We start from the raw sequence: 56,248 nt of genomic DNA on the forward strand, positions 1-56,248 counted from the left end.
GTCAGACACGTAAAGCCAGAAACGTCGGCCGCTTCGAATTTCACTCGATTGTAAGGCCGTCGAAGACTTCCAGCATGGCGTCGCTGATGGCTTTGCCGAGTGCTGCCGCGGTCTCCACCAATGCTTCGTCATTCATGTCGCGCGCGGCCATCGCAAATGCGGCGCCTTCCGCCGTCACGATCTCCTGTGCACGCTGTATCGCCCAGAGCGCGAAGTCGCTACGACTGCTGATCTCTCCAATGAAAGAACTCAAGGGGCAGAACAGCACTTTTGGCGCGGCTTTCCCTGGGTTCGGTTACGTTTTGACCGGCGATTTAGCCGGTCGCCAAAATCATTCTCGTGCGCAGAACAGGGGCTTGTTCCACGGTTCTTGAACCATTCTCCAATCCGTGACCCTGAAGCCGTTCTTGGTTTCGGTCACATAGTGGCGTTCGGCTCCCGGCTTCCCATTCTCCTGAAGGAGCGCAGCCCGGCGCTGCCGGGCTCGCTAGTAAATCATCAGGACAGCCGGGATATCGTCGACGCGTCGGCCTCGCTGTTGGCGCCGCGCCGCTCGTAGGCGCGCTGGTCGCGTAGGATTTGGAAGGCGATCGTCAAAAGCTTGCGCGCGATGGCAACACGCGCCTTGTTCACTCCAATGATCTTCAGGTGCTCGTACTGGGCGCGTAGCTGCGGATCGCTGACGGTCGCCGGTGCGACCGCCTCGACAAAGGCCCAGCGCAGCCACTTGTTGCCCTGTCTGGTGATCTTGCCGTGCCAGGTCTTGCCGCCGCTCGAATAGGTCGAGGGGACAAGCCCGGCATAGGCCGCAAGCTTCTTCGGTGTACGGAAGCGACCGATATCATCAATCTCCGCATCGATCAGGCGGGCGAAGAATTCACCGATGCCGGGGATCGTCTTCAATAGCTTGACGTTGGCATTGGCCTTCGTCATTGCCCGGATCGTCGCTTCCGACTGCCTGATCCGTTCATTGATGTCGCCAGCGAAGGCGAGGCCGCGATCGATCTGGATGCGGTCGATCTCTGAGACCTTCACCTGCGCAAGCTGGACGCGGCCGGCCTTGCCGAACAGATCCCCGAGTTTCTTCAGTTGCGCCGTTTGCTCCGGATACCGATCGAAGACCGTGACGATCCGGTTCTTCACCATGGTGCGCAGCCGCACGTAAAACATTCGCTCACGAAGGGCGACACGCAACTCGCGGGCCGTCTCACTCGGAGCCCACGCCTCCGGCACCAGGTCGGCTCTGAGCAGATGCGCCAGCACCGTGGCGTCGATCTTGTCCGTCTTTATCTTCGCGTCGGCGATCGCCTTCACCTTCAAAGGGTGAGCGAGAACGACATCATCACAGATGTCGTCGAGCCAGTCGTAGATCACCATCCAGTTGCGTGTCGCCTCGACGACCGCATGCGAGTTTTGGCGGTAGCGTTGCAGAAATGCGCTCAGCGACTGGCGATCGTTCTTCACTCGACCGGATCTGAGCGTTCGGCCGTTACTGTCTTGAACCACTAGGTGGCTGTAGGATTTGTGGTAGTCGACGCCGATGTGGTATTCATAAGCTGCAGTCATGCTTCCAACTCCGCTATTGAGATCGCGAAAACCCCAATAAGGTAAGCCGAAAGGCTGGAAGCGTGACTGTCCCTCGATCATCGACTGCATCTCAGTGATCCGTTCTCTCAGCGGGCGCGGCCTCTTTCATGCCACCTCCTGATTTGCGCGAGCGGATGGTTTATAGCGAATCTGCCGGACGATGAAGTCCGAAGTGACGTCCGTGAGTGAGCCTGAGATGTAATGCAGCAGTTCGATTTGTTTCCTTAAAGTGAGACGGCTCCTGTGAAGGCGGCTGCTTCATCGACGATGAAGCGCCAGCCCACGGCAGCTCTGAGCGAGGATGACAGGGTGCGGCAGCTCCACGCGACGGGGCGGTACCGTATCCTGAAAAAGCTCGAGCCTCGCTCTGTCACGACAACGCCGCGGCCCCCCGCTGAAGGGCGTCATCCTCGACACCCGTGGCGGGCTTAAGGCAATCCTGTGATACGCGAGTACGCGTGACCCATGAAATGGGCTTTGCCCGGCGCGTCGCCACCCAGACGATCTTCATGCACAAGGGAAAGATCTGGGGCCGTCGGCCGCGCTCTTCGCCGATCCGCAGACGCTGGAACTCCGTCAGTTCGTGAAATCCGACGTCAAATGACGGCTTGCGGAGCGCACTCCGTGTACGGCAAATCGCGAAGGATGAACTCCGTCCGGCAGTGCGTCTCGCAGTACGATCTATAACGCTGGTGGCGACGCGAGGCAGGGACTTTCCGCTATCGTCGCCAGTCGTCGTCGGGCGTGTTTATTCCGACTTCGACCGACGAAGAGGGGTGGCGTAATTTTCCCGGCGTTAGCTCCTCCATTGCTGTCCCACCCGCTGCCCGATTTTGGGGAACCCATCTGCCACGATTTCGTTGAATACAGATTAGCTTTCACTGAAATAGTGGAGGAGAAACCATGAAAAGGTCCTTTGGTAAGCTGCTCGCAATTGGCTTGATTGGGGCCGGTACGTGGAACGCCATGCCATCTATCCCGTCAGCGCAGTCCCTGGACCTGTATATCGGACCCGGTGGACCGGAACTTCGCGAGCGAAGGTATGATGACGACGACGACTACCGACCCTATCGCGGCTGTAGCGAACGCCAGGCGATTCGTCGTGCCTACAGGCTCGGAGTTCGTGACCCCGAGGTCCAATCTGTCACGCGCCGCGAGATTGCTGTCGAGGGCGTGCGCCGGGGACGCTTTATGACCGTGTACTTCGCTAATCGTCCCGGCTGCCCTCGGATAGGTTGAGATTTGCGACGGCGGCTAGGTACGGCAGATGGTTTGGAATTTCCGCCCGTTAGGCTGGTCTAACGGCTGGTCTGGCGCAGGATCAGGTCGGGGCGGATCGTCAGCCGCGCCGGCCGGTCGAGCTTGCCGTGGAGCACGTCGAGGATCAGCTCCGCCGTTTTTGCGCCGATCTCGCTGGCGAAGGCGTTGATCGTCGTCAGGCTAGGCACGGAGATTGCTCCGATCTCGTAGTCGCCGAAGCCGCCGATGGCGATCCTGTCGGGCACGGCGATGCCGCGCCGCTGGCATTCGGTGAGCGCCCCGAAGGCGGAAAGGTCGGAAACGCAGATCACCGCCTCCGTGTCGGGAAAGCGCTCGAGCAACTGCCCCATGGCGTTCGCCCCCTCGCGCATCGAAATCGGCGGCGGACCGGCGGCGATCAGGCGCGGCGCATCAAGCCCGTGGTCCTTCAAGGCCGCAATAAAACCCTGGCGCCGGTCGGCGCCGCGCGTGTCGCGGTCCGCGTCGCCGCCGATGAAGGCGATCTTCCGGTAGCCGACGGCGACGAAGTGATCGACCATTTCCCTGACCGCCTGGGCGTTCGAGAATCCGACAACATGGCCGATCGGCTCCTCGGGCAAGTCCCAGGTCTCGATGACCGGGATGACGGCATTCGAAAGGAGCTTTCGCGCCCGCGGCGTATGCTTGCCGCCCGTCACCACGATCGCTTCAGGTTTGCGCCGCAGGAGCTGCTCGATCAGCCGCTCCTCCTCCCGGACGTCATAATTGGTGTAGCCGAGGAGGATCTGCAGGCCTCTTTCCGAAACGCGGTCCGAAAGCGCCCGCACTGTATCGGCGAAGTTGGCATTGTTGATCGACGGGATCGTCACCGCGATGAAGTCGGTGCGCTGCGAGCGGAGATTGGAAGCGGTGCTGTCGAAGACATAGCCGAGCTCCTCGGCGGCGCGCAGCACCGCCTCGCGGGTCTCCTGGCTGACTGAACTGTCACGCTTGAAGGCGCGCGAAACCGTCATCGGCGAAACGCCGGTTCGCCGTGCCACATCGGCCATCGTCGGGGGCTTGCGGATATTGTGCATCTGCATCCGTGTTATCGTTACCATCCAAGTACACCCGGATTGCCGGCGGAATGCAAGCCTCTCTTGGTTGGTAGGCAATTCTCCCTGAAGCGGCACTCTGACGAGTGCCGCTCGGAGGTACTCAAAGGCGGAATTCGTTCGCCTGAGTGACGTGGTGGTGGATGCGTCCTTCGAAGAAGCGTGCCAGCACCTCTTCCGTCGCGGCCTTCGCCGCCGCCCGCGCCGGGCTCGCCAGCGCCGTCTCGACCGTGTCGAGATCCGGGTAGTTAATCGCCAGGATCATCGGGATCTCCGGCGCTCCTTCATCGCGGGCGTCCGCGAAGGTGATGCGCACGTCGAGCGCACCGGGAAAGGCTTTCCATTTCGGCAGGATGTTTTCGAGGACCGCAGCCCGAAAGGCCTCGGTCTCGCCCTCCTTCACCTTTCCCTCGAACAGCGCGTAGCGGGTGATCATTCGACAATCTCCTTGTTGGGTCCCTTGAAATATTCCATCAGCGCCGCCTGGTCCTCGCCGCCGAGGCCGGCCGCCGTCAGCATCCGGTGCACCTCGGCGCAGGTTGCTGTCAGCGGCATGGCGGTGTTGGTGCGGCGGGCGAGATCCTGCGCGCCGTTCAGGTCCTTCACCATGTTGTCGATCCGGCCCGTCCGCCGGTAATCCTTGGCGACGAAGCGCGGCATGTATTCCTGCAGGATGGCGCTATCGGCCCGACCGCCCTTCAGCGCTTGCGGGATTTTCGCGGCGTCGACGCCGGCGTCGAGCGCCAGCTGCGTCGCCTCGGCGACGGCGAGGAAATTCAGGCCGCAGAGAACCTGGTTGATCAGCTTGGTCGTCTGCCCGGCGCCGGACGGTCCCATATGCGTGTAGTTCGAGGCGACGTGCTTCAGCACCTGATAGGCATCCGCCACGTCCTCCTCCCTGCCGCCGGCCATCAGCGTCAACTGTCCGACGAGCGCCTTGGGCGCGCCGCCCGAAAGCGGGCTGTCGACCCAGCGCAGGCCGTTCTCCGCCGCTTCGAGCGCCAGCGCCTTCGTAGTGTCCGGATCGATCGACGACATGTCGATGATGAGGGTTCCGGCCTTGGCGCCCCTCGCGACGCCGGCCTCGCCGAAGACGGCGATATGCACAATCTTCGCCGAGTTGAGGCTGAGGATGACGGAGTCGGAGACCGCCGCGGCTTCCGCCGCGCTCGCCGCCGCCTTCGCCCCCATGTCGACCAGCTCCTGCACCTTCGCCCGGTCGAGGTCGAAGACCGTGAGCTGATTGCCGGTTTCGATGAGCCTCGTCCCAATGGCGCCGCCCATGGCTCCTGCACCGATCAATGCGACCCTGTTCGTCATTCTCGCAGTCCTCCCAGTTGGGCAGCGATGGCTTCGACGACCGCATCGAGAGGCTGGTCGATATCCACGCTGATTGCATTCTCGTCCGGTCCCGGCGGCTCAAGCGCCGCGAACTGACTGGCGAGCAGCGCCGGCGGCATAAAATGGCCTTGCCGCTCCTTCATTCGCTTCTCGATGACCTCGACGGTCCCGGCGAGATGGATGAAGGTAACGGGCGCGCCGGCTTTACTTTCGATGTGTTGGCGGTAGGCGCGCTTCAGCGCCGAGCAGCCGATGATCGTTGGCCTGGTGCCGGCTGCAAGCGCCTCGCCGACGCGGGTCAGCCATGGCCAGCGGTCCTCGTCCGACAGGGGGATGCCCTGGCTCATCTTGGCGATGTTGTCCGCCGGATGCAGGTCGTCGCCGTCGCGATAGACGGCGCCGAGGCGCGTGGCGAGGGCGGCGCCGACAGAGGACTTGCCGCAGCCGGCAACGCCCATCAGCACCATGCGCCGGGGAACCTCAGAGAGATGCGGTGATGCCGCCGTCGACATAGAGCACATGTCCGTTCACGAAAGAGGAAGCGTTCGAGGCGAGGAAGATGCAGGCGCCGACCAGCTCCTCCACCTTGCCCCAGCGGCCGGCCGGCGTGCGCTTTTCAAGCCATGCCGAGAAAGTCGGATCGGCGACCAGGGCGGCGTTGAGCGGCGTATCGAAATAGCCCGGCGCAATGGCGTTGCACTGCAGTCCGTATTTCGCCCAGTCGGTCGCCATGCCCTTGGTGAGATTGCCGACTGCGCCCTTTGTGGCCGTGTAGGGGGCGATCCCGGGGCGGGCAAGCGCTGTCTGGACACTGGCGATGTTGATAATCTTGCCGGCGCCGCGCTTGATCATGTGCCGCGCCACCGCCTGGCCGACGTTGAAGACCGTCGAAATATTGGTCCTGAGCAGCCTCTCGAAGGCGTCGGCGGGAAAATCCTCGAGCGGCGTGCGATGCTGCATGCCGGCATTGTTGACGAGAATGTCGATCGGCCCGAGGTCCGCCTCGAAGCCGTCCACGGCGCTGCGCACCGCTTCATGATCGGTGGCGTCGAAGGCGAGCTTTCGCGCCCCGGCAATGCGCTCTGCGGCTTCGGCGAGCTTTGCCGCATCCCGCCCGTTCAGGACGACTTCTGCACCGGCATCGGCGAGGCCGCGTGCCAGCGCAAAGCCGATGCCCTGCGATGAGCCGGTGACAAGTGCCCGCCGGCCTCTGAGATCGAACAGTTCAAGGGCCATTTTTCCTCCCGCATTTCATCTCGACATTCAGGGCTGATCTGTTTATGTTATCGATAACATTCAATGTCAAGGGACGGAGTTTTGATTTGAGCAAGCCGAATATTCTGCAGGTCGGGCCCTATCCGGAGTGGGACGAGGGCCCGTTGAACGAGGCTTTCGCGGTGCATCGCTATTTCGATGCGGCGGACAAGGCGCGGTTCCTCGCCGAAGTCGGTCCCGGCGTGCGGGGGATTGCCACGCGTGGCGAGCTCGGCGCAACCCGCGCGATGATCGAGGCCTGCCCGGGGCTCGAAGTCATATCCGTCTATGGCGTTGGCTTCGATGCGGTGGACCTTGCCGCCTGCCGTGAACGCGGCGTGCGCGTCACCAACACGCCGGACGTCTTGACCAACGACGTCGCCGATCTCGGTGTGGCGATGATGCTGTGCCTGTCGCGCGGCATGATCCGCGCGGAAAGCTGGGTGAAGGACGGCAGTTGGGCCGCCAAGGGCCTCTATCCGCTGAAGCGGCGTGTCTGGGGCCGGCGCGCCGGCGTGCTCGGGCTGGGCCGGATCGGCTATGAGGTGGCCAAACGCCTCAAGGGCTTCGACATGGACATCGCATATTCCGACGTCGAACCGAAGTCCTACGCCTCCGAATGGGAGTTTATCGCCGATCCGGTGGCGCTTGCGGCGTGCTCGGACTTCCTCTTCGTTACGCTTGCCGCCTCGGCCGCGACGCGCCATATCGTCGGCCGCGAGGTGATCGCGGCGCTCGGCGCCGAGGGCATGCTGGTCAACATTTCCCGCGCCTCCAACCTCGACGAGGAGGCGCTGCTCGAAGCGCTGGAGAACAAGACCCTCGGCTCGGCGGCGCTCGACGTCTTCGAAGGCGAGCCGGCACTCAACCCGCGCTTCCTCGCGCTCGACAATGTGCTGCTCCAGCCGCACCATGCCTCGGGCACCATCGAGACGCGCAAGGCGATGGGCCAGCTGGTGCGCGACAATCTCGCCGCGCATTTTGCCGGCAAGCCGCTGCTGACGCCCGTTCTCTAAAATCCCCTTTCATCGTTTCGCTGAAACAATGAAAACGATCTAACTTCTTGAAACTATGCAATTCCGGACGGAAAACCGTGACACGTTTCTCCTGGAATTGCTCTAGGAGACTCCGATGAAAGCTATCGTCGTTCATGGCGCAAAGGACCTGCGCATCGAGGAGCGGGCAGTCGAAGCGCCGGGCCCAGGCGAGGTGCGGCTTCGCCTCGCCGTCGGCGGCGTCTGCGGCAGCGACCTCCACTATTATAACCACGGCGGCTTCGGCGCTGTGCGTCTGCGCGAACCGATGATCCTCGGGCACGAAGTCTCGGCCTATGTGGAAGCGCTCGGTCCGGGCGTTGACGGGCTCAAAACGGGCCAGCTCGTCGCCGTGTCGCCATCGCGGCCATGCCGCACCTGCCGCTATTGCCAGGAAGGGCTGCACAATCAGTGCCTCAACATGCGCTTTTACGGCAGTGCCATGCCGTTTCCGCATATCCAGGGCGCGTTTCGCGAGGTGTTGGTCGCCGACGCCGTTCAATGCGTGCCGGCCGATGGCCTGACACCCGGCGAGGCGGCGCTTGCCGAACCGTTGGCGGTGGCGCTGCATGCGACGCGCCGGGTCGGGGAAATGCTCGGCAAGCGGGTTCTCGTCACCGGCTGCGGGCCGATCGGGGTGCTTGCAATTCTGACCGCGCGGCGTGCCGGTGCGGCCGAGATCGTCGCCACCGATCTTTCCGACTTCACCCTGGCGCTGGCGAAAAAGGCCGGTGCGGATCGGGTCATCAACATGAAGAGCGAGCCGGATGCGCTCGCCCCCTATGGCGCCGAAAAGGGCAGCTTCGACGTTCTCTACGAGTGCTCCGGAGCGGCGCCAGCACTGACCGCCGGCATTGCCGCGCTTCGGCCGCGCGGCATCATCATCCAGCTGGGGCTCGGCGGCGACATGAGCCTGCCGATGATGGCGATCACCGCCAAGGAGCTCGAACTGCGCGGCTCCTTCCGCTTTCACGAGGAATTCGCCATCGGCGTCCGGCTGATGCAGCAGGGACTGATCGACGTCAAGCCGCTGATTACCCACACGGTGCCGCTGGCCGAAGCGGTTACCGCCTTCGAACTGGCGAGCGACCGCAGCCAGGCGATGAAGGCGCAGATCGCCTTTTCCTGACGGACGGTTGCCGTCGTCGCGCCGGCGAGGCAATCTGCGGCCACTGAAAAATAAGCCGACGTGGTGGCGAGCTTCGTCTCGCGCCGGCAGACGGGCGGCGCCATGCCGCCGCTCGTCGATATTGGAACGGGGAGGGAAATCGGAATGTCGTTCTTCGAGGTGGTGGATGCCCGCTTCAAGTCCTTCGTCATGGGCAATGCGCCCCTCAAGCAGATCGCCACCGGCTTCGATTGGGTCGAGGGGCCGGTCTGGTTCGGCGACGCAGGCTGCCTGCTCTTCTCCGACATTCCCAACAACCGCATCCTCCGCTGGCTGCCGGGCGTCGGCATCTCGACATTCCGAAGCCCTTCGAACTATGCCAATGGCCACACGCGCGACCGGGAAGGCCGGCTGGTCAGCTGTGAGCATGGCACGCGACGCGTGACGCGCACGGAGCTCGACGGATCGATAACGGTCATCGCCGACAGCTACCAGGGCAAGCGGTTGAATTCGCCCAATGACGTGGTGGTGACAACCGACGGGTCGATCTGGTTCACCGATCCGCATTACGGCATCATGACCGACTACGAGGGTTTCCGCGCTGAGCAGGAGTTGCCCTGCAATGTCTACCGGGTCCGCCCGTCCGGTACGATCGAGACGGTTCTGACGGATTTTGCCTGCCCGAACGGTCTCGCCTTCAGCCCGGATGAAAGCCGGCTCTATGTCGCCGATACCGGGCGCATGTTCTCCTCCGACCCGCAGCATATCCGCGCCTTTGACGTCGGCGCCGATGGCGCGCTTTCCGACGGCGAAGTGTTCCACACGATCACGCCCGGCTGCGCCGACGGCATTCGCGTCGACAGCGACGGGAACCTCTGGTCCTCGGCCGCCGACGGCGTCCATTGCATCGCCCCGGACGGACATCTGATGGGCAAAATTCTTGTGCCGGAACTCGTCTCGAATATCTGCTTCGGGGGCCGCGCAAAGCATCAGCTGTTCATAACCGCGACGACCAGCGTCTATACGATCACGCTCAACCGCAAGGGCGTGCAGTATCCTTGAGATGCAGTCGTATCTACGCGGCGGCCCGCGCTGCCGCGGTGAGAAATGTGGGGTCGCGGTTAGCTAATGCGCCGGCGTGGCCAGCGACGCGTCGCCACTTTTATCATGCACAGCGAAGCGGTCGAGCATATGGGCGCTTGCCTCATTGAGACCGATCACCTCGACGGCAACGCCATGGCGGCGGTATTTGAGGACGACCTTATCCACCGCGCCGACGGCGGTGATGTCCCAGAGATGCGCGTCAGCCACGTCAATGACGACCTTCGCCAAAGGCTCGGCGAAGTCGAAGGCCGCGATGAAAGCCTCGGTAGACGCGAAAAAGATTTCGCCGTCGACATAGTAGGTGCGCAGCTTACCGCCCTCGGCGAGCGTCGAGCGGACATGAAAGAGACGCGCGACCTTGCCGGCAAAAAACACGCCGGAAAGCAGCACGCCGACGAGGACGCCCTTGGCCAGATCGTGCGTCCCGACGGTGGTGATGACTGTCGCCAGCATGACAATCGATGAGGGGAGCGGATTGCGGCTGAGGTCCAAGATCGAACGCCAGGAGAAGGTTCCGGCCGAGACCATGATCATCACCGCAACCAATGCCGCCATCGGGATGATCCGCACCAGGTCGTCAAGCACCAAAATCAGGAACAGGAGGAAGGCACCGGCGACGAAAGTCGAAAGCCGCCCGAGCCCGCCGGAAGTGACGTTGATCACCGATTGGCCGATCATCGCACAGCCGCCCATGCCGCCGATCAGGCCGGAAGCGATATTGCTGGCTCCCTGGCCGATGCATTCCTGGCTCTTGTTGCTCGTCGTGTCGGTCATGTCGTCGACGATCTGAGCGGTCAGCAGGGATTCGAGCAGCCCGACCGCGGCGAGCGCCACCGAATAGGGGAAGATGATCTGTAGCGTCTCGAGGGTGAGGGGCACCTGCGGCAGGGCAAAGATTGGCAGGTTCGACGGCAGTTCGCCAAGATCGCCGACGGTGCGGATGTCCATACCGCTCCAATAGGCGATGGCGGTCAGGGCGGCGATGGCCACCAGCGGCGAAGGAATTGCCTTCGTGACATAGGGGAAGAGATAGATGATCGCGAGCCCGGCGGCGATCATCAGATACGTCACGTGTGGCACGCCGATGAGTTCCGGAAGCTGTGCCATGAAGATCAGGATAGCAAGCGCATTGACGAAACCGGTGATCACCGATCGCGAGACGAAGCGCATCACCCGGCCAAGTTTCACGAAACCGGCTGCGATCTGGATCATGCCCATCAGCAAGGTTGCGGCGAAAAGGTATTCGAGGCCGTGTTCTTTGACCAGGGTGACCATCAGCACAGCGGTGGCGGCGGTTGCCGCCGAGATCATGCCGGGCCGGCCGCCGGCGAAGGCGGAGACACAGGCAATGGCGAAGGAGGCGAACAGCCCGACCTTCGGATCCACGCCGGCGATGACCGAAAAGCCGATCGCCTCGGGTATCAAAGCAAGCGCCACGACGATGCCGGAGAGGACATCGCCGCGGATGTTGGAGAACCATTCGCGTTTGTAGCTGGCGAGTGTCAGTTTCATGATTTTTCTTCGCAAGAGTAGTGCACCAGGCCGGTGGGAGGTCCGGCTTGTTTGGTTTGATGCTGTTGCGTTGTCTGGCGGATCGGCGGCCAGAAGAGCCACCCGGAGTTTCACCGGGTCCGGGGTGAGTGGCTCCGTTTATACAAAACAGGCCGCTTTAGGCAACGATCTATTGTATGCGGCGCAAAGAATAGCATCTCCATTGCATCGCGAGCGGCAAGCCGTGAGAAAGCTGCCCTCCGAATAGCGCCGGCACTTGTCCCTTGCGCGGCCATGTGTCAGGTCGATCGCCCCGCCACCCAGTTGTGCCATTCGGACTCGCTGCCGTGGAAGACGTTGAGGTCTATGCGGCCGTCGACGCCGTGCGACAGGCCGGAGCCGGAATATTGCCAGAAGACCCACTTGCGGCCCGGATAGACCTTTGACGGGTGGGCGGCGACCGCGCGCAGCCAGAAAGGATGGTTGGGGAATGCGTTCCTCAGATTGTCGCGATAGAAATCCGGCGCCGTATAGATGATCGGCCGCTGGCCATAATGCCGCTCCAGCTTGTCCATGAAGACCTGCATCTTCTCCCGCACTCGCGCCGGCGAGAGGCGTCGCTTGCAGCTCGATTCGCCGTTGTATTCAACGTCGATGACCGGCGGCAGGGCGTCGGCCTCGCGCGGAACGTTGCGGATGAACCAGTCGGCCTGTTCGCCGGCCGTCCGGCACCAGTAGAAGAAGTGGTAGGCACCGCGCTTCAGGCCGGCCTGTTGCGCCCGGCGCCAGTTCTTCTTGAACATCGGGTCGAGATGGTCGCCGCCGTCGGTCGCTTTGATATAGGCGAAATTCGCCCCCTGCGTCCGGAGCCTCTCCCAGTCGATATTGCCCTGCCAGCGTGAAACATCGACGCCGTGCACAGCGAGCTTTCTGGGTGATCGTTTGCCGAAATTGATCGGCTTGGCGTCCCGGAAGCGGTGGCCGTAGACGCGTGAACGCGTCCGCGGGGCGTCGTCGATGGCGGGGTTGTCCGGAATGACCATCGCGACCGGCCGTTCCATCGGAACGGGCATGCCGGCTTCCCTCTCCATGGACGTGAAGGCCTGCGGCTGCGGAACCTGCCCAGCCCAGGCGAGCTCCTGCGGCGGTTCGCCTGGCGCTTCGGCCATCCCGACCTCGCCGGAGGGGACCGCGGCCGGAACCGAAACAACCGGGGCGGCCGGCGGCGCGACCGAACTCGTCACTTCGCGCGATGGCCGCGGCGCGAGAACTGTTTCCGGACCGGAACTGGAGGCACAGCCCGCGAGAACAAGGCAAGTGAGAAAGATTGCTGGCGCAGCCGACAAACGCATTGGGGACCCGTACGCAGAACATTGTCGACGGCGGGGCATGATGCCGTCGCGACTGATCGGAAGTGCTAACGGGAAATTACCAAGAAAGACTGAATCCGAACTTAACGGGCGCGCCCCTCAGTCGAGAATCCCGGCCGTCGCGAAGCGGCCGCCCTGATAGTCGCCGCCCGCGGCGGGCTCCTTTTCGCGCCGTTCGATCGCTTCGCGATAGGGTTCGCTCGTATCCTGCGGTTTCCAGCCGAGGAATTCGGCGTGCGCGTTCGACCACCAGGCATCGCGGTTCGCCGAGGCGCCGTAAAGCACCAGATGGCCGATCGCCGGCGCCTCGATGAGCTTACCGACCAGCGAGAGGAAGTCGCGAGGGCTGAGCCAGGTGGAGAGCATGCGCCGGTCCTTGGGCGCGTCGAAGCAACTGCCGATCCTCAGGCATGCCGTCTCCAGGCCGAACTTGTCGAAATAGAGCCGCGCCAGATCCTCGCCGAAGCATTTGCTGACCCCGTAGAGGCTGTCGGGCCGGCGCTCTGCCTTGTCGTCGAGCCGTTCCCCGACCGGATGGAAACCGATCACATGGTTGGAACTCGCGAAGAGGATGCGTCGGACGCCCGCCTTGCGCGCCGCTTCGTAGAGATTGTAGGTGCCGAGGAAATTCGCCTGAAGCAGCGCGTCGAAACTGGCTTCAACCGAGATCGCGCCGAGATGCAGGATCGTGTCGCAACCGCGCACCAGTTCGTCGACCGCCTGCCGGTCGGCGAGGTCGCATCGCACCACCTCCTCGCCATCGCCGGCCGGCGAGATGTCGACGATGTCCGAGAGGCGGAGGATCTCCGCTGATCCTTTCAGGCCTTCACGCGCATAGCGGCCGAGGCCGCCGCCGGCGCCCGTTACCAGAAGTCGCTTGATCATCGGTCTCACCTCAATTCAATGGGTCACGGGAATTCAATGGATCTCGGGCTCGGGCAGCTTGTGGGGCGACTGCAGGAAAGTGAAGTCGCAGCCCTCAGGAGCCTGCTGGATATGTTCGGCATGCATCTTCAGATAGCCGCGTGAATAGTCGCGCGCCGGCGGACGCCATTCGGCGAGCCTGCGTTCGATCTCCGCCGCGTCGACCTCCAGGGTGATCGTCCGGCTGGCGACATCGAGGGCGATCATGTCGCCGTTGCGGACGGCTGCCAGCGGGCCGCCCACGTAAGACTCCGGCGCGACGTGCAGGATGCAGGCGCCATAGCTGGTGCCGCTCATGCGCGCATCCGAAATCCTGACCATATCGCGCACGCCCTGTTTCAGGAGTTTCTTCGGGATCGGCAGCATGCCCCATTCGGGCATGCCCGGTCCGCCGACCGGACCGGCGTTGCGCAGGATCATCACGGTCTCGGCGGTCACGTCGAGATTCTCGTCGTTCACCGCCCGCATCATCGCATCGTAATCGTCGAAGACGAGTGCGGGGCCGCGGTGCTTGAGGAGCGCCGGATCGGCGGCGGCCGGCTTCATAACGCAGCCGTCGGGCGCCAGGTTGCCCTTGAGGATCGCCGTGCCGCCGCGGCCAGCCACGGGGTTGTCCAGCGGGCGAATCACGTCAGGCAGGTGAATCTCGGCGTGCTCGATCGCCCCGCCGATGGTGCCGATGACGTTGCGTTCCTGAAGATGCAGCAGCGGCTCCAGCTGTTTCCAAAGGGCAAGAAGGCCACCCGCATAGAAAAAATCCTCCATCAGGAAGGCGCCGGTCGGGCGAATGTTGCACAGCACCGGCACCTTCTCCGACATACGGTCGAAATCCTCCAGGGTCAGGGGAACGCCGCACCGCCGTGCCATGGCGATCAGGTGGATCATCGCATTGGTCGAGCCGGCCATCGCCATGTGCACCGCCAGCGCATTCTCGAAGGCCTTGGCCGTCAGGATGTCGGAGGGTTTCAGGTCCTCGAAGACCATTTCGACGATGCGGGCGCCGGAAAGTGCGGCCATGCGCGAATGGCCGGCGTCGGAGGCGGGAATGGCGGAAGCTCCGGGAAGGCACAGGCCAAGCGTATCGGCGAGCGCCGTCATGGTCGAGGCGGTTCCCATCGTCATGCAGGTGCCGTAGGAGCGGGCGATGCCGCGCTCCATATCGTTCCATTGGAGTTCGGTGATCCGGCCGGCTTCTTTCTCGGCCCAGTATTTCCAGACGTCCGAGCCCGAGCCGAGCGGCTGGCCGCGATAATTGCCGCGCAGCATCGGCCCGGCCGGCACGAAGATCGTCGGCAGGTCGACCTGGATGGCGCCCATGATCGTCGCCGGCGTGGTCTTGTCGCAGCCGGCGAGCAGCACGACGCCGTCGACCGGATGCGAGCGGATGAGTTCCTCCACCTCCATGGCGAGGAAGTTGCGGTAGAGCATCGTCGTCGGTTTTACATAGGTCTCGGCAAGCGACATGGCCGGCAGCTCGACCGGGAAGCCGCCCGCCTGCCAGACGCCGCGTTTCACCTCGTCGGCGCGGGCGCGCAGATGCGCGTGGCACGGATTGATGTCGCTCCAGGTGTTGATAATCGCGATGACAGGCTTGGCGGCGATTTCCTGCTGGTCGTAGCCCATCTGATAGAGGCGGGAGCGATGGCCGAAGGAGCGCAGATCCTTGGCGCCGAACCAGCGGAAACTCCTAAGATCTTCTGGACTCTTGCGTTTGGTCATCCGCGACCTCCTTTGCATTCCCGATCGGCTCGGCTAAATTAGACCTGTCCAGAAAAATGACAGGCGAGACCAAGCTATTGAACGACGTGATGTTGAAACTGAAGCCGGCGCGGCGCGAACGCCTTGCCGACGTACTTTACGGCCAGATCCTCGAGCAGATCACCAGCGGGCAATTCGCCGAAGGCGCGAAATTGCCGTCCGAGGCGCGCATCTGCAGCGACTTCCAGGTCTCCCGTCCGGTGGTGCGCGAAGCGCTGATGCGGCTGCAGGCGGATGGGCTGGTGGTCTCGCGCCAGGGGATCGGCACCTTCGTCAAGTCGCGGCCCTCCAACAAGCTCACCGATTTTGCCGCCTCGGCAGAGATCGCCAGCTATCTGAGAGCCTTCGAACCGCGTCTTGCACTCGAGACCGAGTGCGCCGGATTGGCCGCGATGCGGCGCACCAAAGCCCAGTTGAACCAGATCGGCGAGGCGCTTGCGGCGCTCGAGAGTGCCTTCCAGCGCGGCGAGAACGGCTGGGAGGAGGATTTCGCCTTCCACCTCGCCGTCGCGGCCGCCGCGGGAAACGAGCTGTTTCCACGCCTCCTGCAAGACTTGCGCGACATCATGAGCGGCTCGATGCGCATGGCCCTGAGCCTTACGCAGCAGGGCTCGGAAGACCGGCGGCGCCGGGTCCTCGAAGAGCATCGCAAGATCTTCATGGCGATCTCCAGCCAGAATGCCGACCTGGCACGTCTCCACATGCGCTACCACCTGACGGAATCCCGCGCCCGCGTCACCGGATCCTACGGCGATCTCTAGGCAGGCATCGTCCGGCGTCGAGACCCGAAGGATAGCGGCAGGTCCTACCGCCCTCTTGCCTGCCGGCCATCTCCCCCACGAGGGGCGAGATCGACTCGCCGCAGGCCGAGTGCACCAATCAAACGGCTTGCCGGAAGACAGCGCCTCTTGATGGGCACAGCGCGCAATACATGCGTTCTCCCCACTTATAGGGGAGCTGGCCGGCAGGCCAGAGGGGGATGGGGCAAGGGCCATCACAGTTACTCGCTAGGCGCTCGCCGAGCGCAGTGGTGTGGCTGCAGCCGCCGCCCCTTGACACTTTGACTTAAGCTCGCGCGCCGCTTTGGTGATGGCCTCGAGCCGTTCGGCGCCGTCGAGATTGGTGAGAAAGTCGCCGATCGGTCCCGTATCGCAAATCCCGGCGAGGCGCACCGCCTCGTGCAGGACACGGATCGGCGAATGGGCATCGCGCAGGTCCTCGAGCGGCAGGAAGCTTTCGCGGATGGCCCTGGCGTCAGCGAAACGACCTTCGCGGCCGGCCTTCAGGATCGCCGTCGAGAGATGCGGGGCGACGCAGACCGAGCCGGAGGTGAATGCGGTCAGGCCCATTTCCATGTGGTCGATCGCCGGGCGCTCGCCGATGCCGCTTACGATCCGCTCGCCGGAGCCGACGGCTTCGAGGATTGCGGCGAGATAGGGATCATCCTTCGGCTCGGGACGAATCACCGCATATTTCAGCGCCGAGATCGCGCCATCGCGGAAGAGACGGGCGATGTCGGCCGCCTCCATGAACCCGTTGTTCTTGATATAGGCGATCAGCGGTCGCCCCATGATGTCGGCAAGCTTGGCAAAGCCGGAGGCCAGGCCCGCCGGCGTTGCCGGAAAGGAGAGCGGCAGGACCATGGCGGTCGGAAAGGCCCGCTCGCGCAGGATGGCGGCCTGATCGGCGGCCTTGCCGAAATCGGCGCCGATCGACGGGATCATCCAGCCGTCGGCAGGCGCGATCTCCTCGAGCATGTCGAGCAGCCGGCCGAAATCCATGACGCCGAAATTATAGAGATTGGCGTTGCCGCCGTACAGATAGGTCGTCACACCACCCGAGCGCAGCCAATCCACCTGTCGGCGATTTTCCGTCTTGTTCGGCACTCCCTGCGCGTCGCGCGCCAAAGGCGGGACCGAGAGGACGGAGGCGCCGAGGTCGGCCGTGGTGACGGATGTCGTTTTCATGGAAATCTCCTGGGCAAGTTTCTTGTATTTTTATTTTACAAGTTGAGCGGAGGCAAGAGAGATGTTAAGGAAAAACGAGATCGCTAAACCTAAAGAATTCCGCGCATTGTCGCGGAGTCGTGAAAAGCTGGCGTTCAGACGATGTGCAAAACATGTCTTTCGACTTGACATTTGAATGCGTGCTGGACCTGCGCTGCGAGGTGGCCGAGAGCCCCGTTTACGATGAATCGCAACTGCCTGTTCTTCGTCGATATCGGTCGCGGGGCTCTGCATAGCGCGGACCTTTCGGGCGCCGACCATATCCAATGGACCGGGGGTTCGCTCGACGAGCCCGCTCTTGACCCGGCGCGATCGCTATGCCGGCGTCCCGGGAGGAAATGAATCGTCGTCTTTGACTGCCGCTGGGGCCTCGAAGCGAGCGATCTCGGCGCCGGCTTGCAGATAGGCCCCGGCCTCGGCCTTTATCCGGATCTTGCCGGTCCGCGGCGCCGTGACCTGGGTTTCCATCTTCATCGCTTCCATGACGGCAATGAGTTCGCCGGCGGCGACGTCTGCGCCATCCTCGACCTTGAAGGCTTGCAGGGTGCCGGATATCGGCGCGGTCACGTCCAGCGCGTCGTTCGTCTCGGTCGCCGTTGCCGCACCGACGCCTTGGCCTGCAAGTCCGCCGAGACCGGCAAGCAGGGCGGCGGGAATGCCGAGTTGATGGCGCATGCCGTCGATTTCGACATGCGTGCGGATCAGCGAAAGATTGGCAACCGGTTCGGGGCGAGCCTCCGCCTCGAGACGGGCGGCGAAATCGGTCTCGATCCAGCGCGTGTGCACCTTAAAGGCATTCTCGCCGCTAAAATCCTCCGTCTCAATCGCGGCGCGATGGAAGGGCAGAACAGTGGCAACGCCCTCGATTCTGAATTCCTTCAGGGCGCGACGGGCGCGTCTCAAGGCTTCCTCGCGGGTGGCGCCGGTGACGATCAGCTTCGCCACCAGCGAATCGAAGGTGCCGGGTACGGTCGAACCCGACACCACGCCGCTGTCGAGTCGAATACCGGGCCCGGACGGGGCGTCGAAAACGGTGATCGCTCCCGGCGTCGGCAGGAAACCGCGCCCTGGGTCTTCGGCATTGATGCGGAACTCGATCGAATGGCCACGCGGGGCAGGCGTTTCGGTGACGCGCAGGGGCAGGCCGTCGGCGATGCGGAACTGTTCGATGACGAGGTCAATGCCGGTTGTCTCCTCGGTCACCGGATGTTCGACCTGCAGGCGGGTGTTCACTTCAAGGAAAGATATCGTGCCGTCGACGCCGAGCAGGAACTCGACGGTGCCGGCGCCTGCATAGCCGGCTGCGGCGCAGATCTTCTTCGCAGCGTCATGGATCGACTGGCGCTGAGTGTCGGAGAGGAATGGGGCAGGCGCCTCCTCGACGAGCTTCTGATTGCGCCGCTGCAGCGAGCAGTCGCGGGTCCCCAGCACCACGACATTGCCGTACTTGTCGGCCATAACCTGCGCCTCGATGTGGCGCGGACGGTCGAGGAAGCGTTCGAGAAAACATTCGCCGCGGCCGAAGGCGGCCTTGGCCTCACGCACGGCGGATTCGTAGAGTTCCGCCACTTCCTCCATCTTCCAGGCGACCTTCAAGCCACGGCCGCCGCCGCCATGGGCCGCCTTGATGGCTACGGGCAATCCGTGCTTTTCCGCAAAGGCGATCACTTCGGCAGCCGTGTCGACCGGGCCATCACTGCCGGCCACCAACGGTGCACCGACGCTCAAAGCAATCCGCCGTGCTTCGACCTTATCGCCCAGTGCCTCGATGACCTGCGGGTCGGGGCCGATCCAGGTGAGGCCGGCATCGATAACAGCCCGGGCGAATTCAGCCCGCTCGGAAAGGAACCCATAGCCCGGATGCACGGCGTCGGCGCCAGAGCGCTTGGCGATGTCGACTAGCTTGTCGACGTCGAGATAGGTCTCGTCGGGGCGGCTTCCGGAGAGCCCATAGGCTTCGTCGGCCAGCTCAACGAAGAGTGCATCCATGTCCGGATCGGCATAGACGGCGACCGATTGCAGGCCGTGGTCGCGACAGGCTCGAATGATTCGCACTGCGATCTCGCCACGATTGGCGATCAGAACCTTCTTCATGGATGTCTCCTCCCAATTTTTGATCGGCCGGATCGCGGTCTCAAGCCCCCGCGATGTGAATTTCCGCGAAAGTCGTCACGAGCCGGAAGCGAATCTGGGCATTGACCGGGATCTGCCCGGCGAGATCGAGATGGTACTCGGCAACCGTGCCGATGACCGGATAGCCGCCGGTGAGCGGATGGTCGGCGAGGAAAAGCACCGGCTGACCGCTATGCGGCACCTGGATGGCGCCGGTCGCCGTACCCTCGCTCGGCAATTCCGCCTTGTCCCTGCGCTCGAGCGCGGTTTCACCTGAAAGGCGGATACCGACACGGTTCGACTGCGGCGTCACCTGCCAGAGCTGATCGGAGAGGCTGGCAATGCCCGCCTCGGTGAACCAGTCGCTGCGCGGGCCCATGATCACGTCGAGCGTCACGACCTCGCCGGGAGCGGGATGCTCGAAGGCCGGCATTTCGGTGAGGGATACGCTGGCCAAGGTCGCGGTTTCCTTTTCCACCGTCAGAATGGCGCCTGCCGTGACGGGATCCGGACCGACGATGGCGAGCGTATCGGTAGAGGCGCTGCCGAGTACCGGCTTTACATGGAAGCCGCCGCGCATGGCCAGATAGCAGCGCATTCCTCTCGGCGCATGGCCGAGCGTCACGACATCGCCAGGCTCCAGTGAGATCGGTTGATAGCTTTCGGCTGTAATTGTTCGCCCGGAGGCGTCACGGATGGAAATTGGACAGGGCGCGCCGGTGAGCGCAACGACCGTGCGGCCCGATACTGCGAACGAGAAGCCACCGGGGATGATTTCAACGCACGGCGTGCCGACGGCATTTCCGACGACCCGATTGGCGGCTTTCAGCGCACCCCGATCGAGCGCGCCAGAGGAGGATACACCCTGACCGGTCTGGTCGAAGCGGCCGAGATCCTGGAACAGCGCCGGCATGGGCGCGGCCAGAATCTTTAGCGTCAGCGCCTCGGCAGTGAGCTCGGTCGAGCTGGCGTCTGGAGCTTTCACCCCCGCCGCGGAACCCGGGACCGACCTCTTTTCCAGATCGAAGAAGCGCACGCGGTAGCCGGGCTGGAACAGTGCTGGCGGATCGCGTGACAGGTCCCACATCCGCTCCGGCGTCGTGCCGATGATCTGCCAGCCGCCCGGACTTGCCTGTGGATAGACGCCGCTGAAGGCGCCGGCCAAGGCGACCGAACCGGCTGGGATCTTCGTGCGCGGGCTCTGGCGGCGCGGCACCTGAAGGGCGGGATCGCCGCCAACGAGATAGCCGAAGCCGGGCGCGAAGCCGCAGAAGGCGACGGTGAAGGTGCTTTCGGTGTGGCGGCGGATGACGTCTTCCACGGAAAGCCCGGTCAACTCCGCCACGTCTTCCAGGTCTTCACCATCATAGCGGACCGGGATCTCGACGAGCTTGTCGGAGGGCGCGATGCGGGCCGACAGATCGCGGGTGGTGATCTCGCCGGCCAGCCTCTCCGCCGTGAGCGTTTCCGGCCGGAAGCGAATCATCAGCGTCCGTGCGGCCGGCACCATGTCCTCAATGCCTTCCACCGGATCGGCGCTGAGCGAGGCAAAAAGCGCCAGCGTCTTGTCGAGATCGGCAAGTTCGACAAGCAGTACTGTCAGGCTGACGGGCAGGAAACGCATCAAAACCTCACGCGTGATATGCGGAATCGGGAATATCGGTGATGAACATGTGCCCGGGCGCATGTGTGATCGCAAAAGGCACACGGGACGCCATCACGGCCGCTTGCGGGGTGACGCCGCAGGCCCAGAAGACAGGGACTTCGCCCCGCTCGATGCGCACCGGATCGCCAAATTCCGGCCTGGATAAGTCCTTGATGCCGATCTCCTGCGGCGCGCCGACGTGCACGGGTGCGCCATGCACGGCCGGAAAGCGGCCGGAGATCGTCGCGGCATCCGCCACGCGGGACGCCGGGATGGGGCGCATCGAAACGACCATGTTGCCATGCAGACGGCCGGCGGGCCGGCAGGGCATGCTGGTCAGATACATCGGGACATTGCACTTGTCGGTAATGTGGCGGATCTCGATGCCGGCCTCGATCATCGGCGTTTCGAAAGTAAAGCTGCAGCCGATCAGGAAGCTGACGAGGTCCGCGTGCCCTGCCCAGGCGGCAGTCGCATCGGCTGTTTCCTCGACGAGCTTGCCGTCGCGCCAGATGCGATAAAGCGGGAGGTCTGTGCGCAGGTCGGCACCCGGCGCCAGAAGCGTCGTGTGCGAGCCGGGATCGGAGACGTCGAGCACGGGGCAAGCCTTCGGATTGCGCTGCGCATAGATCAGGAAGTCCAAGGCCCAGTCGCGCGGCAAGACGATCATGTTCGCCTGGGTGAAGCCCGGTGCGACACCGGATGTCGGTTCGACACTGCCGCCGCGATAGCGTTCACGCGCTCCGCGAGCCGCTTCGGCATCGACGTGGCCAAGGTTTTCAATCGCAATCACGGTGTCCTCCCGACAATTGTCCTGGGCGAGCTGAGGAAAAGTGTGAGCGGTTTTCCGCCCGCATCCCGCTCTGAGTTATTAGGATCCATCACGTTTATGATTTTGGTCGAATTCGACACAGAATCGTCGTGATCTAGGCCCCCAAGAACGAACGAACGGTGATCCCGTCGGACTCGAAGGCTTGGCGGATTACCCGAGCGATCGCCACGGCGCCGGGGCTGTCACCATGCACGCAGATCGACTGCGCATCGATGTTGATGGTCGAGCCGTCGATCGCTTCGAGTGAACCCTCATGGGCGAGCTGCAGCATCCGCCGTGCGATCACATCAGTATCGTGCAGCACCGCCCCCGGCTCGCGACGCGAGACGAGCTGGCCGTCCGGCGCATAAGCACGGTCGGCGAAGGCTTCGGCTACGGTCTTGAGGCCCGATTTGCGGGCAACCTCGTGGACAGGTGCGCCGGCCAGTCCCATCAGCACGAGATCCGGATCGATGGCCTTGATGCCGTCGATCACCGCCTGGCCCTGCTTCGGGTCGCGGGCAATGCGGTTGTAGAGCGCGCCATGTGGTTTGACATAACCGACGGTGACACCGGCTGCGGCGGCGACGCCTTTCAGGGCGCCGATCTGGTAGATGACGTCGGCGGTCAGTTCCGCGCTCGTGACATCCATGTCACGCCGGCCGAAGCCGACGCGATCGGGATAGGAGACATGCGCCCCGATCGAAACACCTTTTTCAGCGGCCGCCCTGACGGTTTTCAGGATACCGAGCGGGTCGCCGGCATGGAAGCCGCAGGCGATATTGGCGCTCGAGACGATGGCCAACATCGCCGCGTCATCGCCCATGCTCCAGGCGCCATAGCTTTCACCGAGGTCACTGTTAAGATCAATGGCAGTCATCTGGATCTCCTTAGGCTGAGAGAAGCGCAAAAATCGGGCCGATCGACTTGTAGCCCATGTACCAGGTCAGCGCGCAGACCAGTACGCCCATCGCCAGCAGCCAACGCGGATAACGATAGCCGACCATGAGGTCGGAACGGGACCAAGCCGCATAGATGAAGATCGACAGACCGATCGGCAGGATGAGACCGTTCAAACCACCGACGAAGACAAGCATCTGGGCCGGCGGCGTGGTGATGACGACGTAAAACATCAGCGAGATGGCGATGAAGATCACCGTCGCGATGTTGCGGGCGCGTTCGGTGATGTCCTGTTTGAAAATGGTGATGAAGGAAACCGATGTATAGGCAGCACCGATGACCGAGGTGATCGCGGCTGCCCAGAAGATGACGCCGAAGATGCGCAGGCCGATGCCGCCAGCCGCGGTCTGGAAGGCCTGGGCGGCCGGGTTCGCACCCTTGCCGGAGACATCGATGACGACGCCGCTCGCGACCACGCCGAGAACCGCGAGGAAGAGCACGTAACGCATGAGGCCGGTCACGGCGATGCCAGTGAGGGCCGCGCGGTTGACCGCACCGAGATTTTCGATGCCGACCGTTCCCTTGTCGAGCAGGCGATGGGCGCCGGAATAGGTGATGTAACCGCCGACCGTGCCACCGACGATGGTTGTAATGGTGGCGAAATCGATGGTGGACGGCAGGAAAGTCTGGAACAGCGCATCGCCGACGGGGGGCCCCGATACGATGGCAACGTAAACAGTCAATGCGATCATGAGTACGCCGGCAAGGATGATGAACCGGTCGACCGCCATGCCGGCGCGCTTCGACAGGAAGATGCCTATCGCCAAGACGGCGCTGATGGCACCGCCGACCTTCGGATCGAGCCCGATCATCGCATTGATGCCGAGGCCGGTGCCGCCGATATTGCCGATGTTGAAGAACAGTCCGCCGACAATGACGAGAATGGCGAGCAGATAACCGGAGCCCGGGATGGCCGCATTGGCAAGGTCGGAGGCACGCATCTTCGTCAGCGTCACGATCCGCCAGATGTTAAGTTGCACGACGAAGTCGATTAGGATCGAGGCAAGGATGGCGAAGGCGAAAGCCGCCCCGAGCTTGGTCGTGAATGTTGCGGTCTGGGTAATGAAGCCCGGGCCGATGGCCGAGGTAGCCATCAGGAAAATTGCGGCTGTCAATGCCGAGCGACGCGACTTGGCCGACATGCTGGGCGATTTGTCAGACGGGCCGGACAACGTGGCGGGCCCGGCGCCGCTGGATGAAATAGATGGCTGCTCCATTAACTCTCTCCCTATGTGCGGCCGCCCCCTCAACTCCCTCAGGTTGGCCCACGTGAATTTTCGGATGGAAGCTAGCGTCTTCTCGTTTCACAATTCTGTCAAGATTGTTCAACAATTTTTATTTTGTCTTTCTACTATGTTGTTAAAATGTTGAGCGATTTGTACATTACTTGGGTACCATTTCACATGGTTTGGGCAGATTTTGGCCTGGTGGGGAGCCGCACTTGCCTCCGTCGTGCCATCAACGATAGGGAGGCGGCGCGGGATCACTCGCTTCCGTGTACGCCTGCTTGACCGTGAATCATGTCTGACGTCGCCTTGATCCGCCTGATCGCGCCGTTCCTCTCATGGTTCCAATGGGGCGCGAACCGCTATATCGATGCGAAAGGGGAGGATGGTTTATCCTTGTCCATGCGTGAGGGGCTCTGATGGCTGAGCAGAATAACACATCGGCGCTTGCGCCGCGGCTGGCGGAGGAAATTCGCGACAAGCTGATTGCGGGCGAGTTGAGGCCCGGCCAGCGCCTGTCCGAGGCTGCGCTCAGCACCGGTCTCGACGTATCGCGCAATTCGCTACGCGAAGCCTTCCGGCTTTTGACCAAGGAAGGGCTGCTGCGGCACGAGCCCAATCGTGGCGTCTTCGTCGCGACGCCCAGCATGGGTTCTATCATCGACATCTACCGGGTTCGACGGATGATCGAATGCCAGGCGATTGCCAAAGCCTATCCCAAGCACCCGGCGGTGGCGCGAATGCGCTCGGCGGTTGAGCATGCCAAGGTCGCGCGCAGTCGCAAGGACTGGCGAACGGTCGGCAGCGAGAACATGGTCTTTCATGCGGCGATTGTCGATCTCGCTGACAGTCAGCGGCTGAACACCTTCTATGCCCAGATCGCCGCGGAGCTGCGCCTCAGCTTCGGTCTGCTCGACGATCCCGAGCTGTTGCACGCGCCCTATGTCGACCTGAATGCGGCAATCCTCGAGAAGCTCGAGGCGGGGATGACTGCTGAGGCTGCCGCAGACCTTGAGGCCTATCTCATGCAGTCGGAGCGCACTGTTCTCGCCGCATTCTCGCGAATTGTTACGGACAACGCCTCTGGGAGGTGACCTTGCGCAACGCGTGTACACGGGCCGTTTAGCGATGCACACCTACCTTCCGGGCCGGAGCATCAGTCGCTCGAGCGCCCTCCACTTGAACAGTTACGAATGACAACAATGAAGATGCGAGGGCTATCCCTGCGTAGCATGGCGACGACACCACCGTGCCGATCTTGGCGAAGGGCAAGACCGATACGGTCGCATCTTGGACCTATGTCAGGGATTATGCGCATCCGATTATGCGCAGCTCACCGGGACAGTTAGCCAGTTTTCCTATTCGGTTGGTGCCGACAGATATCATGGCGGAGCATCGGGCGACTGCTGCTTGCCGAAAAGCCCATTAGTCGCGGTGGCGCAATTTTTATAGTGGCGCTTTGGGCCCTGGCTGCCGCCTCCGTCAATTGGTGGTTCATGCCCGGCGCTGCTAGGTAATCCCGCACCTGGGCAATCTGCTAGTCTACGTCGTCTGATGGGGCGTTCCTGGCTTCACGGGGCGGATTGGGGAAACCAGTTCAAGGGCTGAGGGGCTGATCCTTATCGGAATCTCGCCACCCTTAAACCGCACCCGCGAGTGCCATCGTTGTCGATCCAGATGACCTCGCCCCTGGCCAGCACGTAATCGCCCTTCTGAAGCTTCCTGTCCATCAGAGGCTCTCCGACTGCTACTATGCCCGCAGCCGGCAAACAGTTCCACTCAGTGGCCCCCATTACCGCAATTGGGGCGGCGCCTCCTTGACGGCAAACTGCGCTTTGCCACCCTTCGCCCCCCCGTTAAATCCGGAACATTATCTCAGCCGCGTTTATTAGGAGCGGCGACATGAAGAAGCCCTACAGGGACCTGGCGACGCGAATCCGGCAGGAAATGGCAACCGCCCAAAACGTCGATTTCCTCCGGTCCCTTCCCACGTTCAAAATCCTGCCAAAACTACCCAAAAGATACGGGATCTCCTGCGGCGGTTACATGATGTGGAGAACTCACGGGGTTGTGTCCCGTCGAGTGGTGTAACTCGGCGGTAGCGAAGCCGCTCGGGAGCGCGCCCTCAACAGCGCTGTAGCGAGCGAGCGGCTAGCAGCGGTCATCGATGTTCCCCGGTAGGGTCGGGTTGCTCACACCAACCTGATTCGAAGGAAGCACCGATGACCGATGCCATGATGAACCTGCGCATGCTCGTGGAGAAGACCCCCGACGCCGATATTCTGCGCGAGATGATCGGCTTTGCCGCTGAACGGCTGATGGAGATGGAGGTGGGTGCCTCCACCGGCGCCGGCTATGGCGAGAAGAACCCGTTGCGCACGGCCCAGCGCAACGGATATCGCGACCGGGACTGGGAGACGCGAGCCGGCACCGTCGAGCTGCGCATCCCCAAGCTCAGGAAAGGCACCTACTTCCCTTCGTTCCTGGAGCCGCGGCGCATGGCTGAGAAGGCGCTGACGGCGGTGATCCAGGAGGCTTACATTCAGGGCATCTCGACCCGCTCGGTCGACGACCTGGTCAAGGCCATGGGCATGAGCGGCGTCTCCAAGAGCCAGGTCAGCCGGCTCTGCGAGGAGATCGACGGCAAGGTGAAGGCCTTTCTCGACCGGCCGATCGAGGGCGACTGGCCATATCTGTGGGTCGATGCCACCTACCTGAAGGTGCGCCGCGGCGGCCGCATCGTCTCCGTCGCTGTGATCATCGCCGTCGGCGTCAACACGGACGGCCGGCGCGAGGTGCTGGGCATGGAGGTCGGCACATCGGAAGCCGAGCCGATCTGGACAGAGTTCCTGCGCAAGCTAACTCGGCGTGGCCTGCGCGGCGTCAGGCTCGTCGTTTCCGATGCCCACGAAGGCATCAAGGCGGCGGTTTCCAAAGTTCTGTGCGCCACCTGGCAGCGCTGCAGGGTTCATTTCGCTCGCAACGTGCTGGCGCATGCCGGAAAGAGTGGCCGTCGTGTCGTGTCGGCCTTCATTGCCACCGCCTTCGCCCAGGAGACGGCAGAGGCGGCAAGCCTGCAATGGCGCGCCGTCGCCGACCAGATCCGCCCGAAAGTGCCGAAGCTCGCCGCCATCATGGACGAGGCCGAGCACGACGTCCTCGCCTACATGAGCTTCCCCAAGGAGCACCGCGGTCAAGCTACACTCGATCAATCCGATCGAGCGACTCAATGGCGAGATCAAGCGGCGCACCGACGTCGTTGGCATCTTTCCCAACGACGATGCCATCGTCCGCCTCGTCGGCGCATTGCTGCTTGAACAAAATGACGAGTGGGCCGTGCAGCGGGCTCGCTACATGACACTGGAAACTATTAGCCAGATGAGTGATGATCCGCTCATCAGCCTGCCGGCAGTGGCACGCTGATCAGTCCGGCCTACGCCGGAGAGCACGGCGACCAAAGCCGTCAGTTACACCACTCCAGTGGGCACGATCACTCACGGAATCGCCGCTCCCTAAGTAGACGGCGTGGGTAGCTCGTTTGGGCGGCGCCGCTAATCCTTGACTGCAACCGGCGCTGTGAGACCCTACGACTTCTCGGTTGTAGTGCGTAGGAGGCAGGCCGTGAAAATCAGAAGGGCGAAGAAGAAGTATCCCAGGAGGGTCCAAGCAGATGGGAGCGCGCTCCTCACCGAGGAAGGCTTCATGCTATCGGGCGCGGCCCCCAAGCCTTGGTTTCACGTATCGCGGCATGTGGACTCACGAGGGGTGTCCGGGCACGTTCGAGGCGTGGCTCGTAAGCAAGGGCGTCATCTCGAGTAGTGGCCGACGGGAACGGCATTAGGACGCTGAAAGTCAAGCTCTGATGACCTTCGACGACGACGTTGAGATGGCGCTCGCTCGCGCCAGTGAAGAACTTGAGATGAAGCGACAAGAGCTTATCCGCCTCATCATTCGCGAATGGCTGGAGTCGTACGGCTTTCTGCCCTTCCATGAGTTGGGCGAAGGTAGCGAGACAGAGGGGAGTGCGTAAGACGCCAGATTGCAGCGTCTTCGCACTGGCAAGTCCCTGGGGCAAGGACCGCACAAATCACTGCTCTCCCTTTCGATGAGGCCTGAGAGATCAAATTCGCCGTATCGATCAGTGTCTCGCCCAGATGACGTTCCTATCCTCTGCCACAGCGATGCTCTTTCGCAGTCTCCCGCGCCGGATAGGTAATCGACCCAACTTGGAGAGTGGCGTAGCTGTCGTCACGCACCACTCCAAGTTCATACAGATCGCGCACGCGCTCCCTCTGCTGCCGCACAAGTTTGCCTTCTCTCAGGTATTCGCCTTCTAGCAGAGCCAATGCCGATTTGACTATGTCCATATTTCCGGTATTCTCGACATATGGAACAAGAAGAAGCCATCATGGCCCTCGCGGCACTCGCCCAGTCGACCCGTCTGGAAACCTTCAGGCTGCTTGTCCGGCATCAGCCCGAGGGGCTGCCGGCGGGCGACATCGCCCGCGCGCTGGCGATACCCCACAACACGATGTCGACGCATCTGAACATCCTTGCCCGCGCCCGCCTGGTTTCGTCCGAACGCCGCAGCCGCCTGATCGTCTATCGAGCGGAAATGCAGCGCTTGCGGGAGCTGACCCTGTTTCTCCTCAAGGACTGCTGCGGCGGGAATGCCAGCCTCTGCGCGCCGCTGATCCAGGAGCTCGAACCCTGTTGTTCAAAGGAGGAGGTCTCTCGGTGACCAGAAAATTCAACGTGATGTTCCTCTGTACGGGAAACTCGGCCCGCTCGATCATTGCCGAAAGCGTGCTGAGAAAGGTTGGCGGCGGCAAGTTCAACGCCTATTCCGCCGGAAGTCAGCCAAAGGGGGAGGTGAACCCCCTCGCGATCGAGACCCTGACCGGCCATCACTACCCGATTGAGGATCTGCGTTCGAAGAGCTGGGAGGAGTTCGCAGGCGATGCGCCTGAGATGGATTTCATCTTCACCGTCTGTGACAACGCAGCGGGTGAAGCCTGCCCAGTATGGCCCGGCCAACCGGTGACGGCGCACTGGGGCGTCGAGGACCCGGTTGCTGTCGAGGGAACGGACGCCGAGAAGCGGGTCGCCTTTGCAACGACGCTCCGCTACATGAAGCTTCGCATCGCAGCTTTTGCGGCCCTGCCTGTCGAGAGCCTCGAGCGGATGAGCCTGACGTCGAAGCTCCACGAGATCGGTGGGATGGAAGGCTCCACGTCAACAAGTCCCGACATAGCATGACAAAGGCGCTCCACTTCGATACCCGCCACGTGCACAGTGGCACGTCGCAGAACACCGCAGACCAGACGGGCTGAAGCATGGCCTTCGACCTCAAACGCCGCCTCGCCGCGGAGGCGATGGGCACCGCCATCCTGGTTGCCACCGTCGTCGGTTCCGGGATCATGGCTGACCGCCTGTCCGACGATGTAGCGGTCTCGCTGCTCGGCAACACCATACCAACGGGGGCGATCCTCGTCGTGCTGATCAGCATTCTCGGGCCGATATCCGGCGCGCACTTCAATCCGGCGGTCACCATGGTGTTCGCGGCACGGCGCGAGATCGAGGCGAATGCGGCCGCTCTCTACGCCTGCCCTTGCACAGGTCCTCGGCGGCATCGCCGGGACGCTGATTGCGCATGCGATGTTCGACCTCCAACTGTTCCAGGTCTCGGAAACCGCCCGCACCGGCACGGGCCAGTGGATCGCAGAGGCGGTGGCCACCTTTGGCCTGGTCCTCACGATTCTGGCGGGACTGCGATTCCGCGGCGACGCCATTCCGTGGCTCGTCGGCCTCTACATCACCGCGGCCTATTGGTTCACCGCGTCGACTTCATTCGCGAACCCTGCCGTGGCTGTGGCTCGCGCCTTCACGAACACCTTCTCGGGCATCCGCCCGACGGACGTGCCGCTTTTCGTCGTCGCCGAGGTCCTCGGCGCGCTCGTCGCCGCGGCCATCGTCGGATGGATGCTAGCCGAACGGAACACCTCAACCTCGCCGCCAACGGTCAAGGGAACCGAATGACATGGACGTTACCATCTACCACAACCCCGCATGCGGGACTTCGCGCAACACCCTGGCGCTCATCCGCCATGCCGGCATGGAACCGACGGTGATCGAATATCTCAAGACTCCACCGAGCCGCGACGAACTCGCCCGAATGATCCGCGACGCCGGCCTTTCGGTCCGCGAGGCAATTCGAGAGAAGGGAACGCCCTTTGCGGAGCTCGGCCTCGACGATCCGGCGCTTTCCGACGACCAGCTCCTGGCGGCAATGCTCGAGCATCCGATCCTCATCAATCGGCCGTTCGTCGTCACCCCGATCGGAACACGGCTGGCGCGGCCATCGGAGGCGGTTCTCGACATTTTGCCTGCAGACGCCTTCAAGGGGCCGTTCGTCAAGGAGGATGGCGAGAAGATTCTCGATGAAGAGGGCCGCCGCGTTGTCTGATCTTCCTGCTGCCGATCCGCGGCATCTCCGCAAGCCGGATCTGAACGCGCTCCGGCCGCCGTTCTCGACCCACCCGCCGCGCATCCTGATCCTCTACGGATCGCTGCGCCAGGTGTCCTATTCCCGGCTGCTTGCTCAGGAGGCCGGGCGGTTGCTGGAACACTTCGGAGCTGAAGTGCGCTTCTTCGATCCTTCGGGCCTGCCGCTACCGGACGACGCGCCGGTCAGTCATCCCAAGGTGCAGGAGCTGCGGGAACTTTCCGGATGGTCGGAAGGCCAGGTCTGGGTGAGCCCGGAACGGCACGGGGCGATCACCGGGGTCATGAAGGCACAGATCGACTGGATACCGCTGTCGATCGGATCGATACGGCCGACGCAGGGAAAGACCCTCGCCGTCATGCAGGTGTCCGGCGGCTCGCAGTCCTTCAACGCGGTCAACACGCTCCGACTGCTTGGCCGCTGGATGCGCATGATCACGATTCCCAACCAGTCGTCCGTCGCCAAGGCATACCAGGAGTTCGACGCCGACGGGCGTATGAAGCCGTCTGCCTACTACGACCGCGTCGTCGACGTCTGCGAGGAGCTCATCAAGTTCACGCTGCTCACCCGCGACGCGTCGGCCTATCTCGTCGACCGATACAGCGAGCGCAAGGAAGACGCGGAGAAGCTTGAACAGCGGATCAAGCTCAAGTCGGTCTGAACAGACTTCTGGCCCAAAAAAAGGGGCCGACCTGCTTAACAACTCGTCCTGCGGCAACTCGGAACATGCAGAGATCACCGGTCAACTGGAAATAAGCCCTGGTGGAAACCGATCCTGCTCGCTGTCTGCGTCGTGCTAGGACTCGCGCAGGTGATCGGTAGCGGTTGTTCTGTATTTCACTCACTGATTAGAGGGCCGCGGCGATGGTGCTCATGACGTCGCTGTGGCGGTGCGTTTCGCGGCCGACGCCACTGCGCCGCCATGCCCACTGCACTAACTTCGATCTCCGAAATCGAAACGCCTGGAATTGCGTCGATCAACGCTCATTAATGTGGGGAGGACTGAGTTCGTGGGCCTACCGCTGCCAGACCCACGCAACTTTCTCGCTGCCATCAACTTGCCGCAACCCGCATCTGGATCAGGTCGTTATGAGTCTACGCCCTATCAGCGCCGCTGCGACGAACCCAGACGTCGCGGGTTCTCCGATGCCTCGATCGCCCGCATCAAGGCGCCCATAGGCCTATTTCCGAAAGCGAGGTCGTCGCTTGCCTTGACCGTTCTGGCGGACATCGCTGCCTGTCGCACCGTAACAGCAGGATGGAGGGATGAATGGTGGTGCATCTTTTGCAAAGTGCCGCAATGCCAGACGCGATCACCTATTTCGGAGCGTGATACCACTGCTCAAAGGCTTGATCTTTCACGTTTCCTCGGAGGTCGCAGCTGCGTGGAGCGCGGAAACTAGCTGCGAAGGGACACGGCGACCGCTTTGCCGAGCGCAATCCCAGCATGCCAGCAGTCCCTTGCAACAATGATTAGCTTTGCTTCCTCAAATCCTCCTGGTGCGCCTTCGCGAGGTCCGCCATGCTGTTGAAGCGGAAGTCGTATTTGGGCATTTGGCCCGGGTCCATCGTAGCGCCGAAACCGGCCTGATCGTAGCGTCGGTAGATCCAGCAGGATGCGAGGCCGTGCTTGTTGGCCGGACCGTGATCATGGAACATGCTTTCTGCAGTGTGGAGGACTTCATGTTTCTGAATTCCGAGCGTTTTCAGCTTCTTGATCATGTATTCGAAGTTGCGGTCGGACGGCTTGTAGGAACCGCAGTCCTCCGCCGTGTAGATGGCGTCGAAACCGACCTGAAGCTTCTCGTTGCTGCCTGCGAAGCTCTCGTTATCGACGTTCGACAGGATTACGATCTTGTAGTGCGTCTTCAGATACTGAAGCGCGCCAGCCGAGTCGCTGAAGGCCGGCCAATCCTTGACGGTCCGGCCGTAGGCGACGCACTCACCCCAGTTGACGGCTACCCCCCATTCTTCGGCAAGCCGCTTATAGACGATCGGCAGCAGGTCTCTGTAGTTCTTTGCCGGAGTCTGCAGTTGTTGAGACGACTCGTGGCGTGCATGCGCCTCGAGTATTTCGTTGCGGCTCAAATTCTTGCCGACTCTCCTGGTCAGCGGCTTCAGCCCTTCGATCATGCCGGACTCCCAGTCGATGAGGGTACCGTAGCAATCGAACGTCAATGCTTTGAAGTCGGTCAGTTTCATTCTTTGTCTCCTTGGTATCTAGGATCGACCGGGGCGTCGACCGACCCTCCCGGACGAAAGCAGCATGACGTCGCGGGCAGTGTGAAAGGTCGCTCTGATCGATCGTCTGCCGGAAGCCGCTTGAGGTCTTTTGACCCCGCTGAATTGTGGACCTGCTTCCGGGCATAGTCGCAGGCAAAGGAAACGAAAAACGGCTGTTTATGCCCAACTGCGCCCTCATCGCCGCACAATATGCCGCAAAAGTTCGAACGTCTCTGCGCCAACTTATAGCGAAAAGGAAGGTCTCTTGATGCCAGGAAACCCTTCATGTCAGTGGCGGAAACATCAGCGAGATCACCATGCGGATAGGTCCATGTGCCGTCATGGAAGCTCGGCGCGGCAGATCATGCCAAAGGCGGCGCTGTGGATGCCCGACGCTCCCGACAGCGACCGGCCGCCCCGCGGCTCGCGCTTAAACCAAGATGATGGAGGAACGAACCCTGCGGCACTCCTGTCTCGGATGGGAGCCATTACGCGTCTCCAAATCAACAAGCGAGCGACCGCCTGACCAGCTCAGGCGTGTTCGAAACGTCGTACTTGCGCAGCAACCTTGTAGATGCAATTGGCGCATTTCGCCACGGTCGCAGACAACTCGAGTGTTGCCCCTTGTCGGCTGCGTAAGCTGTGTCATAAGAACCTTCCGCCGATTTTGCCGGCGTCACCAATTACCGGGGTCTGCCGTGTGATCGAGACTGGCGAACTCATCTGCCGTTTTCCGTTCCAGCGTCAGATCGGTTGCGGTCTTCGTCTCATCCGTGACCGAATAGACCAGAGGTGCCGGCCCTTTGGTCAGTTGCTGATACATGAGCAGGGCGGCCTCCTCGGCAGTGTCGGCCTCGAACTCTTCCGTGATGCTGACTGTGAACTTGTGCATAGACTCGACCTCGTCTGTTAGCGGCTCGATCCTAGAGCCTCAATGCCGTGCAATGAGCGAGATCAAGAGAATGGCAGCCAAAACAGCAAATACATAGACCCAGTTCCAAGACGAAGAAGCGGGTCGCTGTCGGTCTTCCCGTCTCCTCCCTTCTGGAACAAACGCCGCTCTATGTGGCTCACTTCAGATGCCGCCGATGTGCAGGGGTGTTCAGTTTCAGGAACTCTTCCAGCCCATGGTGCGACCGCAGCCGTGGTCGATGCGGGACCCGCATTGATGCCGACCATGACGAATTCGAGCAAGGGTGTGATGGGAGAAATCGGCCCTGCGGAGGAGGTGCTGTCGGATCCAAGGAGCGAACAGCTTCAGCGTTTCCTGGCGAAGGTTCGGTGACGTGTGTGCGCTCGCCAAGCACGACGGCGGTTTTCTCGGGGTGGAGGAAATTTGCTCCGGGAGACCGACGAAGGTCAACGTTCGTCACTTCGGTTCACTGTTGGGAGCGTTTTCGACTGGCGACCGGAGTCTCCGCCTTCACCGCTCGTCTAAATCGGCTGAACGATTGAGCCTAGGCGTTCCGGTGGAGCAGCCTTTGGGAATTTGGCCGAAGGCCACCCGCCCAATCGCCAAAGCCCTCGCGCGTGGAGATCGGCTGCAAAGGTCGCCGCACCAGTTCTTTGCCACAATGGAATGTCCGATCTTTTCGGTTCCCAATCGTCGTGGATGGGTAGAGAGCGAAGTTCGGCAGCCGCTCGGGTCTGATTTGCATCCCGAAGCGGAAGTTGCTCCAGTCGCAAGTCCCCGCGGTCTTGAATGCTGTAGCTTCGACTGAGCATTCCGCGAAGCCAGAACCTCAAGCTGAGAGCTCGACTTTGCCCTTTGGTAGATCACAAAGGCTCCAAAAGCAGACCTGCCGCCAAGGCACGAAAAGCCTCGACCGCCTTCGGCATCACGCCCTGCGGGCTTTCGCTCGCTGCGATCCATAGAGCAGCATTTAGGGCCGCGCCGCTAAGCAACCGGGCCGCCGCCTCTGCGTCAAGCGGCTTGAGGATGCCTTGTGCGATAAGGCGCTCCACAGTTCTCTTGGTCACCTGTAGACAATTGTTCTGGCTGGGCCACTGCGAGGGATCGCCTAACACCGCAGGTCCGTCGAGCAGAACGATGCGTTGGACTTCTGGATCAAGCGCCATCTCGATATAAGCCGCACCCTCGGCGAGCAGCCCCTGCCAATCGTTATCCGCCCGATCCCCAATCTCTTTGGCGCGCGCCGCCATTTCCGTGTCAATCTGATCGACGACCGCCGCCAGGAGCCCGCGCTTGTCTCCGAAGTTGTGGTAAAGCGCGCCCCGCGTTAGTCCGACGTCAGCCGTCAGCTCGTCCATTGAGGCTGCGGAGTACCCCTTTTCCGCAAAAGCTTTTCGCGCAGCCGCTATCAACTTGAGGCGATTCTCCTGCATCGTTTCGCTGCGCTTTTTCGCCATTCAATCCCTCAATTTCACATACGAAGCGTATACGTACTTGACATACGGTCCGTATGCAGGATACTCCAGATACGTACCGTATATCAAATGGTGCGCGAGCTTGTGAAGCGTTGCTTCGCGCTCATCGGTCGTTGCTAACAATAAAGAGAGATCAGAATGTCCCAACGCGAAGCAATCTTTCCTGCTAATAGGCACACCCTCTACGAGCAGCACGGCTATTCCGCCGCTATCCGATCCGGTGATCTGCTGTTTGTGTCCGGACAGGTTGGGAGCCGCTCCGATGGAACACCCGAAGCCGATTTTGAACGCCAAGTGCGGCTGGCCTTTGAAAACTTGAAGGCCACGCTGAGCGCAGCCGGCTGCACGATGGATGATATCGTGGACGTAACCACCTTCCACACTGACCCTCAAAACCAGTTCGGAACTATCATGGCTGTCAAGCAACAGATTTTCAGCCAGCCACCCTACCCGAATTGGACTGCGCTCGGCGTAAACTGGCTCGCCGGCTTCGATTTTGAGATAAAGGTCATCGCCCGTATTCCGGCAAGTACTTGACATCGCCACACCCCGCGGCTGCGCGGGATATCGTCGTGTTCTGTCGCACGGGGGACAGCGACTCCGCTGTCTCGACTGGCAACGGGCTGATGGCGATGACTCCCAGCACAGCGGCCGGTACCGCGCCGGTACAGTGCGCCGGGTTCCTCTCTCGCCACCATATAACGCGCGTGCAACGTTTGAAACGCAACCGGCAACAAAGGAAAGCCCGCTTGTCCGGCGGGCGCGTCAGCAGAACGTCAACTTTTCGGAGGAATGGTCGTTAGCAAAAATTTCCAATTGCCGGTTTAGCGGGTCACAAGGAGGCCTTTAAAAAGATCCGCCATCACCATCTGGCGGCCGGGACCGACTTCGCGGATAGCCTTGAGGACCTCTTCCGTGGTCGTATTGGCCCCTCGGTCCACTTAGGACCAGCACCGCACATGGCCGGTGCTTTCTTAGAGCGGCAGCAATGGGGTCGGCTCCCGCCATTTGTTGCGCCTGCTGTCAATGACTGGAATTGGCGCGATGTGCCCGTGGGGTACACAATGGGGTTGTTGGCACAGCCCGCTCTTGCCGAGCGACACGGGCATGCATCTCGGGCAGTCGTGGGTATCACGTCAATCCGGGCGAACTAAGTGCGCGCTCAATCGTCGAACTTCACCATGGATCCGCCGCCGGTTGCCTGATCGGTCGGGAAGACCTCGATGCGGGCGACGTCGACGAAGGTCGGGAGAGCGATGACGTTGCCGATGAGGCTGGCGATGTGTTCCGGCTGGATCGGGCGGTAACCGTCGTAAAGGGCGGCGCGCGCCTGTTCCGGGCCGAGCGCCGTCTTGTAGAGGTCCGTCTGAACGCGGCCGGGCACAATTTCGCTGACGCGGACGGAAGTGCCGAGCAGGTCGCAACGCAAATTGTCGCAGAACAGGCTGAGCCCGGCCTTGGAGGGGCCATAGGCGCCCATCGACGGGAAGGGAGCCTGGCCGCCGCTGGAGCCGAGATAGATCAGGTGGCCGCGCTTGCGCGCGACCATGCCCGGCAGCACCAGGCGCGTCAGGTGCATAGGCGCTTTCAGGTTGATGTCGATCATCGCGTCGATCTCGTCCGGATCGATCTCCTGGAAGCTCGCCCGGGTCGACAGGATCCCGGCATTGTTGACGAGGATGTCGATCTCGCAAGCGCCGATCTGTTCGGCGATCGCGTGCGTGTCACGCACATCGGCCTTTATCGGCAGCGCGCCGCATTCCTGCGAGAGTGCTGCAAGCGCTTGCTCGTTGCGCCCGACGGCGAGCACCGTCAGACCCATTGCGCGAAGCGTCAGGACGGTGGCGCGGCCAATGCCGCTGGTGACGCCGGTGACGAGCGCCGTCCTGTAGGTCGAGGCATCAGACATAGATGTACCCTCCGCTGATGACGACGTTCTCGCCGGTTGCGTAGGTATTGCGGCTGCTTGCCATCATCACGATCCATTCGGCCATTTCGACCGGCTCGGCGGCCCGGCCGAGGGCGCTCGCCTTGGCGAGTTCCGGCAGGAATCCGAGCTCCTTGGCCCGATCGGTCGCAAACCCGGCCGGCGCCACAGAATTGACGAGGATCTGGTCCTTTGCGCATTCCTGTGCGAAGGATTTCGTCAGGCTGACAACGGCAGCCTTCGTCGCGGCGTAATGGGCATTCTGCGGATGCGCCTTGAAGGCATCGACTGATGTGACGTTGACGATGCGGCCGGTTACTTCCGGCGCATTGACGAAGCCGCGCATGTGCAACACGGCAGCCACCATCATGTGATAAGTGCCCTTGATGTTGATGGCATTTTCGAGATCCCATTCGGCGTCGGTGATCTCGAGGATCGGTTTGCGCGGATAGATTGCCGCGCTGTTGACGAGGGCATGGATGCGCCCCAGGCGCTCGGCCAGTTCTTCGAAGGCGGCGTGGGCGCTTTCCCGCACGGAAATATCGCCGCTGGCGGTCGCCACTTCAGCGCCGAGATCGCTCAGGATTTTGGCGGCATCGGCGAGGCGCTCCTTGTTCTTGTCGATCAAGCCGATCTTCGATGCACCGCGCTCGACCATCAGCTTCGCGGTGGTCAGACCAAGGCCCGAAGCGCCGCCCACGATTACCGCCGTTTGTCCCTTCATTTGCTTCGCCCTCGCAATTTCAACTGTCGATCGCTACGCTAGTATGATATCACTCATATGCCAAGTTATAACCGGTCGCGCTGAGGAAAATTGATGATACCGGCCTTGGCCGAAAGACCCAAGACGGGGCGCCTGTATACGGACTATCTCGATGCCCTGCGGCACGCGAAGTTTGCTGGCGACATAGAGGCAAGTGCCGCATCGACGACGGTCTTTTCGACCGATAACTCGATCTATCAGCTCCGTCCGCAGGCCATTATGTTTCCCAGGCGACGGGCGGATCTCGTTGTGATCGCCCGGCTTGCCTCTGAGCCGCGGTTTCATGGCGTTTCCTTCGCCATGCGCGGAGGGGGGACCGGCACCAACGAACAATCATTGACTGACGGCATCGTCATCGACATGTCCCGCCACATGAACCGGATTGTCTCGATCGATCCGGTGAAGAGAACGGAAGGAAGCCTGATCCTCGTTCAGGACAGCTTCACATCTTACTTCGAGCCCGCGCTGCTTCTCGACGTCATCGACCTGCTTCTGGCGCTGGGCTTCAAGCCGTTCGTCGCGCCCCTGAAGCCCAATGGCAAGGCGCTCCACATCCATGGCTATCTCGGCGCATTCGAACGGGCGGCAGAGCGCAATGCACGCCACCTTTGCCGGCTGGCGGCAAGCGGCGTGCCGCCCGTCGGTCTCGATCCGTCGATGACGCTTTGTTATAGAAGCGAATATCCGGGCGCATTGGGGGCGCAAAAGACGCCAAGGGTGCTGCTTCGCAGGAATGGTTGAGCGAGTGGCTTGACGGGTTCGCGGTTCGCACGTTCGACGGGCCGGAGACAGACTATGTTCTGCTGCCGCACTGTACGGAGCGGACCAATGCTCAGGACAGCGTCCGGTCCTGGGGCGCGATCTTCGAAACCTTCGGTCTGACGCTGTCGGTCGAGGGACGCAGGCTGCTGCGGCATGGCGGGGACCTTCGGGCATGAGCGCAAAAATCGCGCTCTGTCCGAAACCTTCTACAAGCTCAGCTGGCAGCAGAAGGTGGAAAGTGCCGGCCCGAAGCGCGTCCTGATGGCCACCGGCTATTTCTGTCGTTCGCAGGTCAAGCTGATGGGCTCGGCGGGCTTGCCGCACCCACTGCAGCTGTTGAAAGCACTGGTCAGTGAACATCGCCATGGTGATGTCCACAACTCACATGATATGTGATATGTGAAACGATGATCCAATATCCCCGCAGGAACCAGGCCCAGACGTGAGCGTCATCACACAACGAGGCAATCTCGCCGAAATCGTCGTCGCGCAACTCGCCTCGCGCATCGATTCGGGCCTTTATGGTCCCGGAGACAAGCTTCCCTCGAGCGCGCAGCTCTGCGAGGAGTTCGGCGTCAGCCGGACGGTGATCCGCGAAGCATTGACGTCGTTGAAGGTGGGGGGACGCGTGACCGCCCGCCAGGGCGCCGGCGTCTTCGTCACCGAAAAGGACGCCAAGACGCTCAATTTCGAGATCAGCCGGATCGACAATATACGCTCGGCAATGCAGATCCTCGAGCTCCGGCTGGGCGTCGAACTGCAATCGGTGGCGCTTGCCGCATCGCGACGGACGCCGGAAGCCTTGGCCGAGATCGCGCGGGCTTACGATCAGTTGGAAAGCCTCGACACGACCGACGCCGAGATCGAAGCACAGGCGGATTTCGACTTTCATCTGGCGATCGCCAAGGCGACGCGCAACCCGCACTTTCCGCGTTTTCTCGAAGCCGTCAGAGGGGAGATCAGCCTTGATCTGGTGCTGAAGCACCGCCAGTCAGCAGGCGCTTATCAGACCTACCTGAAGAAGATCAACAAGGAGCATGCGGCAATCCTCGCGGCGATCACCCAGGGTGACGTCAAGGCAGCCAAGAACGCCCTCGCGCAGCATCTCGAGGAAAGCCTCAACCGCTACCGCGCCATGCTCGACGAGCCGGCAGCGGCAGCCGAGGAGTGAGCCTTCCGCTTGAGCAGCAAGAGGGGGATGCTATCTCGAAACAGAGTGATGACGAACCGGCGCGAAACTCGCCTGCCGCCGTTACGCGATGTCCGGCACCTGCCTACCTGCCTTGTGCCAGCGCCTGTTCGCGGATCTGGCTCAGGCTCATTTTCGGCGTCAGGGCTTCCGCGTCGATACGGATTTCGATCAGCGCTGGGCGACCGGAATTTTCGGCCCGCCTGAAGGCAGGGGCGAAGTCTTCCGTCGTCTCGACTGTTTCGCCATGCAGCCCATAGGCACGCGCCAGCGCCGCGAAATCCGGATTGGTCAATTGCGTGCCGGACACCCGACCCGGATAGTGCCGCTCCTGATGCATGCGGATCGTTCCATACATGCCGTTGTTGATCACCAGGAAGATCACTTGGGCGTCGTACTGCATGGCGGTCGCCAGTTCCTGGCCGTTCATCAGGAAGCAACCGTCGCCGGCAAAAGGCGATCACCGCGCGCTCGCGCGCGCAAAGCTTCGCCGCGATCGCGGCCGGAACGCCGTAACCCATCGAGCCGTTGGTCGGGCCGAGCTGCGTCCGGAATGTCCGATACTGATAGAAGCGATGCGCCCAGGCGGAATAGTTGCCGGCGCCGGTGGTCAGGATGGCATCGGCGGGAAGATGGCCGCGCAGCCAAGCCATGATGTCGCCCATCTGCACCGGGCCAGGGACCGCAGTGTGCGTCAGGTTTTCACGGTAGTCCGCATTCGCTTGCCGCGTCCACTCGGCCCATCTCGGCTCGGCGATCGGCGCCAGTCCGGCCGCCTGCCGCGCGAAGGCGGCGGCGCTGGCGTTGATCGGCAGGGCCGCGTGATAGACACGGCCGAGTTCCTCGGCGCCGGCATGGACGTGGACGAGCGCCTGCTTCGGCACCGGTATGTCAATGAGGCTGTAGCTTCCGGTGGTCATTTCGCCGAGGCGGGCGCCGATGACGATCAGGAGGTCGCTGTCCTTGATGCGCTGGATGAGTTTCGGTCCCGCCGCAAGTCCGAGATCGCCGGCATAGTTCGGATGCGTATTGTCGAACAGGTCCTGGCACCGGAACGAGGCGGCGATCGGCAGGTGCATCGCTTCGCTGAAGGCGCGGATGTCGGCGACCGCACCCGCCGTCCAGCCGGCTCCACCGACGATCACCAGCGGCCGCTCCGCGCGTTCAAGGCGGCTTCGCAGTTCATCCAATTGATCCTGTCCAGCATGCATCTCGACCGCCTTGTAGGCGGGCGCATCGGCAACATCGACGCGATCCGTCAGCATGTCTTCCGGAAGCGCCACGACGACTGGCCCGGGGCGGCCGTTGACGGCGCGGTGAAAGGCCTGGCTCACCAGTTCGGGAATACGGGCAGCGTCGTCTATCTGCACCACCCACTTCGCCATCTGTCCGAACATCCGACGGTAGTCGATTTCCTGGAACGCCTCGCGCTCCACCTGATCCCGCGCGACCTGACCGATGAAGAGGATCATCGGCGTCGAATCCTGGAAAGCCGTGTGGACGCCGACCGACGCATTCGTGGCGCCGGGGCCGCGGGTGACGAAGCAGATGCCCGGCTTGCCGGTCAGTTTTCCGTAGGCTTCGGCCATATAGGCGGCGCCGCCTTCCTGGCGGCAGACGATCAGTTCGATATCGTCCCCGGCATCGTGCAGCGCATCGAGCGCCGCGAGATAGCTTTCGCCTGGAACACAGAAGGCGCGCTCAACGCCGTGAATGCGCAGGGCATCGATCAGAATCTGTCCGCCGTTACGGCTTTTGGTGCCGGTTGTCATAGCTTGATCCCCAATGTGGGCCGATTGTTTCAGATGACCGCGTCTTCGAGGAACGGCCTGTTGGCGACCACCCGCTCGTAGCCGAAGGGCGAAAGATCGAGGGTGCGGAAGCCGCCATAGGTGACAAGCTCGCTCAAGCCCCGCCCCATCGCCGGCGACTGCTGCAGGCCATGCCCGGAAAAACCGTTGGCGAAGAAGAAGTTCTTCACGTCTGTATGCGGTCCGAGGATGACGTTGTGGTCGAGCGTGCAATAGTCGTAGTGGCCGGCCCAGCTATTGACGACCTTGATCGCCTCGAAGGCGGGCACGCGATGAGCAAGATTCGGCCAGATCTCCTCGTCGAACTCGTCGTGCATGACTTCGAAATCGTTCGGGTCGACCTCCGGATCGTGCTTGGGATAGGTGCCCATCAGGTAGAACTTGCCTTCGGGACGGAAGAACACGCCGGTCGGGTCGATGGTAAGCCCGACCTTGCCTTCGAGCGGTGTCCGGCAATCCACCACGAAGAGGGAACGGCGGCGCGGTTCGACCGGTATGTCGAGACCGGCCATGCGGGCTACCTTCGTGCCGTTGGTGCCGGACGTGTTGATCATCGTTCCACAGCCGATCGTCTGACCGCTTCTCGTCGTCACGGAGACGATGCGGTCGCCCTCGCGATTGACCGCCACCACCTCGTCCTCCATGTATTCGACGCCCAGAGAGCGGGCCTTCTTGCGAAAGCCCTGCATCAGCCCGACGCTGTCGAACCAGCCTTCGCCGCGTTCGCCGGTGCTACCGAGCGTCAAGCCCTCCAGATTGAGCCAGGGGAAGCGGCGGCCGAGTGCCTCGACATCGAGAAGCGTCACTTCGGCGCCGCAGGCGACCTGGGTTTCGTGGTTGCGTCGCAGCACCTGCTCGCCGTGTTCGTCACCAGCTAGTAACAGATATCCCGCCTCGTGGAAGCCGATTTGCGGCGTGTCGTCGTCGACGGCGACGTTGTTCTTGAAGTCGCGAATGAACTCGGTCCCGAACTGGGAGACCTGGACGTTGATGGCGTTGGAGAACTGATGACGGATCGAACTGGACGAGAGCGCCGTCGCGCAGCGTTGATAGGTCCAGTCCTTCTCGATCACCAGTACAGAACCGGTGAAATCCGGATTGGTCGCCAGAAAGAAGGCGGCCGAGCTGCCGACGACGGCGCCGCCGACGATGACGACATCATAGGAGGTCTTGGAAGCCTGCATGGCGGCGCCTTACTTGTTCTCGTCTTCGAAGTGGCCCATGGCACAGAAGCTCCCGCCCTGAAAGCGCACGGCCGGGTCATTCGGGTCGCCCTGCGTCGTCTTGGCGAAGACCTTTTCCCGATAGTCGTCGGCGCTGTCCTGCGGCTTGTAGCCGAGCACGGCGGCGGTGCGGTTGTTCCAGAAGGCCTCTGAATTGTTGGACATGCCATAGGCGATCATGAAGCCGACCCGCGGAGCCGACAGTGACTTTTCGACCAGTTGGCGGCAGTCGCGATAGGAGAGCCAGGTGATCAGGTGACGACGATCGGTCGGCTCCGGGAATGACGAGCCGATGCGTAGGCAGACCGTCTCGATGCCGAATTTGTCGAAGTAATAGCGCGCGAGGTTTTCGACAAAGGTCTTCGACACGCCGTAGAGGCTGTCGGGCCGGGTCGGCACGTTGCCGTCGATCGTCTGCGTCCGCTCGTAGTAGCCGATCGCGTGGACGGAACTCGCATAGACGATGCGCTTGACCCCATGGCGGCGGGCCGCCTCATAGACGTTGTAGCCGCCAGCGATATTGGAATCGAGGATGGTCTGCCACGGCGCTTCGACAGCCTGACCGCCCATATGGATGATGGCATCGCAATCCTTCACGGCGTTGGAGACCGCGTCGAAGTCAGACAGGTCGAGCGGGAAGTCCTCTTCATGGGGGGCGAGATTTTTGCAAGGCGTCCGGGCGGAGAGCCTGACGTTCTTTCCGAGCCTGGTTCCGGACTTGCGAAGCTCGGTCCCGAGGGCGCCAGCAGCACCGGTAAGCAACACTCTTTGATAATCGGACATGGCTATTTCCTTCTTTAGCGAAGCTGGGAGAGTGCTTCACCGATACGCTCGATTGCAACGAGCAGGTTTTCCCGCGACGTCGCGAAAGACAGACGGATGTAAGGCTCGATGCCGAAAGCAGCGCCGGGAACGGTCGCGACCTTTCCGGTCGTCAGCAGGTAGGAAGCCAGTGCGGTTGCGTTCTCGATAACCGTACCGTCCGGTGCCGTCTTGCCGATATGGCCGGCGCATTTGGGGAAGAGATAGAAGGCCCCCTCCGGCGCGCGAACCTCGAGCCCGGGAATGGCGTTGAAGCCCCGCGTCACCAGTTCCCCACGCGCCTTGTATTCGGCGACGGCTCGGGCGACGAAGTCTTGCGGACCGTTGAGCGCGGCGGCGGCGGCGGCCTGGGAGATCGACGCAGGGCAGGTCGTGCTCTGCGACTGCATCTTGTTCAGGACCTTGGTCAGGCTCTTCGGCCCGGCCGCATAGCCAAGCCGCCAGCCGGTCATCGCATAGGCCTTGGAAACGCCGTTGATGAGCAGCGTCCGCTCGCGCAATTGCGGGCAGGCATTCGCAAAGGAGGTGAAGGGCACGTCGCCGGCAACGATGTGTTCGTAGATCTCGTCGGACATGACGAGGACATGCGGATGGCGCTCCAGCACCGCACCGAGTGCAGCGAGTTCGTCGCTCGTATAGATCGCGCCGGTGGGGTTCGAGGGCGAGTTGAACAGGACCCAGCGCGTCCGCGGCGTGATCGCCTGTTCGAGGCGTTCCGGCGTCAGCTTGAAATCGTCCTCGACGCCGCAGGCGATGGTTCTGGGCACCCCGCCGTGGAGGATGACGATATCCGTATAGGACACCCAGTAGGGCGCCGGGACGATCACTTCGTCGCCGGGTTCGAGCGTGCCTAGAAAGGCATTGAACAGGATCTGCTTGGCGCCGTTGCCGATGGAGATTTCGTCCATGGCATAGTCGAGGCCATTCTCGCGCTTGAATTTCGCGACGATCGCCGCGCGCAATTCCTCCAGGCCGTCCGGACCGGTATAGCGGGTCTTGCCGCTTCGAATCGCCGCAATCGCCGCCTCGATGATGAAGTCCGGCGTCTCAAAATCCGGCTCGCCGAGGGAAAGATCGATGACGCTCTCGCCCTTCGCACGCATCGCCTTGGCGGCAAGCGACACAGCCATGGACGGAGACGACTTGATGCTACCGGCTCGGAAGCTCTCGAAGTTCATGATGTTCATCGCGTGCCCGTCCTATTTCTTCCTGCCGTAGTCGGCGGCCGCCTGATCCTTGGTGATGTAGCCATTGGCGATATCGTCATCGATCGCCGCTGCCGGGCGTTGGGCCGGGGTCCCGTAGCCCCCGCCGCCGGGGAGTTGGAGCACGAGCTTCCGGCCCTCCGGCACGAACTGCAGGCCCTTGCCCTTGAGCGTGGTACCGTCGTCGAGCGACACGGAGCCGGCCGCACCGTCGCGTCCGCCGTCCCGGCCGCGCGCCGGATGGCCGAGCCGGTCGAACATGGCGGAGAAGCGGAAGGCGTAGCCTTCGGCGGCGGAGATTTCGATGATCTGGCCGAGGCCGCCGCGCTGCTCTCCGGCGCCGCCGGAGCCTTCGCGCAGTTCCTTGCGCCAGACGATGATCGGGCCGACATTTTCCGTCGCCTCGATCGGCATCGTGTGGACACCGCTCGGAAAGGCGGTGGCGTTGAGTCCGTCGAGCGACGGGCGGGCGCCGGTGCCGCCGGAATTGAACATCAGAATTTCGGCACCTTTGCCGCCGATCTCGTCGGAGACTGGGCGCACGCTCATGTGCAGGTTCCACAGCGCACTTGCGCCTTCGGCCGGCACTTTGCCCGGCAGCGCCTGGTGCAGCGCACCGAGCACGAGGTCGGGCACGAAATGGCCGAGCACATGGCGAACGGCCACGGGTGCTGGCCGCTTGGCATTGAGGATGCAGCCTTCCGGGGCGGCGACCTCGAAGGGCGCGAGTGAGGCGGCGTTGTTCGGGATCTCCGGCGCGACGACGCATTTGATGCCGTAGCAGGCATAGGCCTTGGCGTAGACCAGCGGCACGTTGATGCCGAACTTGCTCATGCCGGATGTGCCGTCGAAGTCGACGAGGACACCATCAGGGCTAATGGTGAGCTTTGCGGCGAGATGCACCGGCTCGTCGTAGCCGTCGAGATCGAGGCTGCAGGACCAGCTTCCGTGTGGAAGGTTCCGGAGCCGTTCCAGCGTCGCTTCGCGGCTGTGCTTGAGAATGAACGCGCCGATGGTGCCGAGGTCTTCCAGGTTGAATTCCGTCAGCATGTCGACGAGCCTGCGATGGCCGGTTTCGTTGCAGGCGGCAAGTGCGTAGAAGTCGCCGACCACCTTGTCGCTCTCGCGGACATTGTTGCGGACGATATGGAGCAGCGTGCGGTTGACCTCGCCCCGATCGAAGAACTTCATGATCGGAATGAACAGGCCTTCCTCGTAGACTTCGCGCGCATCCGGGCCGAAGCCGCGGCCACCGACATCGACGACATGCGCCGTGGAGGCGAAATAGCCGACCAGCTTGCCATGGTGGAAGGAGGGCGTGACGACGGTGATGTCGTGGAGATGGCCGGTGCCCTTCCAGGGATCGTTGGTGATGTAGACGTCACCCTCGAAGATATTTTCCGGGCCGATGTCGTTGATGAAGTGCGCTACCGATTCCGCCATGGCGTTGACATGGCCCGGCGTGCCGGTGACCGCCTGGGCGAGCATCCGGCCCTCAAGGTCGAAGATACCGGCCGAAAGGTCGCCGGCTTCGCGAACGCTGGTCGAAAACGCGGTGCGGATCAGCGTTTGCGCCTGCTCCTCGACGACGGAGATCAGCCGGTTCCACATCACCTGCATGTGGATGTCGATTAGGGTTTCACTCATGGTCAATATTTCCCGGGTTAGGGGACCCTTTCAGCGGCGTGTGACGAGAAGGCAGCCATCCGCCTGGACGGTGGCAACGAAGGAGGATGTGAGCACGGTCGAGGTCTCGCGTTCGACGATCACCGCCGGGCCACAAACGACATCACCGGGGGAAAGCGTCTCGCGTTCGTGGATACCTGCTTCGAGGAAAGTCCTCTGCCCCACATCGAAGAGGCGGCGGTGTTTTCCGGGTTCGGCACTGCGGCGTTGGCCGACAGCTTCGACGCGCGCGACTTCGGGAAGCGGCGAGGTCGCCTTGACGGCCCAACTGACGATCTCGATGTCGAGGCCCTCGATCGCCCGGCCGAAGAAGCGCGCATAGGCCCCCTCGAACAGCGCGACGATGCGCTCGGCGCTTGTCGCATCGAAGTGCTCGAAGGGGAGCGCAACGGGAATGTCCCAGCCCTGGCCGGCATAGCGCATGAAGACGGTGCGTTCGATGACCGGATCGGCCGCGTCGAGACCGTCGGCAACGAAGCCGAGCGCTTCGCTCTGCATCGCGGCCATCAGCCGGTTGGCGCCCTTGCTGTCGAAGCGGGAGAGATTGAACACGGCGCTGCGGACCGACTCGTAGCCGAACGGCGCCCGCAGGAAGCCGATCGCCGACCCGACCCCGGCGCCGGGCGGCACGAGGAACGTCGAGATCCCCATTTTCTCGCAGAGCCGGGCGGCATGCAGCGGGCCGGCGCCACCGAAGGTGATCATGGTGAAGTCGGAAATGTCCTTGCCGTTCTCCACCGTATGAACGCGGCCGGCATTGGCCATGTTCTCGTCGACCATTTCGCAGGTCCCGTAGGCGGCGCCCTCGGCGTCGAGGCCGAGGCCGGCGCCGATCTCGCGGTCCATCGCCTCGCGTGAAGCGTCGACGGAAAGCGGGATGGCGCCACCGGCGAAATTGTCCGGATCGAGCTTGCCGAGCAGGAGATCCGCGTCGGTGACGGTTGGCTTGATGCCGCCGCGCTGGTAGCAGGCCGGGCCTGGTTCGGAAGCCGCGCTGTGCGGGCCGACGCGAATCTGGTGCATGACGTCGATGCTGGCGATCGATCCGCCCCCGGCGCCGATCTCCACCATCTCCACCACCGGAATGGAGATCGGCATGCCGCTGCCCTTGCGGAAACGGTACGTACGCCCGACCTCGAAGGTCTTCGCCGTCTTCGGCACCTGGTTCTCGATCAGGCAGATCTTGGCCGTCGTGCCGCCCATGTCGAAGGAAAGGATGGTATCGAGACCGTGCCGGCGGGCGATGTCGGCCGCGAAGATCGCACCGCCGGCAGGGCCGGATTCGACGAGCCGCACCGGAAACTCGGCGGCACTTTCAACCGAGACGATGCCGCCGCCGGAATGCATCATGTAGACCTGGCAGCCGACACCGATCTCTTTCAGGGAGACGACGAGCCGGTCGAGATAGGACTTGATCGCCGGCTTCACATAGGCGTTGGCACAGACGGTGTTGAAGCGCTCGAATTCGCGCATCTGCGGCGAGACTTCGGAGGAGATCGACACCGAGAGGCCCGGAATACGCGCCAGCAATTCCTCGCGCGCCTGTCTCTCGTGTTCGCCGTTCGCATAGGCGTGGATGAAGCCGATCGCCACGCTCTCGTAACCGCCGCCGGCGATTGCTTCGACCACAAGCTCCAGCGAGGCTCTATCGAGCGGCACAAGCACTTCGCCGGCGGCGTTGATGCGTTCGCGGACAGTGAAGCGGCTGGCGCGCTCGATGAGCGCCGGGGGCAGCGCAATATTGAGGTCATACTGCTCGAAGCGGTTCTCGGTGCGCATTTCGAGCACGTCGCGGAAGCCTTCGGTGGTGATGAAAGCCGTTTTCGCACCGCGTCGCTCGATCAGCGCGTTGGTCGCAAGCGTCGTCCCATGGATCAGGATATCGATGTCCGAAAGGGCGATGCCGGCCGCCTCGGCGACGGCCTTCACGCCCTTCAGAATGGCGCGCTCGGGCGCGATGTAGTCGGTCAGGACCTTGGTCGAATGGAGTGTCCCATCGAGGTCAAGGGCGATGTCCGTAAACGTCCCGCCGATGTCGACGCCGACGCGGCAGTTCCGAGAAGCGCTTGTCACTGTTCAGTTCCCCATCGTTCGCTGCTTTTGAGCCGCCGTCCGCTTAGCCGCCGTCTTAGAGAGATGAATTCCACGGGCGCCGCGGCAAGGGCAAGGGGGCTCTAAATTATTTCCGCTTGGCGCAGAAGTAATATGTCACTTATCATACAAGTGTCAATTGAAAGCAACCGATTAATGACCGTCGACGAGACCAGCACAGGGGCGCTCCTCCGAGTTCAGAGGACGTGCGCATGGCCTATTCGGGCTGCATTGAGCCAGCGGCTGCAAAAAGGGCAGACGGCGAGGCGATTGGACGGTTCAGTCGGTGAACTCGACGATGACCCCCGGCTTGACCATCGCCGCCAATTCCTCCGCGTCCCAGTTGGTCAGGCGGATGCATCCGTGTGATCCCGCCTTGTCGATGAGCGACGGTTCCGGCGTGCCGTGGATCCCATAGGTTGGTTCTGTCAGATCGATCCAGACGCTTCCAACGGGACCATTGGGGCCCTTGGGCAGCGTCAGAACCTCGGTGTTGTCACCCTGCTGGTAGTTGACCTTGGGGTTGTAGACGTAGGTGGGCTCTCGAGCGACACCCTTGACCTTGTGCGTGCCAGAGGGCGAGGGCGACTCTTCGCTGCCGATGGTGGCGGGATACACAGAAAGCAGCGAGCCGTCCTCGGCGAAGGCCAGCACTTGCCCCGCCCGCCTGCGTGCCTCTATTCGTTTGACCTTGCCCTCCTTCGCGACGCCGGGAATCGCCACCGATACGGTTCCTCCGACGGCAAATGCCGAGCCGGGATTGAGCGCCTTCAAGAGGTGGATGTCCATGTGAAACCGCTCGGACAGTCTCTCCGCGACGCTCGTATATCCGAGGTGCTCCATCTCGGCTTGCTTCGCGTAGTCTTCGGGAATGCTCTCGACGAGATCCTTGGCATCGTCTTCAGAGATGACATAAGGCTCGATGACGGGCTTTTTGTCTGAGAGCTTTTCGATGACCTGCGGGTCGAGCTTTCCATCAACGGGAAGACCTTGCATCGCCTCGAATCCAGCGACCGCCTTGGTGACGTTCTCGCCGTAGTAGCCATCGATGACCCCCGGTGATGATCCGGCGCGATCCAGAAGAACCTGGAGATGGACAATGGCCGGCTCCGGGCGAGGCGTGGCGCTGGACGGCCGTTCTGACGGAATGGAGGCGACCGAAGCATCGTTGATGGATTCGGGCCGGAGCTCCTGAGCACCGGCGGAGCCGCTAAGGCCCAATGTGAGTGATGCTGCGAACAAGGTCACGCTCTTCATGGCCATAAAATCGATAGCCACCAAAGTTGTTCCACTCGCCGGTCGGTGACCGGCCCTCCATCACACCAAGCTCGCGCCACAGGCAGGGAAAGTCTGCAGTCATCCGCCCCGCGCATGAGCTCAGTGCCCGTCCCCGGATGCGCGAGAGGTTCATGCGATGCAACTGCTTGTTCTTAAACGGTTTTCGGCGCTGCCGCTCCGCCTCGGGACACTGATCACCCGAAGTGAGTTCGTGCTGCCGGTCGCCTAACCTACTTTCCATTGAACGCCTGCGCCTGTTCGCTCACGGCACCCATGCAGGCTATAAGCCGCGCTCGCCCGCATCGCTCGGGAATGATGGCTGCTGTGCATCGAGCTTCCACGTTTCAAGGAGTTGCGCGAGGCTGGCGCGATCTTCGGGCTCGAGGCGCGGCAGGCCGGGAAGGCGCACGGCACCGACGGCAAGGCCCGTCATGCTCACGGCTTCCTTCACGACCGTGACGTTGGCGCCGTTGCGATATTTCGTTCGCATCCGTTCGAAGGGTTCGATCAGGGCGAGGATCTGCCGCGCCGCCGCGAAGTCTCCGATCCCCAGCGCCGAATGGACGCGGAGCGAAAGCGCGGGCGCAACATTGACGAGGCCGGAGGTGAAGCCCCGCGCCCCTGCGGCGGTGAAGGCCGGCGCCCAGCTTTCCGCAAGGCCGCAGACGTAGAGCGCGCCATTGGGATCGCTGGACGCGATCGCCCGCGACAGAAGCATGATGTCAGTCGTCGCAAACTTGATTCCGGCGATATTGGGATGCCCTGCAAGCGTGACCATGTCGTCGAGGCTGAAGCCCTCGGCGCGGACATAGGCAATGAGCGGCAGCGGCGATTCATCGGCAAGGGCCCGGAAATAACCGATCTGCGCCTGCGGGGCCGCGAAGGGATCGACCGGCTGGTGCGACATCACCGCCGCGGCCCCCATGGCCCTTGCGGCTTTCGCCATGGCGACGGCCTCGCGCTGCGAGCGGCCGATGGCGGCGGTGACCGGCGCCCTGCCGTCGACGCCGGCAACCGCGGCTTCGTGCACGATCCTGATCTCGTCGGGCGTGAGCGCGTAGAACTCGCCGGTATTGCCGGCCGCAACGATGTTGTGGATGCCGGCCTTTGCCACGCGGGCGTAGACCTTCGCCGTGATCCGCGGATCGACCTCACCATCGTCGTCGTAGGCCGTCACCGGAACGCCGGATACACCATGCAATACCTTGCGCAAATCCTGAATGTGCATTGTTCTTCCCTCTCTGATCTGCGTGGGCTAGGTCAAAGCGCGAAACGGTGGACGGGCGTGCCTGCGACCGACGCTTCGAAGGCGAGCAAAGTTCCGGCCTGGAAATGGCCGGAGCGGTCGCTCGCGAGGCTGGTGACATACAATGTCCTGAGACCCGCGCCGCCGAAGCAGGGCATGGTCGGCGCGCCTACCGGCATTTGATAGACCTCGACGATTTCTCCTTCCGGCGAAAGACGGTTGAGGACGCCGGCGGACACTCCGGCGCTCCAGTAGAAGCCCGAGGCGTCGGTTGCGCCCCCGTCCGGCCTGCCTTCCTCGGCGGTGAAGTCGCGCAGCCTCTGCGGCCTGCCGATTGCGCCGGTCGCCGCATCGAACTCGAAGGCCTGCAGGAACTGCAGACTGCTATCGGAATGATACATCCGGCGGCCGTCGCGGCTCCACGCCAATCCATTGGAGGTCTTGAGGTTCTCGGCGACGCAGGAGAATGTGCCGTCGGGTGCGACGCGATAGAGCCGGGCGTTGCCGGTTTGCGGCACGGCTTCGTCGCGCGTGCCCACCCAGAAATGCCCGTCCGGCCCGACCTTGCCGTCGTTGAGCCGGCTGTCCGGCCGTCCGCCGTCCGGATCGCACAGCAGTTTCAGCGACCCGGTCTTCGGGTCGAGAATGTGCACGCCGGTCTGCAGCGCCACGGCCACTCGATCGCTCTCGCAAAGGGCAAGGCAACCGATGGCGGCCGGCATATCGTAACGATCGACGCGGCCATCGGCATGCAGGCAGATTGCCGCCGGAGCGAGAATATCGACGAACCAGAGGTCGCCGGTCCTTTCGTCCCAGCTCGGCGACTCGCCGACCTGCATCGGAAAATCGATGAGCCGGCGCGTTTCTGGGGTGATGATCCTCGCCCCGCTCATGACATCGCCTCCGATTTGATTACCAGGCCATCGCGATCGCGCAGGCGAAGCTTGCCGTCGTGTTCGCCTTCGCAGAAGCCACCGCCCTGGAAATAGGCGGCGATAGTGCCCTCGGCCGGCTTTTCGATCCGCAGATGGTCGCGTGGGTTATCCTCAGGCCGGTAGCCGAGCCGCCAGGCAAGATCGTCCTTCCACCAGGTCGCGTCCGTCCGGGATACGCCATAGACGATCGCCGCGGCGATGTCGGGATGGGTGAGGCCGATCTGGATAAGCTGGGCCAGATCGCGGGCGCTGATCCAGATCGCCGCCGAGCGCTCGCTGTTCGGATAGGTCTCGGCGTTGCCGATGCGGATCGACAGGGTGCGAATGCCTGCCGTGTCGTAATAGAAGCCCGCCACCAGCTCGCCGAAGCATTTCGAGAGGCCGTAGCGGCTGTCCGGGCGGCATGGATCGGGCGGCGTTATGGTTTCGCTGCGCGCATAAAAGCCGGTGGCATGATTGCTGGAGGCGAAGACGACGCGCTCGACGCCGTTGGCCCGGGCGGCCTCGTAGACATTGTACGTGCCGAGCGCATTGACGCGCAGGATCGACTCGATATCGCTCTCCCGGGCGATGCCGCCAAGATGGATCACGCCGTCCATGTCCGCCAGCGCCCTCTTCATTGCGTCCGCGTCGGCGAGATCGGCTTTGACGAAGCTTTCGTTGCCAGCGAGATCCTCGACGGGACTGATGTCGATCAGCCGCAGATGCTTGACCTCCGGGCAAAGCAACCCCCTGAGCAGCATGGCGATATGGCCAGCGCCGCCCGTCATCGCTATTCGTTTCAAAACAGTCCTCCTCCTGGCGATCGTGGTGGCGTGCAATTCCCGACGCGCGCTCGAATGCGGTATTCGTCCGTCCTATTTGTCGCGTTCCTCGGCTCGCGGCGTCTCCGCCCCGACACCCTGGAACATGCGCGCGCGCGCATTCAGGATGTGCCGTTTCATCGCGTCATGCGCCTCGGCCTCCCGCCGCGCGAATATCGCTTCGACGATCGCCGAGTGCTCGTCCTGCACCATGCGGACATGGGCCGGGGTGCGTTTGAGGCTGAGGCTGCGGGTGACCGACATGCCGATCGAAAAATGCGGCCGGAACCATTCCCTGACGATCAGGTGGAACTGGTTTCCCGTCGCCATGGCGATCGCATCGTGCAGCGCCTGGTCCTCGTCGGCGCCGAGCTCTCCGAGCTCGAGGCATCTCTCGAGGGCCCCCAGAGCGGCGGTGATGCGCGCCTTGTCGACGGGCTGCCAGTTGCGGGCGGCAAGCTCGGCCGCCTCGGCTTCGAGCCCAGATCGAAACTCGAAGAAGCGCTGCACGTCGGCGAGCGAGCCCACTGGAACCTGCCTCAGCACCGAGGAATCCGGCTTCTGGCGCACATAGGAGCCAGACCCCTTGCGCGACACGATCAGGCCATCGGTGCGCAGCCGTTCCAGTGCCTCGCGCACGACCGGACGGGATGCCCCGAACATGGCGGCGAGATTCTGCTCCGACGGCAGCCTTTCATTCACCGGGAAGCGTCCGTCGGCGATCATGCCGACAATCTTCTCGTAGATGATATCGCTGAAACGTGTCTCGGTTCTTGCGGCCGCCAGGGCGTGTCCGCCGGTCATCAGCGCCTCTTTTCTTCTCTCCATCTAAGGAATTCCGCCTGCGCCTCGGGGCCGGGAGGATAGAGCCCGAATATGCCGCGGCCCTCCCTGACGCGCTCTTCGACAAAATCCTCGAACACGGTCTGTTCGAATGCTTCGCCCGCGACCTCTCCGGCAATTGCCGCGGGGATCACGACCACGCCCTCGTCGTCGCCGACGATCACGTCGCCCGGATAGACCGGCACGTCGCCGCAGCCGATCGGCTGGTTGATGTCGAGCGCGTGGTGGCGGATCAGGTTCGTCGGTGCCGAGGGCGCGGAGTGATAGGCAGGGAAGGGCAGGTTGGCAATGTCGGGCGTGTCGCGAAACCCGCCGTCGGTCACCACGCCCGCGATACCCCGCATCCACAGACGCGTCACCAGGATTCCGCCGGCAGACGCCGCGCTCGCATCCTTGCGGCTGTCCATCACCAGCACATGGCCTTCGGGGCATTCCTCGACGGCCCGGCGCTGCGGATGGCCGCGATCGTTGAAGGCGCCGACATGGTCGAGGTCCTCGCGCGCCGGAATGTAGCGCAGCGTGAAGGCCGGGCCGACCATGCGGGGTGCCGATGGATTGATCTTGTGGATGCCGCGGATGAAGACATTCCGCAGGCCGCGTTTCAACAGGACCGTGGTGAGCGTCGCGGTCGACACTGCCTTGAGCTTCTCGCGGGTTGCCTCGGAAAACTGCATCTGTCCCTCCCGGCCTGTCGTTCCATTCGCGCTCAGGCTTACTGAAGATGTAAAAATCTGTCAATTCTTGTAATTATCTGAAAACGCGTTATCGTCTCGCGACTGGCCTGTGGAGGGGCTGGTTTCCGGATCCTGGCCTGGAGGGCTAGGCGCCGGTGCGACTGATCCTAGGGAGGAGACATCCGATGAACGAAGGGCATAAACCGTCGCGTGGCGTGACGCGCCGCACCGTACTGGCAGGACTCGGGGCCGCGGTGGCTATTTCCGCAGTCGGGCGCCGTGCGGCAGCAGCAACTGAGAAGGAGGCGCCGCAACTTGCAACGCTCGCTAAGGACGGCAAGCTGCCGCCGCTTGCGGAGCGCCTTCCCACAAAGCCGATGGTCGTCAAACCCTTCGAGAAAGTCGGTACCTATGGTGGGACATTGCGCCGCGGACTGCGCGGCTCATCCGATCACAACGGCATTCTGCGCATGGTCGGCAACCAGGGCCTCGTGCGCTGGAACATGGACTTCACCGAAGTTCTTCCCAATCTCGCCGAGAGCTGGGAGGTCAGCGCCGACGCGACGCAGTTCACCTTCCACCTCATTGCCGGCGTCCGTTGGTCGGACGGACACCCGTTCACGGCGGACGACGTCGTCTTCGCGATCGAGGATTGCGTCAAGAACAGCGAACTCTATAGCGCCACGCCGGCGCAATTGACCGTCGCCGGCAAGCCGGTGATGGCCGAGAAGATCGACGACCACACGGTGAAGTTCACTTTCGCGGCACCGAACGCGCTCTACTTGGAAAACCTCGCGACTCCGCTCGGACAGCATCCGACATTGTTTGCCAAACACTACTGCAGCCAGTTCCTTCCGAAATACAATCCGAACCTCGAGGCAGAGGCCAAGGCGGCCGGCGTTGCCGGCTGGACGGAACTTTTCCGCGCCAAGTGCGGCGATATCGAAATCCCTTCCCGCTGGGGCAATGTCGATAAACCGACGCTCGATCCGTGGGTCGTCAAGGAGCCCTATTCCGGCGGTGCGACCCGCGTCGTCATGACCCGCAACCCCTATTTCTGGCAGGTGGATACGGAAGGCAACCAGCTTCCCTATATCGACGAGGTCAATTTCGGCATTTCGCAGGACGTCGAGTCGCTGATGCTCAACGTCATTTCCGGCAAGATCGACATTCAGGAGCGGCATATCAGCGTTCTCGCCAACAAGCCGACGCTGTCGCAGAACATGGAAAAGGGCGACTACCGGCTGCTGACGCTGGTGCCCTCGTCGGCCCAGCAGTGCCAGATCTATCTGAACATGACTCACAAGGACCCGGCGATGCGGAAGATGTTCGCCGACAAGTCCTTCCGCCAGGCGCTGTCGCTCGGGCTCAACCGTCAGGAAATCATCGACATCGTCTATTTCGGCCAGAGCGAGTTCTTCCAGGCTGGGCCGCGCCCGACGCATCCCTGGTATCACGAAAAACTCGCCAGGCAGTTCACCGAGTTCGATCCGGACAAGGCGAATGCCATGCTGGACAAGGCGGGCTATGACAAGAAGGATGCCGACGGTATCCGCAAGCGTCCGGACGGCCAGCGCATCTTCTTCGCCATCGACGTCATCCCGACACTCTATCCGGACCTCGTCGACACGCTCGAACTCGTCAAGGCGCATTGGGCGCAGATCGGCATCGATATCAAGGTCAACACCATCGAGCGCGCGCTTTATTACAGCCGCGGCGACGACAATGCCCATGATGCCGCGGTCTGGCCGGGGCCGGGCGGGCTGGACCCGATGCTCGATCCGCGCGACTTCTTCGCGTTTCACCCGCA

The 56,248-nt window shown here is 62.6% G+C and carries 51 protein-coding genes, 5 pseudogenes and 1 other annotated feature (1 of these 57 running past the window's edge); of the genes and pseudogenes, 22 read left to right on the top strand and 34 right to left on the bottom strand.

Annotated elements, in window-relative coordinates; all coding sequences use genetic code 11:
• Positions 1-40: 40 nt before the first annotated feature.
• Complete coding sequence (locus tag USDA257_RS12100; RefSeq protein WP_223843424.1) at positions 41-253, bottom strand: hypothetical protein; 213 nt, start codon at positions 251-253, stop codon at positions 41-43.
• Between the two features lie 245 nt (positions 254-498).
• Positions 499-1,566 (bottom strand): IS110 family transposase, encoded by a 1,068-nt coding sequence (locus tag USDA257_RS12105; protein WP_014763243.1) that lies wholly within the window; start codon positions 1,564-1,566, stop codon positions 499-501.
• Between the two features lie 473 nt (positions 1,567-2,039).
• Here USDA257_RS12105 and USDA257_RS33915 point away from each other — a divergent pair.
• Positions 2,040-2,191, top strand: a pseudogene (locus USDA257_RS33915) (amino acid ABC transporter permease/ATP-binding protein); the annotation flags it as partial.
• A gap of 694 nt (positions 2,192-2,885) precedes the next feature.
• Here the strand turns inward: USDA257_RS33915 and USDA257_RS12115 are convergent.
• The 5 genes from USDA257_RS12115 to USDA257_RS12135 form a co-directional block, all read right to left on the bottom strand.
• Positions 2,886-3,902: a LacI family DNA-binding transcriptional regulator gene (locus USDA257_RS12115; protein WP_041415178.1), complete on the bottom strand. Its 1,017-nt coding sequence runs from the start codon at positions 3,900-3,902 to the stop codon at positions 2,886-2,888.
• A gap of 121 nt (positions 3,903-4,023) precedes the next feature.
• The gene (locus USDA257_RS12120) at positions 4,024-4,356 is read right to left on the bottom strand and encodes a hypothetical protein (RefSeq protein ID WP_014763246.1); all 333 of its coding nucleotides are present in this window, start codon (positions 4,354-4,356) and stop codon (positions 4,024-4,026) included.
• Positions 4,353-5,240, bottom strand: coding sequence for an NAD(P)-dependent oxidoreductase (locus tag USDA257_RS12125; RefSeq protein ID WP_014763247.1), 888 nt, complete (start codon positions 5,238-5,240; stop codon positions 4,353-4,355). Before USDA257_RS12125 ends, USDA257_RS12120 begins: the two co-directional genes overlap by 4 nt.
• Positions 5,237-5,773: a gluconokinase gene (locus USDA257_RS12130; RefSeq protein ID WP_080605569.1), complete on the bottom strand. Its 537-nt coding sequence runs from the start codon at positions 5,771-5,773 to the stop codon at positions 5,237-5,239. The genes USDA257_RS12125 and USDA257_RS12130 overlap by 4 nt, the downstream gene beginning before the upstream one ends.
• A complete protein-coding gene (locus tag USDA257_RS12135; RefSeq protein ID WP_014763249.1) occupies positions 5,742-6,497 on the bottom strand; it encodes an SDR family oxidoreductase in 756 nt (251 codons plus the stop codon). The genes USDA257_RS12130 and USDA257_RS12135 overlap by 32 nt, the downstream gene beginning before the upstream one ends.
• Before the next feature lie 86 nt (positions 6,498-6,583).
• On the opposite strand from USDA257_RS12135, the gene USDA257_RS12140 reads away from it, so the two are divergent.
• The 3 genes from USDA257_RS12140 to USDA257_RS12150 all read left to right on the top strand — a co-directional run bounded on the left by USDA257_RS12140 (position 6,584) and on the right by USDA257_RS12150 (position 9,719).
• Positions 6,584-7,531 (top strand): 2-hydroxyacid dehydrogenase, encoded by a 948-nt coding sequence (locus USDA257_RS12140; RefSeq protein WP_041414136.1) that lies wholly within the window; start codon positions 6,584-6,586, stop codon positions 7,529-7,531.
• 115 nt (positions 7,532-7,646) lie between these two features.
• On the top strand, positions 7,647-8,678 hold the full coding sequence (locus tag USDA257_RS12145; RefSeq protein ID WP_014763251.1) for an L-idonate 5-dehydrogenase: 1,032 nt from the start codon (positions 7,647-7,649) through the stop codon (positions 8,676-8,678).
• A 144-nt stretch (positions 8,679-8,822) separates the two neighbouring features.
• The gene (locus USDA257_RS12150; protein ID WP_014763252.1) at positions 8,823-9,719 is read left to right on the top strand and encodes an SMP-30/gluconolactonase/LRE family protein; all 897 of its coding nucleotides are present in this window, start codon (positions 8,823-8,825) and stop codon (positions 9,717-9,719) included.
• A gap of 63 nt (positions 9,720-9,782) precedes the next feature.
• Here USDA257_RS12150 and USDA257_RS12155 read toward each other — a convergent pair whose 3' ends face one another.
• The 4 genes from USDA257_RS12155 to araD form a co-directional block, all read right to left on the bottom strand.
• On the bottom strand, positions 9,783-11,273 hold the full coding sequence (locus USDA257_RS12155; RefSeq protein WP_041414137.1) for a SulP family inorganic anion transporter: 1,491 nt from the start codon (positions 11,271-11,273) through the stop codon (positions 9,783-9,785).
• Between the two features lie 68 nt (positions 11,274-11,341).
• Positions 11,342-11,397 (bottom strand) — a sequence feature (sul1 is cis-regulatory element that is thought to sense ions involved in sulfur or methionine metabolism; They are found in Alphaproteobacteria).
• A 154-nt stretch (positions 11,398-11,551) separates the two neighbouring features.
• Entirely contained in the window at positions 11,552-12,604 is a 1,053-nt protein-coding gene (locus USDA257_RS12160; protein ID WP_014763254.1) for a glycoside hydrolase family 25 protein, read from the bottom strand.
• A gap of 117 nt (positions 12,605-12,721) precedes the next feature.
• Entirely contained in the window at positions 12,722-13,507 is a 786-nt protein-coding gene (locus USDA257_RS12165; RefSeq protein ID WP_014763255.1) for an NAD-dependent epimerase/dehydratase family protein, read from the bottom strand.
• 33 nt (positions 13,508-13,540) lie between these two features.
• On the bottom strand, positions 13,541-15,265 hold the full coding sequence (gene araD, locus USDA257_RS12170) for an L-arabinonate dehydratase (protein WP_014763256.1): 1,725 nt from the start codon (positions 15,263-15,265) through the stop codon (positions 13,541-13,543).
• Positions 15,266-15,342: 77 nt separating this feature from the next.
• On the opposite strand from araD, the gene USDA257_RS12175 reads away from it, so the two are divergent.
• A complete protein-coding gene (locus USDA257_RS12175; protein WP_041415182.1) occupies positions 15,343-16,065 on the top strand; it encodes a FadR/GntR family transcriptional regulator in 723 nt (240 codons plus the stop codon).
• Positions 16,066-16,311: 246 nt separating this feature from the next.
• Here the strand turns inward: USDA257_RS12175 and USDA257_RS12180 are convergent, their stop codons facing one another.
• Complete coding sequence (locus USDA257_RS12180; protein ID WP_014763258.1) at positions 16,312-17,271, bottom strand: dihydrodipicolinate synthase family protein; 960 nt, start codon at positions 17,269-17,271, stop codon at positions 16,312-16,314.
• 152 nt (positions 17,272-17,423) lie between these two features.
• Between USDA257_RS12180 and USDA257_RS38525 the strand changes: the two are divergent.
• Positions 17,424-17,583: pseudogene (locus tag USDA257_RS38525) on the top strand (SMP-30/gluconolactonase/LRE family protein); the annotation flags it as partial.
• A 42-nt stretch (positions 17,584-17,625) separates the two neighbouring features.
• Here USDA257_RS38525 and USDA257_RS12185 read toward each other — a convergent pair.
• The 5 genes from USDA257_RS12185 to USDA257_RS12205 all read right to left on the bottom strand — a co-directional run bounded on the left by USDA257_RS12185 (position 17,626) and on the right by USDA257_RS12205 (position 23,980).
• The gene (locus USDA257_RS12185) at positions 17,626-19,404 is read right to left on the bottom strand and encodes an acetyl/propionyl/methylcrotonyl-CoA carboxylase subunit alpha (RefSeq protein WP_014763259.1); all 1,779 of its coding nucleotides are present in this window, start codon (positions 19,402-19,404) and stop codon (positions 17,626-17,628) included.
• 40 nt (positions 19,405-19,444) lie between these two features.
• Positions 19,445-21,046, bottom strand: coding sequence for a 5-oxoprolinase subunit B/C family protein (locus USDA257_RS12190; protein WP_014763260.1), 1,602 nt, complete (start codon positions 21,044-21,046; stop codon positions 19,445-19,447).
• A gap of 7 nt (positions 21,047-21,053) precedes the next feature.
• Positions 21,054-21,860: a putative hydro-lyase gene (locus tag USDA257_RS12195; RefSeq protein WP_014763261.1), complete on the bottom strand. Its 807-nt coding sequence runs from the start codon at positions 21,858-21,860 to the stop codon at positions 21,054-21,056.
• A 133-nt stretch (positions 21,861-21,993) separates the two neighbouring features.
• A complete protein-coding gene (locus tag USDA257_RS12200; protein WP_014763262.1) occupies positions 21,994-22,758 on the bottom strand; it encodes a LamB/YcsF family protein in 765 nt (254 codons plus the stop codon).
• 10 nt (positions 22,759-22,768) lie between these two features.
• The gene (locus USDA257_RS12205; RefSeq protein ID WP_086018005.1) at positions 22,769-23,980 is read right to left on the bottom strand and encodes an NRAMP family divalent metal transporter; all 1,212 of its coding nucleotides are present in this window, start codon (positions 23,978-23,980) and stop codon (positions 22,769-22,771) included.
• Between USDA257_RS12205 and USDA257_RS37380 the strand changes: the two genes are divergently transcribed.
• The 10 genes and pseudogenes from USDA257_RS37380 to arsH all read left to right on the top strand — a co-directional run bounded on the left by USDA257_RS37380 (position 23,916) and on the right by arsH (position 31,230).
• Positions 23,916-24,209: a hypothetical protein gene (locus USDA257_RS37380; protein ID WP_174900810.1), complete on the top strand. Its 294-nt coding sequence runs from the start codon at positions 23,916-23,918 to the stop codon at positions 24,207-24,209. The two genes, USDA257_RS12205 and USDA257_RS37380, sit on opposite strands and share 65 nt — an antisense overlap.
• Positions 24,210-24,358: 149 nt before the next feature.
• Positions 24,359-24,484 carry a hypothetical protein gene (locus USDA257_RS38415; protein ID WP_014763264.1) on the top strand — a complete coding sequence of 42 codons (126 nt, stop codon included), beginning with the start codon at positions 24,359-24,361 and terminating at the stop codon, positions 24,482-24,484.
• Positions 24,484-25,158 (top strand): GntR family transcriptional regulator, encoded by a 675-nt coding sequence (locus USDA257_RS12210; protein WP_014763265.1) that lies wholly within the window; start codon positions 24,484-24,486, stop codon positions 25,156-25,158. Before USDA257_RS38415 ends, USDA257_RS12210 begins: the two co-directional genes overlap by 1 nt.
• A gap of 1,128 nt (positions 25,159-26,286) precedes the next feature.
• Positions 26,287-27,487: pseudogene (locus tag USDA257_RS12220) on the top strand (IS256 family transposase).
• 439 nt (positions 27,488-27,926) lie between these two features.
• Complete coding sequence (locus tag USDA257_RS37110) at positions 27,927-28,094, top strand: hypothetical protein (protein WP_014763268.1); 168 nt, start codon at positions 27,927-27,929, stop codon at positions 28,092-28,094.
• Between the two features lie 357 nt (positions 28,095-28,451).
• Positions 28,452-28,805 carry an ArsR/SmtB family transcription factor gene (locus USDA257_RS12230; protein ID WP_014763269.1) on the top strand — a complete coding sequence of 118 codons (354 nt, stop codon included), beginning with the start codon at positions 28,452-28,454 and terminating at the stop codon, positions 28,803-28,805.
• A 17-nt stretch (positions 28,806-28,822) separates the two neighbouring features.
• Positions 28,823-29,323, top strand: coding sequence for an arsenate reductase ArsC (locus USDA257_RS12235; RefSeq protein ID WP_041415184.1), 501 nt, complete (start codon positions 28,823-28,825; stop codon positions 29,321-29,323).
• Between the two features lie 77 nt (positions 29,324-29,400).
• Positions 29,401-30,103: pseudogene (locus USDA257_RS12240) on the top strand (aquaporin).
• 1 nt (position 30,104) lies between these two features.
• On the top strand, positions 30,105-30,530 hold the full coding sequence (gene arsC, locus USDA257_RS12245) for an arsenate reductase (glutaredoxin) (protein ID WP_041414140.1): 426 nt from the start codon (positions 30,105-30,107) through the stop codon (positions 30,528-30,530).
• Positions 30,505-31,230: an arsenical resistance protein ArsH gene (gene arsH / locus USDA257_RS12250; protein WP_041414141.1), complete on the top strand. Its 726-nt coding sequence runs from the start codon at positions 30,505-30,507 to the stop codon at positions 31,228-31,230. The genes arsC and arsH overlap by 26 nt, the downstream gene beginning before the upstream one ends.
• An 812-nt stretch (positions 31,231-32,042) precedes the next feature.
• Here arsH and USDA257_RS12255 read toward each other — a convergent pair.
• The 3 genes from USDA257_RS12255 to USDA257_RS12265 form a co-directional block, all read right to left on the bottom strand.
• The gene (locus USDA257_RS12255) at positions 32,043-32,771 is read right to left on the bottom strand and encodes a haloacid dehalogenase type II (protein WP_014763274.1); all 729 of its coding nucleotides are present in this window, start codon (positions 32,769-32,771) and stop codon (positions 32,043-32,045) included.
• A 697-nt stretch (positions 32,772-33,468) separates the two neighbouring features.
• Positions 33,469-33,684, bottom strand: a complete 216-nt coding sequence (locus tag USDA257_RS12260; RefSeq protein WP_014763276.1) for a hypothetical protein — start codon at positions 33,682-33,684, stop codon at positions 33,469-33,471.
• A gap of 884 nt (positions 33,685-34,568) precedes the next feature.
• Complete coding sequence (locus tag USDA257_RS12265; protein WP_014763278.1) at positions 34,569-35,162, bottom strand: TetR/AcrR family transcriptional regulator; 594 nt, start codon at positions 35,160-35,162, stop codon at positions 34,569-34,571.
• A gap of 156 nt (positions 35,163-35,318) precedes the next feature.
• Here USDA257_RS12265 and USDA257_RS12270 point away from each other — a divergent pair, with 156 nt between their 5' ends.
• The gene (locus USDA257_RS12270; RefSeq protein WP_014763279.1) at positions 35,319-35,717 is read left to right on the top strand and encodes a RidA family protein; all 399 of its coding nucleotides are present in this window, start codon (positions 35,319-35,321) and stop codon (positions 35,715-35,717) included.
• A gap of 625 nt (positions 35,718-36,342) precedes the next feature.
• Here USDA257_RS12270 and USDA257_RS12275 read toward each other — a convergent pair.
• Positions 36,343-37,089, bottom strand: coding sequence for an SDR family oxidoreductase (locus USDA257_RS12275; protein WP_014763281.1), 747 nt, complete (start codon positions 37,087-37,089; stop codon positions 36,343-36,345).
• Positions 37,082-37,831 (bottom strand): SDR family NAD(P)-dependent oxidoreductase, encoded by a 750-nt coding sequence (locus tag USDA257_RS12280; RefSeq protein WP_014763282.1) that lies wholly within the window; start codon positions 37,829-37,831, stop codon positions 37,082-37,084. Before USDA257_RS12280 ends, USDA257_RS12275 begins: the two co-directional genes overlap by 8 nt.
• A gap of 93 nt (positions 37,832-37,924) precedes the next feature.
• On the opposite strand from USDA257_RS12280, the gene USDA257_RS37770 reads away from it, so the two are divergent.
• Genes USDA257_RS37770 through USDA257_RS12300 form a run of 4 tightly spaced genes read left to right on the top strand, consistent with a single transcriptional unit; the run spans position 37,925 to position 39,803 of the window.
• Complete coding sequence (locus USDA257_RS37770) at positions 37,925-38,611, top strand: FAD-binding oxidoreductase (protein ID WP_041414143.1); 687 nt, start codon at positions 37,925-37,927, stop codon at positions 38,609-38,611.
• Positions 38,608-38,808, top strand: a complete 201-nt coding sequence (locus tag USDA257_RS37775) for a hypothetical protein (RefSeq protein ID WP_041414144.1) — start codon at positions 38,608-38,610, stop codon at positions 38,806-38,808. The genes USDA257_RS37770 and USDA257_RS37775 overlap by 4 nt, the downstream gene beginning before the upstream one ends.
• Positions 38,786-39,028 (top strand): hypothetical protein, encoded by a 243-nt coding sequence (locus tag USDA257_RS37780; protein WP_041414145.1) that lies wholly within the window; start codon positions 38,786-38,788, stop codon positions 39,026-39,028. Before USDA257_RS37775 ends, USDA257_RS37780 begins: the two co-directional genes overlap by 23 nt.
• A 46-nt stretch (positions 39,029-39,074) precedes the next feature.
• Positions 39,075-39,803: a FadR/GntR family transcriptional regulator gene (locus USDA257_RS12300; protein ID WP_014763283.1), complete on the top strand. Its 729-nt coding sequence runs from the start codon at positions 39,075-39,077 to the stop codon at positions 39,801-39,803.
• A gap of 103 nt (positions 39,804-39,906) precedes the next feature.
• On the opposite strand, the pseudogene USDA257_RS12305 reads toward USDA257_RS12300, so the two are convergent.
• From USDA257_RS12305 to USDA257_RS12360, 12 genes and pseudogenes are all read right to left on the bottom strand, one after another.
• Positions 39,907-41,593 (bottom strand): annotated as a pseudogene (locus tag USDA257_RS12305) (thiamine pyrophosphate-binding protein).
• Between the two features lie 29 nt (positions 41,594-41,622).
• Positions 41,623-42,816, bottom strand: a complete 1,194-nt coding sequence (locus USDA257_RS12310; protein ID WP_014763285.1) for an NAD(P)/FAD-dependent oxidoreductase — start codon at positions 42,814-42,816, stop codon at positions 41,623-41,625.
• A gap of 9 nt (positions 42,817-42,825) precedes the next feature.
• A complete protein-coding gene (locus tag USDA257_RS12315; protein WP_014763286.1) occupies positions 42,826-43,638 on the bottom strand; it encodes an NAD-dependent epimerase/dehydratase family protein in 813 nt (270 codons plus the stop codon).
• 14 nt (positions 43,639-43,652) lie between these two features.
• Complete coding sequence (locus USDA257_RS12320; RefSeq protein WP_014763287.1) at positions 43,653-44,864, bottom strand: aminotransferase class I/II-fold pyridoxal phosphate-dependent enzyme; 1,212 nt, start codon at positions 44,862-44,864, stop codon at positions 43,653-43,655.
• Positions 44,865-44,876: 12 nt separating this feature from the next.
• Entirely contained in the window at positions 44,877-46,529 is a 1,653-nt protein-coding gene (locus USDA257_RS12325; protein WP_014763288.1) for a hydantoinase B/oxoprolinase family protein, read from the bottom strand.
• 30 nt (positions 46,530-46,559) lie between these two features.
• A complete protein-coding gene (locus tag USDA257_RS12330) occupies positions 46,560-48,641 on the bottom strand; it encodes a hydantoinase/oxoprolinase family protein (protein WP_014763289.1) in 2,082 nt (693 codons plus the stop codon).
• 297 nt (positions 48,642-48,938) lie between these two features.
• Entirely contained in the window at positions 48,939-49,922 is a 984-nt protein-coding gene (locus USDA257_RS12335) for a L,D-transpeptidase family protein (protein ID WP_014763290.1), read from the bottom strand.
• Positions 49,923-50,217: 295 nt separating this feature from the next.
• Positions 50,218-51,165: a dihydrodipicolinate synthase family protein gene (locus USDA257_RS12340; RefSeq protein WP_014763291.1), complete on the bottom strand. Its 948-nt coding sequence runs from the start codon at positions 51,163-51,165 to the stop codon at positions 50,218-50,220.
• Between the two features lie 32 nt (positions 51,166-51,197).
• On the bottom strand, positions 51,198-52,076 hold the full coding sequence (locus USDA257_RS12345; protein ID WP_014763292.1) for an SMP-30/gluconolactonase/LRE family protein: 879 nt from the start codon (positions 52,074-52,076) through the stop codon (positions 51,198-51,200).
• Entirely contained in the window at positions 52,073-52,903 is an 831-nt protein-coding gene (locus USDA257_RS12350; RefSeq protein ID WP_014763293.1) for an NAD-dependent epimerase/dehydratase family protein, read from the bottom strand. The genes USDA257_RS12345 and USDA257_RS12350 overlap by 4 nt, the downstream gene beginning before the upstream one ends.
• 72 nt (positions 52,904-52,975) lie before the next feature.
• Positions 52,976-53,725 carry a FadR/GntR family transcriptional regulator gene (locus USDA257_RS12355; protein ID WP_041414146.1) on the bottom strand — a complete coding sequence of 250 codons (750 nt, stop codon included), beginning with the start codon at positions 53,723-53,725 and terminating at the stop codon, positions 52,976-52,978.
• Positions 53,725-54,438, bottom strand: coding sequence for a ribonuclease activity regulator RraA (locus USDA257_RS12360; protein WP_014763295.1), 714 nt, complete (start codon positions 54,436-54,438; stop codon positions 53,725-53,727). The genes USDA257_RS12355 and USDA257_RS12360 overlap by 1 nt, the downstream gene beginning before the upstream one ends.
• Before the next feature lie 185 nt (positions 54,439-54,623).
• Here USDA257_RS12360 and USDA257_RS12365 point away from each other — a divergent pair, with 185 nt between their 5' ends.
• Positions 54,624-56,248 carry the 5' portion of an ABC transporter substrate-binding protein gene (locus USDA257_RS12365; protein ID WP_014763296.1) on the top strand. 325 nt of this gene lie beyond the right edge of the window, so only the first 1,625 of its 1,950 coding nucleotides appear in the window; the start codon lies at positions 54,624-54,626; its stop codon lies off the right edge, out of view.

This window comes from Sinorhizobium fredii USDA 257, assembly GCF_000265205.3.
Taxonomy (GTDB): domain Bacteria; phylum Pseudomonadota; class Alphaproteobacteria; order Rhizobiales; family Rhizobiaceae; genus Sinorhizobium; species Sinorhizobium fredii_B.

What these genes read in the sequence shown, in the direction of transcription:
- USDA257_RS12105 (WP_014763243.1), bottom strand. Translation starts at nt 1,566, where the DNA reads ATGACTGCAGCTTATGAATACCACATCGGCGTCGACTACCACAAATCC.
- USDA257_RS12115 (WP_041415178.1), bottom strand. Translation starts at nt 3,902, where the DNA reads ATGCACAATATCCGCAAGCCCCCGACGATGGCCGATGTGGCACGGCGA.
- USDA257_RS12120 (WP_014763246.1), bottom strand. Translation starts at nt 4,356, where the DNA reads ATGATCACCCGCTACGCGCTGTTCGAGGGAAAGGTGAAGGAGGGCGAG.
- USDA257_RS12125 (WP_014763247.1), bottom strand. Translation starts at nt 5,240, where the DNA reads ATGACGAACAGGGTCGCATTGATCGGTGCAGGAGCCATGGGCGGCGCC.
- USDA257_RS12130 (WP_080605569.1), bottom strand. Translation starts at nt 5,773, where the DNA reads ATGTCGACGGCGGCATCACCGCATCTCTCTGAGGTTCCCCGGCGCATG.
- USDA257_RS12135 (WP_014763249.1), bottom strand. Translation starts at nt 6,497, where the DNA reads ATGGCCCTTGAACTGTTCGATCTCAGAGGCCGGCGGGCACTTGTCACC.
- USDA257_RS12145 (WP_014763251.1), top strand. Translation starts at nt 7,647, where the DNA reads ATGAAAGCTATCGTCGTTCATGGCGCAAAGGACCTGCGCATCGAGGAG.
- USDA257_RS12150 (WP_014763252.1), top strand. Translation starts at nt 8,823, where the DNA reads ATGTCGTTCTTCGAGGTGGTGGATGCCCGCTTCAAGTCCTTCGTCATG.
- USDA257_RS12155 (WP_041414137.1), bottom strand. Translation starts at nt 11,273, where the DNA reads ATGAAACTGACACTCGCCAGCTACAAACGCGAATGGTTCTCCAACATC.
- USDA257_RS12160 (WP_014763254.1), bottom strand. Translation starts at nt 12,604, where the DNA reads ATGCGTTTGTCGGCTGCGCCAGCAATCTTTCTCACTTGCCTTGTTCTC.
- USDA257_RS12165 (WP_014763255.1), bottom strand. Translation starts at nt 13,507, where the DNA reads ATGATCAAGCGACTTCTGGTAACGGGCGCCGGCGGCGGCCTCGGCCGC.
- araD (WP_014763256.1), bottom strand. Translation starts at nt 15,265, where the DNA reads ATGACCAAACGCAAGAGTCCAGAAGATCTTAGGAGTTTCCGCTGGTTC.
- USDA257_RS12180 (WP_014763258.1), bottom strand. Translation starts at nt 17,271, where the DNA reads ATGAAAACGACATCCGTCACCACGGCCGACCTCGGCGCCTCCGTCCTC.
- USDA257_RS12185 (WP_014763259.1), bottom strand. Translation starts at nt 19,404, where the DNA reads ATGAAGAAGGTTCTGATCGCCAATCGTGGCGAGATCGCAGTGCGAATC.
- USDA257_RS12190 (WP_014763260.1), bottom strand. Translation starts at nt 21,046, where the DNA reads ATGCGTTTCCTGCCCGTCAGCCTGACAGTACTGCTTGTCGAACTTGCC.
- USDA257_RS12200 (WP_014763262.1), bottom strand. Translation starts at nt 22,758, where the DNA reads ATGACTGCCATTGATCTTAACAGTGACCTCGGTGAAAGCTATGGCGCC.
- USDA257_RS37380 (WP_174900810.1), top strand. Translation starts at nt 23,916, where the DNA reads ATGGCCGAGGTAGCCATCAGGAAAATTGCGGCTGTCAATGCCGAGCGA.
- USDA257_RS12205 (WP_086018005.1), bottom strand. Translation starts at nt 23,980, where the DNA reads ATGTCGGCCAAGTCGCGTCGCTCGGCATTGACAGCCGCAATTTTCCTG.
- USDA257_RS38415 (WP_014763264.1), top strand. Translation starts at nt 24,359, where the DNA reads ATGTCTGACGTCGCCTTGATCCGCCTGATCGCGCCGTTCCTCTCATGG.
- USDA257_RS12210 (WP_014763265.1), top strand. Translation starts at nt 24,484, where the DNA reads ATGGCTGAGCAGAATAACACATCGGCGCTTGCGCCGCGGCTGGCGGAG.
- USDA257_RS37110 (WP_014763268.1), top strand. Translation starts at nt 27,927, where the DNA reads ATGACCTTCGACGACGACGTTGAGATGGCGCTCGCTCGCGCCAGTGAA.
- USDA257_RS12230 (WP_014763269.1), top strand. Translation starts at nt 28,452, where the DNA reads ATGGAACAAGAAGAAGCCATCATGGCCCTCGCGGCACTCGCCCAGTCG.
- USDA257_RS12235 (WP_041415184.1), top strand. Translation starts at nt 28,823, where the DNA reads ATGTTCCTCTGTACGGGAAACTCGGCCCGCTCGATCATTGCCGAAAGC.
- arsC (WP_041414140.1), top strand. Translation starts at nt 30,105, where the DNA reads ATGGACGTTACCATCTACCACAACCCCGCATGCGGGACTTCGCGCAAC.
- arsH (WP_041414141.1), top strand. Translation starts at nt 30,505, where the DNA reads ATGAAGAGGGCCGCCGCGTTGTCTGATCTTCCTGCTGCCGATCCGCGG.
- USDA257_RS12255 (WP_014763274.1), bottom strand. Translation starts at nt 32,771, where the DNA reads ATGAAACTGACCGACTTCAAAGCATTGACGTTCGATTGCTACGGTACC.
- USDA257_RS12260 (WP_014763276.1), bottom strand. Translation starts at nt 33,684, where the DNA reads ATGCACAAGTTCACAGTCAGCATCACGGAAGAGTTCGAGGCCGACACT.
- USDA257_RS12265 (WP_014763278.1), bottom strand. Translation starts at nt 35,162, where the DNA reads ATGGCGAAAAAGCGCAGCGAAACGATGCAGGAGAATCGCCTCAAGTTG.
- USDA257_RS12270 (WP_014763279.1), top strand. Translation starts at nt 35,319, where the DNA reads ATGTCCCAACGCGAAGCAATCTTTCCTGCTAATAGGCACACCCTCTAC.
- USDA257_RS12275 (WP_014763281.1), bottom strand. Translation starts at nt 37,089, where the DNA reads ATGTCTGATGCCTCGACCTACAGGACGGCGCTCGTCACCGGCGTCACC.
- USDA257_RS12280 (WP_014763282.1), bottom strand. Translation starts at nt 37,831, where the DNA reads ATGAAGGGACAAACGGCGGTAATCGTGGGCGGCGCTTCGGGCCTTGGT.
- USDA257_RS37770 (WP_041414143.1), top strand. Translation starts at nt 37,925, where the DNA reads ATGATACCGGCCTTGGCCGAAAGACCCAAGACGGGGCGCCTGTATACG.
- USDA257_RS37780 (WP_041414145.1), top strand. Translation starts at nt 38,786, where the DNA reads ATGGCGGGGACCTTCGGGCATGAGCGCAAAAATCGCGCTCTGTCCGAA.
- USDA257_RS12310 (WP_014763285.1), bottom strand. Translation starts at nt 42,816, where the DNA reads ATGCAGGCTTCCAAGACCTCCTATGATGTCGTCATCGTCGGCGGCGCC.
- USDA257_RS12315 (WP_014763286.1), bottom strand. Translation starts at nt 43,638, where the DNA reads ATGTCCGATTATCAAAGAGTGTTGCTTACCGGTGCTGCTGGCGCCCTC.
- USDA257_RS12320 (WP_014763287.1), bottom strand. Translation starts at nt 44,864, where the DNA reads ATGAACATCATGAACTTCGAGAGCTTCCGAGCCGGTAGCATCAAGTCG.
- USDA257_RS12325 (WP_014763288.1), bottom strand. Translation starts at nt 46,529, where the DNA reads ATGAGTGAAACCCTAATCGACATCCACATGCAGGTGATGTGGAACCGG.
- USDA257_RS12335 (WP_014763290.1), bottom strand. Translation starts at nt 49,922, where the DNA reads ATGGCCATGAAGAGCGTGACCTTGTTCGCAGCATCACTCACATTGGGC.
- USDA257_RS12340 (WP_014763291.1), bottom strand. Translation starts at nt 51,165, where the DNA reads ATGCACATTCAGGATTTGCGCAAGGTATTGCATGGTGTATCCGGCGTT.
- USDA257_RS12345 (WP_014763292.1), bottom strand. Translation starts at nt 52,076, where the DNA reads ATGAGCGGGGCGAGGATCATCACCCCAGAAACGCGCCGGCTCATCGAT.
- USDA257_RS12355 (WP_041414146.1), bottom strand. Translation starts at nt 53,725, where the DNA reads ATGACCGGCGGACACGCCCTGGCGGCCGCAAGAACCGAGACACGTTTC.
- USDA257_RS12360 (WP_014763295.1), bottom strand. Translation starts at nt 54,438, where the DNA reads ATGCAGTTTTCCGAGGCAACCCGCGAGAAGCTCAAGGCAGTGTCGACC.